Below are 57,671 nucleotides of genomic sequence, written 5' to 3' on the forward strand. Positions count from 1 at the left end.
CCGTGATCACTGTAACCGTGCCACATCTTGTCAGCCCAACCTGGATCACACGTTTGATAGCCGAGTTCGTTGCGGCAATAATCTCTGTTTCTCCCCCAAGTGGTATAGTAAAACGATGAATCATAGTTGAAGGGTACTTCTTGTCGGTATGAGTGCCCTTCTGATCCCGCACGCGAATCTCCGAACGTGGTTACAATGGTTGAAGAGCAGTCTTCCCCAAAACAACCTTTACTAGAACTTGTTTGTATGGACTTATCAACGGCTGATCCATAAAACTCTGTAACATCAACGTTATTAGCGAAACCAGCTTCATAACCATTAGTCGGGCTTATCTCAACAACTTGATATAAAGCCGCGTGGCCTGAAGTCGCAGCAAGTACACTTGCTGCAATCAATGAAATTTTAAAATTATTACGACTCATCAAAACTAACTTTCCTGTTGCATTGCTTCTAGCTCTTCCCATCGCTCAAAAGCAACGTCTAGCTCCTGCTCTTTTGCAGACAAACTATCTAAAATGGGTTGTGTCTCATCCACAGGTTTAGCGAAAAACGCTGGGTCATTAACCGTTTCCTGTAGTTGTTCAATCTCTTGTTCCAGCTGTTCCAACAACGCTGGTAACGCCTCTAATTCCCTTTGTAGCTTATAGGACAGCTTCTTAGGCTTAGAGTTCACAGTAGTTGCTTTCTTATCTTGTTCAACTGGCTGTTTTTTATTCTCTTTTACTGGTTCATAGGCTTTACGTGCATCGAGCACCTGTTGCCTTTGCTGTTGAGCATCATGATACCCACCAACGAACTCTTCGATAACCCCATTTCCTTCAAAAATCCAGCTAGCCGTCACAGTATTATCAACAAACTGACGGTCGTGACTTACTAGAAGCAGCGTTCCTTGGTAGTTGCCTAAAAGTTCTTCTAGTAATTCTAGCGTCTCAATATCAAGATCGTTAGTTGGTTCATCGAGAACCAACAAGTTGTTTGGCTTAAGGAAGATTCTCGCTAGCAGTAAACGGTTCTTTTCACCACCAGATAGAGCTTTCACTGGTGTACGAGCGCGTTTAGGAGCAAATAAGAAATCTTGTAGATAGCTAAGTGCGTGACGCTCTCGACCACCTACCATGACTTCTTGCTTACCGTCTGCCAAGTTATCGATGACACTTTTCTCTGGGTCCAAAGCTTCACGGTATTGGTCAAAATACGCTACCTCTAGCTTGGTACCACACTTTAGCTTACCTGAGCTTGGTGTTAGTTGGTCTAGCAACAGCTTGATGAGCGTACTCTTACCGCAACCATTAGGACCGATAAGCGCAATGCGATCTCCACGCTGAATGTTGAACGAGAAGTTACTGATGATGGTCTTACCTTCAATCTGATAACTAAGATCGGTAGCTTCAAACACGATCTTTCCAGAGCGGCTTGTATCATCAAGTTTAAGGTTGACTTTACCTTGCACTTCACGGCGCCCTTTACGTTCTTCTCTCAATTTCTTGAGTGCGCGAACGCGACCTTCGTTACGAGTACGGCGAGCTTTGATGCCCTGTCTAATCCAGACTTCTTCTTGGGCAAGCTTTTTGTCGAATTCCGCATTTTGCATCTCTTCAACACGTAACGCTTCTTCTTTCTCAACTAAATACTTCTCATAGTCACCTGGGAATGACACTAACTGGCCACGATCAAGATCTACGATACGTGTTGCCATTGAACGAATAAAAGCACGGTCGTGTGAAATAAAGATGATAGAACCGCGGAAATCCTTTAAGAATGTTTCCAACCATTCGATAGTCGTCACATCTAAATGGTTAGTTGGCTCATCAAGCAACAAGACATCAGGGTCACACACTAGTGCACGAGCTAACGCCGCTTTGCGTTGCCAGCCGCCAGAGAGGTCGGTTAACAATGTGTTTCCATCAAGCTTGAGTGCACCGAGAATGTTTTTTATACGATCCTCAAAACGCCATGCACCCGACACCTCTAGGCTTTCTTGTACTTTTGCTAGACGATTGATATGGGACTCACTTGGGTCTTGTGCCACCAGCTCAAGTAGCGTGTGATACTGCTTAAGTTGTTCACCGACTTCAGCAAGGCCTTCAGCAACATAATCAGCAACCGTACCTGCTTGATCACGTGGTGGATCTTGCTCCAAACACGAAACAACCACATCTTGAGTAATTTGCAGCTTGCCGTCATCCATGATGATGTCGCCAGCTAGCACCTTCATTAAGGTCGATTTGCCTGCACCGTTGCGTCCGACAAGACACACACGTTCATTTTCTTGCAGAGCAAAGTCGGTTTTATCGAGTAGCGGGTGATCGCCAAACGCTAGTTGCCCATTATGGATGGTAAGTAATGCCATTGACTTTTAACCATTGTTGAAGTTGAGAGAGATCGAAGGGCCAGTTGATTTCTGATTGATCAACTTTAATGACGGGAATAGTGACACCGTAACGAGAAAACAAAGCATCGTCGAAAGCAATATCAACGATACTAACCTTTTCTTCCAGCCCAACCTGTTGCAGGAGTTCAAGAGCCATCTCGCAGAGATGGCATCCTTCTGTGCTATATAAAATCAGTTCCTTTGCCATAGTCCATCTTTAGCTTTTGTGAGAGATAACCCAGCAGTTATGAATATGCTTATTACGCGAGAAGTCCAACGGTAGCGTTTTATCTGAGATGTTCTTAGCCGTTAATCCGATTTCTTCTAGCGCCGCCATATCCATCTTGAAATGGCGTTTGTTATTAGAGAATACGATTGTGCCATCGGCACTCAATAGTCGTTTTAGATCGCGCATTAACGTGACGTGGTCACGTTGAACATCGAAGGACTGCTCCATTCTCTTAGAGTTAGAGAACGTCGGTGGATCAATAAAGATAAGGTCGTAACTACCCGTTGCTTTAGCCAACCACTGAAGACAATCCGCTTGAATATATTGATGCTGACGACCCACTTGGCCGTTAAGCTTCATATTATCTTTTGCCCACTCTAGGTAAGTGTTCGACATGTCTACAGTCGTCGTAGATTTGGCACCACCAAGCGCCGCGTGCACTGTCGCCGAACCTGTATAAGCAAATAGGTTTAAGAAGTCTCTACCCTGTGCCATCTCGCCTAACTTTCGACGAGTAATTTTATGATCTAGGAATAAACCAGTATCTAGGTAGTCATGAAGGTTTACGATTAACTGTGCACCATACTCATTTACCGTCATAGTCGATGACTTTTGAGCAAGCTTATTGTACTGAGATGACCCTTTCTTCCTCTCGCGCACTTTAAGGACGACATTATTCGTATCGACGCCTGTTACTTTAATCGACGCACGAATAATATCCGTTAGACGTCGTTTGGCTGTTTCTTCCGGGATGCTCTTCGGTGCAGCGTACTCTTGAATAACTAATGAGTCTTGATAAACGTCTACTGCAACATTGTACTCCGGAAGGTCGGCATCATAGATACGGTAACAATCAAGCCCTTCTTTCTTGGCCCATTTACCGATCTTAGCAATGTTCTTTTTCAATCGATTTGAGAAATCTGGCGCGATAACTTGCAGATCATTGTTACCAGAAATCTGTTCCGCACTACGTTGAGAAATCGAATAATTTTTCTGGTGACACTGTAACGCACCATTATTCAATTTGAATTGTTTGTCTGCACGCATGCGTAGACAGCTAAGTAAATCGTCAGAACTTGAGAAAATAGATGCTTGGCAACCGCCAAATTCTGTTTTTAGCTGATTACCAAATTCAGTGTATAGCGCAATAAGCCCAGGCTCGGTACCCAATCTTTCACCGTAAGGTGGGTTACATACGATAACACCTTCCCCAAACTCTACCGGTTTAGTTACTTTACTCGCATCACCTAACTCAAACGTAATTAGGTCATTGACACCCGCTCGTTTAGCATTTTTTCTTGCTGTGCGAAGAACTTTAGGGTCATTATCAAAGCCCCAAAACCTACTGTCAGTCTTTTTGACACCGCGTCGAGCTTGTACGTTCGCTTCTGATTTCACTTCAGCCCAAACTTCAGGTTCAAAGTCTTCAAGCGCTTCAAAGCACCAAGATTTACGCTTAACACCAGGCGCCATATTCGCAGCAAGCATAGCCGCTTCAATCAGTAATGTGCCCGAGCCACACATAGGGTCGAGCATATTCTTACCTTGCTCCCACCCACTACGAGAAACGATAGCTGCAGCCAATGTTTCGCGCAAAGGCGCACGTCCCGATTCCGTACGATAACCACGTTGATGAAGGCCTGAGCCAACCATATCAAGGCCTATTAACGCTTTATCTCTGTGTAGCCTAACGTGAACTCGCACATCAGCACGGTCTTTACTGATATTTGGTCGAGGCAAGCTCTTCTTAGTAAAGACGTCTACAACAGCGTCCTTCACTTTCATTGCGCCATATTGGCTATTGCGGATTTCTCGGTTAGTACCATTGAAATCGACAATGAACTTCTTCGAGCTGTGGAAGTGGTTCACCCAATTGATAGATGAAGCAGCCAGATAGAGATCCATATCATCTTGGCAAGTGAACTCCGACAGTACTTTCACAAAGCGAGAAGCGTAACGGCTCCATAAACAAGCGCGATAAATCTGCTCGTTGCTCGCTTTAAATTTAACTCCTGCTTGAACTGGCTTTACAGAAGTTAAACCCATTTGCTCAAGCTCTTGAGCAAGAAGGTTTTCAAGACCGTTGGAAGTGACGGCAAGATATTGGTTCATAGTGTTCATCTAGCTGTGAAAAATGGTGTTGATTATACCTGACAATCCCTGTTGTCACTAAATAAACCTGCACAATCTTCGTCTCCACTTGTTTGTTCGAACAAGGTTTAACCGTCATAAACCTTCTACATCTTTCCAATCAATACATAAGCAGTAGCTAATTTAAATAACGTAAAATTAGGTACTATAGCGATAGTGAATACTTATTCGCTACAATTTTGGTATATACCAATGCGCATTTTTAGCTGTAATTTACTTACAAAATGCAGTGAAAGGAGGAATTTTGGAGTGAATGCCCCCTAAATTTGGGGAACAAATACGTCACTTTCTGGTGATAAAAAAAGCAAATTATTTGCACTGCAACAGAGATGTAGTAGCAAACATGTCAGTTAATGGGGTGACTATTGAGGATTGGGGTTGGCTATTGGGGATAGTTGAGACAAAAAAAATCGGCCACTAGGACCGATAAATTCTACGAGAAATGGAAGTTAGAACTTCTTATTGTAATTGCTAAGCTGCCACTGCTTTTTCTTATAAGGCGCGTTATCGCGCTCTATGCCACGCTCTTAACCAACTAGAGCAATAGGCTGGTTTAATGCCATAAATTGATGTGCGCAGGCCATCCTGTCGTGCATAACCTTAATACTTTGACCAAACACCACTTCTTTGTTTGAAGACAAACTGAATGACTCTAGGTCTACCAACGCACACAAACTCGCACTTTCCCCTACTTCCAACACGATAAAGAAACCCTCAGAGTGTTGGTTGATTAAGCGAACTAAGTCACCCTCTTGAGGCTGGTACGTGCCATCTTGATGATCGAAGAACCAGCTCTTAGGCTGAACAGGCTTATGGAAACGTTTTGCGGCCACACAATAGAGCGTAAGCTCTGCTTGTCTTGGTTCAGAAAGTCCCAATAGGCTTATTTGGTCTTTAAAGGTTTGAAACGCGGATGCGTCATCGACTGTGAAGTTGTTCTGACCCATCGCGCATTCAACAAGGAGCTTTCGGGAAAGATTGGTTTTGAAAACCATATCATCTCCCAAATCCAGCATAAGAGAGTTCTCACTCTCGTCCATATACCAGATCCATGTATCGCTGGGTTTAAGCATCGTTCCGTCTCTATATTTGAAGAATAATCAGACTGTTAGGTAAAACGCTTAATTACCTTTTTGGTCAGTTGTTACTAATTCTACAAACGAATAAACAAAAAAAAAGGGGAAAACTATTTCCCCCTTTCATGATTCAAACCTAGTCACTCTGACAGAATTTGCTTAAAGATTTTTGACGATGTCTTTTACAAGTTTAGGACCGTGATAAATGAAGCCAGAGTAAACTTGAACCAGAGAAGCGCCAGCCATGAGTTTCTCTTTTGCAGAAACAAAAGAGTCGATCCCACCTACGCCAATGATTGGAAGCTTACCATCAAGGTTTTTGGCAAGTAAACGAACAACTTCAGTACTACGAGACTGTACAGGTCGGCCACTTAGGCCACCAGCTTCGTTTGCATGCTTCATACCTTCAACAACAGAGCGATCCAGCGTCGTATTCGTCGCGATCACACCGTCAATCTTATTTTTGATCAATGAGTCACAAATCTGGCCGATCTCATCATCACTCAGATCCGGAGCGATCTTCAGAGCTAATGGCACATATTTACCATGTTTTTCAGCAAGTTCTGCTTGTTTCGCCTTCAGTTCAGCAAGGAGTTCATCCAATGCTTCTCCGTACTGGAGTGAACGTAACCCTGGAGTGTTTGGCGAAGAGATATTTACAGCGATATATCCCGCATGCTCATACACCTTCTCCATACAGATAATGTAATCTTCAGCACCCTTTTCAATCGGCGTATCTTTATTCTTGCCTATGTTGATACCGATAATGCCGTCAAAGTTCGCTTTCTTTACGTTTTCAACGAGATTATCTACACCGAGGTTGTTAAAGCCCATTCGGTTGATGATGCCCTCTGCTTCCACTAGACGGAATAGACGTGGTTTGTCGTTCCCTGGTTGAGGACGAGGTGTTACCGTACCAACTTCTACAAAACCGAAGCCCATCGCACCGAATGCTTCAATACACTCACCATTTTTATCAAGGCCAGCAGCCAAGCCAACAGGGTTCTTGAAGGTTAAACCCATACATTCTACTGGTCGATTAGGTAGTTGTTGGCGATAAGCGAGATCAAGTGGAGTGCCGGTGAAGCGTTTAAAGTTTTGAATAGCGAGATCGTGAGCCTTTTCGGCATCAAGTTGGAAAAAGCCAGTTCTGGCAAGACGGTAAAGCATTGTGCCTCCGATAGAAAACCCGTGTAAACGGGGTGGTATTATTTACTGATTCCCCCAAACATGCAACGAAGATTTTCGTTTATCTAACAAAACGCAAACGTTTTGCAGAATAATGCGCCGATTTAGTGTGACGCCGTCACTAAAGCAGTCTTTTGAGACTAAAAAAGGCGCTCCGAAGAGCGCCTAATTGTTAACATTGTGGTGTCATTGTCTAAAGATTATTTGCACAGTTCAGATTAAGTAGACTTAGCTCGCGAAGTGCAACAGAGAACTTAGCAAACTCATGGACATTCCCCACCTTAAATTCGTTGAGAATATTTTCCCAACGCTGGAGGCTGTTTTCATTTGTCGCCATCCAGTTATCAAGTGACAGGATCACGTCTTCACTGTCTCCCCCACAACCACATTTCAGTACTTGTGCCGTCAACAAGCGTTGCTGCCAATCAAGATCTTCACGGAACGCTGCTCTCGCAAGTGCTTGCCAGTTGTTGTCTACCGCTTGACCGTTAATTTGGTTCAAGAACCAGTGAAGTGATAATCGATCACCTAAGTGGAAGTAAAGTTTCGATGCTCTCTCAACATCAAAGCTTGCTTCAGTTGCAATCTCAGAGATGTCGACAGCAGAAAGCAAACTTGATAGACGAGCAACATAATTCGCCAAATCACTTTCAACACCTTGCCCTACCCAAATATCAGCTTGAGCGTTGTGTTCAGATACCTCTTCAGCAACCAAACACTTCTCTAGCGTTTGCTCTACCTTGATTACGTCATCACGGTAGCGAGCAACTAACTGCTCTACTGACTGCTTGCCAGGACGATTACGAAGAATCCAACGAGCTAGTCTACGAAGTGTTCGGCGAACAATGAACAACAACTCATACTGAGCTTCTGAGCTCGCCACATTATCAAGCTTTCTGATTTGCTCAAATGTGTAGGCAAAACCGTAAATCTCACGAGATGCCGCATAAGCATTAGCAATATCAACCACAGTTGCGCCGGTTTCTTCTTGCAAACGAGTCACAAAGTTACAACCCATCTCGTTAACCATCTGATTTGCAAGCATAGTAGAGATAATTTCTGCTCGCAGTGGATGGTTTGGCATACTTTCCATATAGTTACGGCGTAACTCAGATGGGAAGTATTGGGTGAGTTGTTGCTGATGATAAGGGTCATTCGCGATCTCATCCGAGACTAACTCTTCTTTCAGCACCATCTTACCGTATGCAACTAATACCGAAAGCTCCGGACGAGTCATGCCAATACCCTGCTTTTCACGCTCAAGTAGATCTTCATCCGAAGGAATGTACTCTAGAGCGCGATCTAGGTGACCTGCTTTCTCTAAGGTGTGAATAAAGCGAATCTGTTCTTTGACCAAAGAGACACCCTGGAATTCGGTCACTGAAATTGACTCAGACTGACAGTAAGCGTCGTCCAATACAATCTCACCCACTTCGTCTTCCATGGACTCTAGAATCTGGTTGCGCTGTTTTACCGTCAGATCGCCATTAGATACTAGACCATTAAGGAAGATCTTAATGTTTACTTCGTTATCAGAGCAATCTACACCACCTACGTTATCAACAAAGTCGGTATTTACCCGTCCACCAGCGAGCGCGTATTCAATACGACCAAGCTGAGTCATACCCAGGTTACCGCCTTCACCAACAACTTTGGCTTTTAACTCGCTACCATTGATTCGCAGCACATCATTGGCTCGGTCTCCAACATCTGTGTGTGTTTCAGAGCTCGATTTCACATACGTACCGATACCACCATTCCAAAGGAGATCGACTTCCATCGACAAAATCATTTTAATAAGATCATTTGGCGCCATTGATGCTTTTTTAGTGCCAAGCATCTTTTGGATCTCTGGAGTCAATGTGATCGATTTTGCTCGACGAGCAAATACACCACCGCCTTTAGAGATCAACTTAGGATCGTAATCCTCCCAGCTTGAACGCGGAAGATCGAATAGGCGTTTACGTTCCTCCCAGCTTTTCGCTGATGACTCTGGATTTGGATCAATAAAGATGTGCATATGGTTAAACGCAGCTTGGAGCCTAATATGCTTAGAAAGTAGCATACCGTTACCAAATACATCCCCTGCCATGTCACCTACACCGATAGCGGTGAAGTCTTCGTTTTGACAATCTATTCCCATCTCACGGAAGTGACGTTTAACTGACTCCCAGCCACCTTTGGCTGTAATACCCATAGCCTTATGATCATAACCATTGGAGCCACCCGATGCGAATGCATCACCAAGCCAGAAGTTGTATTCGTCAGACACTGAGTTTGCTAAGTCAGAAAACGTTGCCGTCCCCTTATCTGCAGCAACCACCAAGTATGGATCATCTTCGTCATGTCTCACGACACTTTTCGGCGGAATAACTTCCCCTTCGATGATGTTGTCAGAGACATCTAATAGCGCACGGATAAATTGCTTATAGCAACGTTGGCCCTCTGCAAAGATCTCATCACGACTCGATAGCTGAGGTTGACGCTTACAGACAAATCCACCCTTTGCTCCCACAGGAACGATAACGGTGTTTTTAACCTGCTGCGCTTTTACCAAACCTAAGATCTCGGTTCGGAAATCCTCTTGTCGATCCGACCAACGCAAACCACCACGCGCGACTTTACCGCCTCGTAGGTGAACACCCTCAATGTCTGGGGCATAGACAAAAATCTCAAACGCTGGAACAGGAGCTGGAATCTCTGGAATATTCTTAGGTTCAAGCTTTAATGATAGCCATGGCTTATTGTCCCCGGCTTTATCTTTCTGATAGTAGTTAGTGCGAAGCGTCGCAGAGATCATTTCCACGTAACGGCGAATGATACGGTCATCATCCAGGCTATCCACTTTATCCAGCTGCTTGTGAATCTTTTCAATGACGCGTTGCTGTCCCTTCTTACTGCCTTTAAGAGACGGCATAAATCGCTGAGTAAACAACTCAACCAAATCTTTAGCAAGGTCTGGGTAGTGATTAAGCGTGTCTTCAATATAGTGTTGGCTGAACGGGAAGCCGACTTGGCGCATATAGCGTGCATAAGCACGAAGGATGGAGACCTCACGCCCTGTCAAACCTGAACCCAGTACCAGTCTGTTAAAGCCGTCGCTTTCTAGATCACCTGACCAAATCGCAGCGAACGCTTGTTGGAATCGATCGCGTGCCTCACGAAGATCCACAACCGTTTCACTCTTATGCAGCATGGCAAAATCTAGGATCCAGTAGGTGCCACCATCACTTTTAACGATCTCATATGGTGACTCACCGATAACTCTAAGGCCTAAGTTTTCCAGCATAGGCATTACGTCAGATAAGTGAATAGGCTCATCACGATGATAGAGCTTTAATTTCACCTCTTTGGAATCTGCAGCCGCTTCTTGAGGACGATAGAACAGCATTCCAAGCTTGTTGTCTTCATCCAATGCTTCAAGACGCTCAATGTCAGCAACCGAAGAAGTCGGCATCATGTCTTCTTTATAAGAACGTGGGAATGCTCTCGAGTAGACTTTAGACAGTGGAAGACCTTTACTTTCACCGAAGTTAGCCACAATAGCTTCAGACAGGCGGTCATCCCACGATGCTGATACTTCCATTAGATTACGTTCAATCGCCTTCACATCTACATCCATGTTGTTATTGTCTACCCTCACAATGTAGTGAGTTCGCGCTAATGGGCTTTCTGAGAAATAGGTCGTAAATTCAACCTCTTGGTCAATGCCAAAATAATTCTGAAGGATCCGTTGAGTATCTTTTCTAAGCTGAGTGTTATAACGATCTTTACTTACGTACACCATACAACTGAAGAAGCGACCGAACGGATCTTTACGAATGAATAAACGGATCAAATCACGATCTTGCATTTGAACCACACCCATACCTACTTCAAGCAGTTCTTCTTCTTTCGCTTGAAGCAGTTCATCACGTGGGTAGTTTTCAAGAATGTTTCTTAACGCTTTGTAAGAATATGAACCATCACGATAACCGCTCGATGCCAATATACGTTCAACTTTCTCACGAATCAGAGGAATCGTTGATACGCTTTGGTTGTACACTGCCGATGTGTACAGACCGGTAAAGCGGTGCTCGCCGATCACCTTACCCTTAGAGTCAAATTTCTTAATTCCAACATAGTCGGTATAAGCTGGGCGGTGAATTCGGCTCGCCTTGTTACCTTTAGTCAGAATCAGTAGGAAAGGTTTCTTTGCTTCGAGACGAGCAGAGTCTGAGAATTCAGAGATTTTTACTGAGCGAACTCTTTCTTCTTTTGAAAACAGACCGAGTCCAGGCTCTTTGGTTGGTTTGAGAACCGAATCCCCTTCTTCACTGATTAGGTCAAACTCTTTATATCCCATGAAGGTAAAGTTGTGATCACCCAACCACTCAAGGTAAGCAATAGTCTCATCAAAGCGGTCGTCTTCCATTGGAAGCTTAGCTTTGTTTTTTACTAAGTCTTTCGTGATCTTTTTGAGCTTGTCGGACATTGCCTCCCACTCATTGACCACTAAACCCGTGTCTTCGAAGATGGTAACAAGCTCATTTTTAAGCTCGTTCATCTCTTCTTTCGCGCTCAGTCTGTCTACCTCAATATGGAAAACCGATTGAAGATGGCCTTTGCCTTCGTTAACAGAAGTAATCTGTCCTTGCTCGTTTCTTTCGAACTGAGTTGGGCCATGAAGCATAATATGGCAGGTAAGATCGATTCGATTCAACGCCATTTTGACTGAATCAACTAAGAACGGGGAATCAGGAACAGCAATCTCGACGATAGTATGTGTCGACTGCCAACCATGACGGCTCACCGTCGGGTTGAACACTCGGACCGAAATTTCATCGTATCTCTTTTCGTTTAAATGATGCCATAAGCTAACAACAGCACCATACAGGTCGGATTCATTTCTTTGCAGCAAATCGTCAGGGGAAACGTTGCTTAAAATATGTTTGGCAAGTTTAGTCACTAGAGGCTGATTGGCTCCTTCTACTTTGGATTCAATCAACTTATAAACTTTCTCCAGTAGAACCGGAACAACAGGTTCGCGCGTGGTCATAGTAACGCTCCACTTTTTTGTTTTTATGAGGGATGTAGGCTTGTCTTTATTGTAAAAGTTTTATTGAAAAAGGGTTAATGAAAAATGGAGGAAGTTTCAGGGAAATGTTTGATTGTGTGACTAATGCACTTATTCATATCACTAGATATGGGCCAAGTTACAGTGATTCTAACCGTAAAAACTTGTTGTTTTGGTCAGTTGTTAATCGAAAGCGCCCTTTTAAGCCTAATTGTGTTAAAAATGGACGAAATCGTGTCGCAGGTAGCTGGATTCTTAGTCCCTGCTCGGTATACACCAAAACACTGGATGCATGACCAGCATAGTGCGTAAGGTAATCGTTATAACTGATATTCAGGGAGAAATAGTACTGTTTCATTAAGTGATTGGTGCATTTATGTTCAGTGATTAGACAAGTAACTAGCAATAAGAAGAAACCCACTACTGTATATTTATTCAGTAGTGGGTTTTTACATTAAGACTCTAGCGCTTTAGTCACCTTTTCAAACAAGTCTTTGGCTAAGTTATCTAATGCTTTTAGCTTTTCAAGCTCTTGTTTGATAAGCGATTGGCGCTCGCTATCGTATTGTTTAAGTTTCAACAACGGATCGATTAAACGAGACGCAACCTGAGGGTTTGACTCATTAAGCTGAGTAAGAATTTCACCCGCAAACTCATAGCCTTTGCCTGATTTATCATGGAATCGGCGCGGGTTCATGTTGAGGAATGAACCAATCAAGCTTCTTGTTCGGTTTGGGTTACTCAAGCTAAATGCTTTATGCGACATACACGCTTTCACATTCTCTAGTGCGTTCACTGACGGGTTACTACCTTGTAGCGCGAACCATTTGTCCATGACCAAACCATCATGGCTCCATTTTTCACTGTAATCAGCCATAATCTCTTCACGAACAGCAAGAGATGCGCTGTTTGCTGCACTCATTGCTGCCATTGTATCGGTCATGTTGTTCGCTGATTCATACTGCTCTTTTACAAGATGCGCATGAGCTTCAACATTGGCTAGGTATTGCAGACACAAGTTTCTTAATGAACGTTTACCAATAGCATCATGCTCAATCGTATATTCTACTTGTGCTAATGTATGGTAAAGCGCCGACAGTTCATCTTGCAAAGCATCAGCAAGTCCAAGTTTGATCCCTTTCAGCACATCACATACGGCGTCTACATCTACGGTTTCATACCAACCAGCTACTTCATTAAAGCTTGGCAATGACAGTGCTTCGGCAATGAATGCAGGCTCAAGCTCTTTGTTTAACAGCACACCGCGGAAGGCATCAACAACCAAATCAGGTAGCTCAACCTTCAAACCCTTTTGTACCGCTTCAACATTCAACTTGATGTACTTCGCAAGAAGCATTTGTCCTGCATCCCACTTGGCAAAATCATTGCGTGCGTGGACCATCAAAAATGCCAGCTGCTCATCACTGTATTCGAAGTTCAAACGAACAGGTGCAGAGAACTCGCGAAGCATGGATGGAATTGGCTTGCTTTCAATATTTTCAAACACAAAGCTCTGCTCAGATTCCGTTACATTCAATACATTTGAAGACGGCATGCCGTTACGGCGTAACTCGATAACTTTTCCTTGCTCGTCATACAGTTCCACGTCAAATGGAATGTGTAACGCCTGCTTTTCAGTTTGATCTTGAGTCGATGGCGTGTGTTGTTTGACCGTCAGCGTGTATGTCTTATTGGCTTCGTCATAAGTGTCGGTAACGGTCAGACTTGGTGTGCCGGACTGGCTGTACCAAAGTCGGAACTGTTTAAGATCAATACCAGAAGCATCTTCCATTGCTGCCACAAAATCTTCACACGTCGCAGCGGTACCATCGTGACGCTCAAAGTACAACTTCATGCCCGCTTGGAACTTATCTTCGCCAAGTAGCGTGTGCATCATGCGGATGACTTCGCTGCCCTTTTCGTACACTGTGAGCGTGTAGAAGTTATTCATTTCGATAACTTTCTCTGGGCGAATCGGGTGAGACATCGGGCTCGCATCTTCAGCAAACTGAGGACCACGGATAATTCGCACGTTGTTAATACGATTAACTGAACGTGAGCCTAAATCAGATGAGAACTCTTGATCACGGAAAACCGTCAAGCCTTCTTTCAAACTTAACTGGAACCAGTCGCGACAAGTCACGCGGTTACCAGTCCAGTTATGAAAATATTCGTGGCCAATTACCGCTTCAATACCAAGATAATCAGTGTCGGTTGCAGTTTGATCATTCGCGAGAACAAACTTAGAGTTAAAGACGTTCAGCCCTTTATTTTCCATCGCACCCATGTTGAAGAAATCAACGGCCACGATCATGTAGATATCGAGGTCATACTCCAGACCAAAGCGCTCTTCATCCCACTTCATTGAGTTAATCAAAGAAACCATTGCATGGTTCGCACGATCTAGATTGCCTTTATCGACAAAAATTTCCAATGCGACATTGCGTCCAGAGCGCGTAGTGTAACTATCGCGAAGCACATCAAAATCACCAGCAACGAGAGCAAACAGATAGGATGGTTTTGGGTGTGGATCTTCCCAAGACACAAAATGCTTACCGTCCTCTAACTCTCCTTCGTCAACTTTATTGCCGTTGCTTAGTAAGAATGGAAAGCTCGCTTTGTCGGCAATAACTTTAGTTGTGTACTTTGCCAGAACATCAGGTCGGTCAAGGAAGTATGTGATACGACGAAAGCCTTCTGCTTCACATTGTGTGCAGTACGCGCCATCTGAAATATACAGACCTTCCAATGCCGTGTTCGTTGAAGGAGAAATAGTATTTTCGATTTTCAGTTCGCATTCTGATGGAAGGTTGTGAATCTCAAGACCGGTTTCGGTCTGTGTATAATCCGTCCAACCTTCTCCATTAATTGATATCTGAACGAGCTCAATGCCTTCACCATCCAAAGAGATAGTGGTTTCACTACCTTGTTGCTTAACCTTAGAAATGGCCGTAACACGAGTCTTCGTCTCATGAAGATCGAAAGTGAGGTTTACATCTGTGATAGTATGCGAAGGTGATTGATAATCACTTCGGTATTTGGCTTTAGGTGCTGACTCCGTCATCCTTTAGTCCTTGTCTTTATTATTGTTAGCAGAATATACCTGCAACTATAGTCGCGTATACGCTGAATCGGAAATGATTATAACCTTATGGGACAAAGGATTGCAGAGAATGACATAAAAAAAGCGCCAACTTGGGTTGGCGCTCAAAGCTTTGATGCAAATTTTGCTTAGCGGATTCGGTTTAGTACCGCGAACATATCGCCATCTTCGACCTCTAAAGTCAGTTCATCTTTATCAAGCGTATAGGTCGCATCATGTTCACCATCTTGATAGAGTAATACGATATGATCGTCTTCGGTGTAGTAAACACCGCTATGGATCGCTTCTTCACCTTCACTGGAACTCACACGAAAAGTAAACACGAAGTCTGGTTGGAGAATTAAATCCATGCGCGCTATTTCTTGAGCGTGTTTGTCGTCACCAGACACACTCACTGACGACCAAATGCCTGCGAGCGCGTTGGGCAACGCTTTTGTAAATACGACACCATTGAGATTGAGCATATTGTGATTTCCACTGTATGCGTAAACCTGGGGTTCGTCAGAGTTCAAACCTAGGATGATAGTATCGTCATTAGCGGTGAACAAACCCTCCCAATGCTCGATACTGTAGTCTTGTTTCTGTATGTCGATACTAAAAGAGTAGTTAGATTGCAGAGTCAGTTTTATCGCGAGAAAAGCGTCCGGAGCTTCACCTGGACTTGGGTTGACTAAGTACCAATCACCAAGCAGAAACGGCTGATCAAACTGGGTTAAATCATTATTGTCTTTGCGCGTTTCCGACATCACTCCAAACGAAAAAACACATAGAATTAGCGTTATCCATCTCATATGTATCCCCCTCACAATTACTTAAAGCTTAGGTGGGTTAATACGAGATTGCGAAATATTTTGATCTAAATCACGGTTTTTAATTTTAAGTATCAGAATTGAGGCAGGTTTCATCAGAATGAAAAAAACGAGCGTTACCGCTCGTTTTTTCTTAGTTGCATCGAAAAATATTAACCTTTCGAGTTGACCATATCCACTGTGATGGCAACCGCTTCATCTAAGTAAGCGTCCGGCACTTCATAGTCTTTCGGGATATCATCCAAAGCCTCAAATGGTTCTTCGCCCGCCGCCTTTTGACGCTGATTCACGCGCTCAAGTCGACGAGTATCATTATCATCACTTTCCTGCTTACGAGCAGCTTCGCTCAGTGATAATGTCTTATCGTCTTTTTCAGCTTTGTACTTGGCGATGTCTTCAGCAATGAAGCCGAATTCCATATCCGTCGCAATGCGTTTTTCATGTGCTTCTGTCAACTTGGCAATGAGCTCATCGTTACGTTGTAACACAGAGTACTTCGCTTTATCGATGCTATCCCATGGCAACGCGTTGTCTTCAACACTCTCCCCTGTTTCAGCAGGATCGACCGCGGTTGGGAATGCGATATCAGGTACTACACCCTTGTTCTGAGTACTGCCACCGTCAATACGATAGAACTTCTGAATCGTATATTGAACGTAGCCCAACTCTTTATCGAACAAGTCATAGATATGATTCAAAGAACGGTGCTGCTGAACGGTACCTTTACCAAATGAGTTTTCACCCAGAACAATGGCGCGACCATAATCTTGCATCGCTGCGGCAAAAATCTCAGAGGCAGACGCACTGTATCGGTTAACCAACACAGTCAATGGACCTTGATAGCTGATCTTGCCATCAGTATCACTGTTGACATTAACTCGGCCGTAGCTATCACGAACCTGTACTACCGGGCCGCTTTCAATAAAGAGGCCAGACATTGCGGTTGCTTCAGTTAATGCACCACCACCGTTGTTGCGAAGATCGACGATAATACCATCAACGCCTTTCTCTTTTAGCTCAGTAATGAGTTTATCCGTATCCTTAGAAAGACCGACATAGAAACTTGGTACCTCAAGTACACCAATCTTCTTACCGTCTTTTTCAAAGACTTCAGATTTCACAGCACGATCTTCGAGTCTGATCTTATCACGAACAATCTCAACCACTGTGGCTTTCGCATCTTTACCGTCCGGCAAGATTTGAAGCTTAACTTTGGTACCTTTTGGCCCTTTTATAAGCTGGACAACATCATCAAGGCGCCAACCAATAACGTCGACAATATCTTCGCCATCTTGACCAACACCGATGATCTTATCGCCTTCGCCAAGCTGTTTGCTCTTAGATGCCGGTCCGCCAGCAACTAATGAACGAATAACGGTATAGTCGTCAGTCAATTGCAGCACAGCACCGATTCCCTCTAACGAGAGGTTCATTTCTGATTGGAATTGTTCTGCTGATCGAGGTGATAAATAGCTGGTATGTGGATCCACTTCTCGAGCGAAAGCGTTCATGTAAATTTGAAACGCGTCTTCGTTGTGAGACTGGGTGAGCCGTTTGATAGCGTTGTTGTAACGCTTGCCAAGTGTCTCTTTAATTTCATCCCAGTCTTTGCCCGTAAGCTTTAGGTTCAAAGCATCGTATTTAACGCGTTTGCGCCAAAGCTCATCGAGCTCCGCCTCGTCTTTCGGCCATGCAGCTTCAGAACGATCAAGCGTGATAGCCTCATCCACATCGAATTTCATCTCTTTGTCTAGCAACGACAGCGCATAAGCAAAACGGTCGTAACGCTTTTGCATAGAGAGGTTGTAAACATCAAATGCGATTTGGTTGTTGCCCGCTTTTAGTTGGTCATCGAGTTTTGTTGACCAAGCATCGAACTTATCAATGTCTGCTTGCGTGAAAATATTGCGATTGTAGTCGAGCATCTCCAAGTAGCGCGTGAATATCGCTTTTGAAAACTCATCGTCTAAGGTGAAATGTTTATAGTGAGAACGAGTGAATCGAGAGGTCACACGCTTGCTGGCAGTCTCATGCTGGACTTCAGGAGCCAAAGTAGGAATTTCTGACTTTTCATACTTTGCTTCGAGGGCGTGAGCCGAAGAAGCTGCTAGCCAGAGGCTAGCAGCAATTACAGATACTTTTGAACGGCACTTCATGCGTAGGAATTTCTCCTTTATGCGCGCAGGTGCTCCGCTTTAACAACCATTTGTAGGCCATTTACTAGCTGAACGCGCACATCTTCCTTATTGATTTCAACAATGGTCGCAGCCATGTTCCCTTTGCCCATGTTTACGTTTACTTGCTTACCGATGATCATTTCATCTGCATTCAAAGCGCGCGTCTCAACTGGCTTATTTACTTTCGTTGTTTTCTTTGTAGTCTGTGGCTTACGTGCACCTTGAGGCTTCTTAGCCTTAGGTTTCGCTTTGCCCTCTTCACGAGCTTTTTGAGCTTGTTCTTTACGGCGCTCAGCAACTTTTGCTTTGCTTTCTGCCAGTGTCGCTTTTGCGTGTTCTACGTGTTCTTCTTCTAGTACACCACAATCGTTGCCATCTAGGTCAACACGTACTGCACCAGGTTTAACGCCGTGTAGGTAACGCCAAGAAGAAGTGTATTGTCTTAACGCTGCACGTAGCTGAGTCTTGCTCACTTTCTCGTCATCTTTTAGACGTTCAGCAAGATCTTGAAAGATACCAATTTTAAGTGGTTTCGCTTCACCTTCTACAGTAAAGCATTTAGGGAAACATTCAGCAATATACGCGATAATTTCTTTGCTGTTCTTCAACTTCTCAGTGTTTTCCATGTGGGTTCCTGGTTAATGCGGTTATCCGCGAAGCATTAAGAAAAATATTCTTGGTATTATAGTGACCTGCAATAGAAAAACCACAGGCAAATGTGATTTTAGACCACGTTTGTATGGGAATTGAGCAGCTTTTCCACGGATTCCATGAACTTTGTTAGGCCAGTTTCATCAATTTCGCTGAAACGACCGACACTTGGACTATCGATGTCTAAAACACCAGCAATCTCACCATTAATGGAAAAAGGAATCACAATCTCAGAATTGCTCGCCGCATCGCACGCAATATGACCTTCAAAGGCATGAACATCGTATACACGTTGTACCGTATTCGTCGCGGCAGCAGTGCCACAAACACCACGACCTACTGGGATACGCACACAAGCAGGTTTACCTTGAAATGGACCAAGAACCAACTCGCCTTGTTTCATCAAGTAAAAACCAGCCCAATTGAGGTCTTCTAACTCCATGAAAAGAAGTGCACTAATATTAGATAGGTTAGCGATCAAATCAGTTTCGGATTCAATGAGTGCGACAGCTTGCTTGGTTAAGCGCTCATAGTTCTCTAAATTCATGATATTTCCATTAATAACTTTAAAATTCTAACAATACACGTACAATGCCAGCCAATCGTAATAGGAATTATTCTCACAAACATGACGTATAGTAAAGACACTATTAGCCGTTCCTGGTTGATAACACAAGTAAAAAATCACAAGTCTCGGTTGATCGTTGCCAATATCATCGCAATCATCGCAACACTCATTAGCGTCCCTATCCCACTATTAATGCCGGTGATGGTAGATGAAGTGTTGCTAAACCAACCCGCTGGTGGTCTCGAAGCAATGAACACCATCATGTTTGACAGTTGGCAAACACCGATTGGTTATATCGCGATGACTCTGCTTCTGGTTGTCCTGATGAGAACCTTTAGCCAAGGGCTTAATATCCTGCAAGGGCGACAGTTTACCCTCGTCTCTAAAACAATTACCTATCAAATTCGATGCAAAATGATCGACAAGCTTGGTCGTATCAGTATTCAGCAGTATGAAACACGCGGTAGTGGAGGAATCAACGCTCACCTAATTACCGACATCGAAACCATTGATCAGTTTGTGGGCTCTACGCTTAGCAAGTTCATTATCAGCTTTCTTACCGTTTTGGGGACTGCCGTCGTTTTACTATGGATCGACTGGCGTTTGGGGTTATTCATTTTATTGGTCAACCCCATCGTCGTCTACTTTTCCAAAAAGCTTGGTGGCATGGTCAAACACCTAAAGAAAAGAGAGAACCAAGCTTTTGAAAAGTTCCAAAACCGATTGGTCGAGACTCTAGATGGCATTTATCAGCTTCGCGCAGCTAACCGTGAGAGAGATTTTCTGGCACAACTTAAAGAGCAAGCCAATGAAGTGCGAACCAATGCTGACAAGTACGCTTGGCAGTCCGAAGCTGCAGGACGTCTCTCCTTCTTACTTTTTCTAATCGGGTTTGAACTCTTTCGCGCCATCGCAATGGTGATGGTTTTATTCAGTGATCTCACCATTGGACAGATATTCGCAGTGTTTGGTTACCTTTGGTTCATGCTCGGTCCGGTTCAAGAACTGCTGAGCATTCAGTTTTCTTGGTACAGTGCCAAAGCCGCCCTAGGTCGCATCAACACCCTACTCGATTTAGAGGAAGAGCCTCAGGTCGTGAGCAAAACCAACCCGTTTAGCATCAACAAGCAAGTTGATGTCGCTATTGAAGATGTCGTTTTCTCCTATGACTCTGACAAAGATGTATTGAACAAACTGAACCTAGAAATACCTGCTGGTAAGAAAGTTGCGCTCGTGGGCGCTAGCGGTGGCGGCAAGTCTACACTGATTCAATTGCTTATCGGCGTGTATAAACAACGTGATGGCATTATCAAATTCAATGGAGTTGACACTAATGACATAGGTTTTGACATTATTAGAGATAAAATTGCCGTTGTTTTACAGCAACCTATACTCTTTAATGACAGCTTAAGGCATAATTTGACGCTTGGAAAAGAGTATGATGACTTCTCTATCTGGAATGCACTGAAAGTCGCTCAGCTACAAGATGTGACTGACAAGCTCGTTGATGGTCTAGAAACGCAAATCGGTAAGAACGGCATTCGGTTGTCTGGCGGCCAAAGGCAGCGCCTCGCAATCGCTCGTATGATTCTAAGCGATCCACAGTTCGTGATCTTAGATGAAGCGACCTCGGCATTAGATACAGCAACTGAGGCTGCGCTTCACACCGCACTGGGTGAGTTTCTTAAAGGCAGAACCACGCTCATCGTCGCGCATCGCCTTTCTGCGGTGAAACAAGCGGACCTTATCTACGTGCTCGAAGATGGACAAGTAACACAATCAGGAACCCATATTGAACTGGTCGAGAAAGAAGGACTGTACCAAACGCTTTACGGTACGGTGCAATCTGCAAGTTAGTTTTGTGACAATATCACTGAGTACCGAGAGGTCTCAGTGATGAAGGCTTGCGCTCATTCTTCGCCATCATCGCTAGTTCGTCTTTGTGAAAACTGCGAACTGCCCGTCGATCGTGTTAAGTTACTACCTGGTCAGACAGCAAATTGCCCTCGCTGCGGCACGACTCTTTACCGCAGCGATAATGCATCCCTTAATGGCAACCTCGCTCTCGCGATTACCTGCTTGCTGCTCTTTATTCCTTCCCACTATTTTGACTTCATTACCATTCGCCTAGTTGGAGTCATGATCGAAGGTACTCTCATTGAAGGCGTACAAGCCCTAATAAAAGAGGGGTATCCCGGACTCGCATTGCTAACACTGTTTTGTCACACCATAGTGCCGCTCGCAATGTGTATCGCCATTCTCACCGCTCACCTCTCGGTGAAGCGCAGATGGTTCTATCCTCTCAAAGGATCGCTTTGGATACTGGAACATAGCAAGCACTGGGTGATGTTGGACGTGTTCCTTATCAGTGTTGCAATATCTTGCTTCAAGCTACAAGACTACTCGGATATTTTTGTTGGTAACGCACTATACAGCCTTGTGATTCTGCAAGTTATCACTATTTTGCTTATCAGCCGCGTGAGCACTCGACGCTATTGGGAGCTTTGGCGTCCAGAAAACAGCCTGTCTATTACTGACAAACACATACACTGCCACAGTTGTCATCTATCACAACAAGAAGCCGCTCAGTGCATTCGCTGCGAAAGTCCTCTGCATCATAGGAAGCCCAACTCGATGCAAAAAACCTGGGCGCTACTCATTGCAGCAACCATCGCTATCTTCCCAGCGAACTTAATTCCAATTTCGATATTGATAACCAATGGTCAGTTGCTAGAAGACACCATATTTTCCGGGGTTGCGTCGCTGATTAACAACGACATGCTCGGTATCGCTATTATTATATTTGTTGCCAGTATCGTTGTCCCTGTGGCAAAGATACTGGGATTAGCCTATCTACTAATCTGTATTCAATTCAACATGGTAAGAAACCATCGTCATGCGTTGATGATATATCGAGCCATTAAGTGGATAGGAAAGTGGTCAATGACCGACTTGTTTGTTATTTCAATCATGTTGACTTTAGTTGACCGTGGCCAAATCTTGAACTTTACGCCAGGATTTGGCGCCGTAGCATTTGGCATTGTCGTGGTATTAACCATGTTAGCTGCCGAATCAATCGATCCGAGGTTGTTGTGGGATAAGCACGCATCACTACAACAAGCAGAATCAGCAAAACCAGTGAGTAGTAGCATTAATGAGTAATGACAATCAGCCACAACCCTCTTATGCACCAGAGGTAAAAAAATCCAGGCGTATCTCTCCGCTCTGGATCCTGCCTATATTAACCATCGCACTTGCTGGTTGGTTGCTCGCAAAGGCTGTTCATGATGCCGGACAGCGCGTTCAAATTTACTTCTCGGATGCTCAGGGCCTTATCGCTGGCAGAACGACAATCAGATATCAAGGACTCGAAGTTGGTATGGTTCGAGATATCAACTTGTCTGACGATCTGTCTAATATCTACGTCGACGCAGATATCTACCCAGAAGCGGCAAAACTGCTCGGCGAAGACACCAAGTTCTGGTTAGTTAAACCCTCTGCCTCTCTGTCTGGAATTTCGGGTCTTGATGCACTGGTCTCGGGTAACTATATCGCCATTCATCCAGCCTCCAAGTCCAGCAGTTCTAGCACTAAGTTCAATGCGCTAGCCTCAGTTCCCACTGAACTTGCTATCAATGAAGGCCTAACCGTCACCTTACGCGCAAAAGACCTTGGCGGTATTTCCGTTGGCTCTAAGATTGTTTACAAGAAAATCCCTATCGGTGAAGTCTATAACTTCAAATTAGATGAAGATGCAGAGACCGTCGTGATTCAAGCTTCGATTCAAGAAGAGTTTCGACACATCATTACCAATAAAAGCCGCTTTTGGAATGTGAGTGGCATTGGTGCTAGCGTTGGCTTCCAAGGCGTAGATATACGGCTTGAAAGTCTGGCTGCTATTTTGGCAGGTGCGATTGCTGTAGATTCCCCGGATGGTGGCGCACCCGTCGAAGATGGTTCGGATTTTACGCTCTACAAAGATCTCAAAACAGCGGGTCGAGGTATTCCTGTTAAGATTACCTTGCCTGATAACAGTAACCTAAAGGCCAACGGTTCCCCAATTGTTTATCGAGGCCTCGAAATTGGTCGTATCAACAACCTCGCGCTTAACGATGAACGAGACTCTATCGTCGCATCGGCTTCTATTGAACCGGCTTTCAGTGACATGCTCACTCAAGGTACGTTATTCCTATTGGAAGAAGCAAAGGTATCCCTCTCCGGTGTTGAAAACCTATCTAACCTGATTACAGGTAACTTCCTTACTTTAGTACCGGGTAATGGCCCACAGACTCGTGAATTTGTCGCTATCCAACAAGAAGAGCTAGACCGAGTTCAAGCAAAATCGGTCTCATTACGTCTATTAGCAAACAACTCATTTGGCCTAGAGCCCGGCGTCAACGTGCTTTATCGAGGGATCCCAGTGGGTAGCGTGTTAAGTGTCGAACTGGTTGACGACCAAGTCGCAATGGACATCGCTATTGACGTTGAATATAAAAACCTTATTCGTTCCCAAAACCGTTTCTTTGTTACCGGTAGTGCTACGGCAGAACTCACTGAAGCAGGCCTCAACGTCACTGTTCCTCCGGCTAAACAGCTTTTAACTGGCTCGATTAGTTTTGTTAGTGAAGGCAAGGCGACGGAACGTGCAGAGTTTCCTCTTTTCCAAACAAAAGCGCTAGCCGAGCTTGCGCAGCACAACCAGTCTGGCACAATGACATTACGATTATTCGCCAACGAACTTCCTCCTGTTAAAGAAGGTAGCCCACTGCTGTATCGAAACATGCAAGTCGGCAGTGTTTCTAATTACGAACTCACTGATGGCGGGGTTTACATCAATGTCACTATCGACAACAAATACAAATATCTCGTCACTAATCAGACTGTATTTTGGAACCGCTCAGGTGTAGAAGTGGAAGCGTCTCTTTCTGGCGTCAGTGTGAAGGCCGCACCGCTGAAAACCCTCATTGATGGTGGTATCGCCTTTGACAGTCTGCCTGGGATTGAAAACAAGACCGGTAAAAACTGGAAGCTATACGAAGACTTCGGCTCCGCCCGAAAATTCGGACAATCCATCACCCTTTATACAACGACAGCAGACCAAGAAGTTTCTAAAGGTATGCCAATCAAGTATCAAGGTGTGAAAGTAGGCGAAGTTATGCTGACACTGCCAGACTTCGACAAACAACGAGTTGAAATTGTTGCTCGAATTCTTCCTGAGTATGTCAAACAATTGACGAATGACGGTGCCTACTTCTGGATTGTAAAGCCAAAAATTGGACTCAATGGTGTTAAAAACCTTAATGCTCTGGTCTCTCAATATATTGCCGTGGAGCCTGGTGTAGGTAAAGCTACTAAAGCGTTTGAGCTGCATGATTTTGCCAAGGTAGATAACGGTGTTGAGTTTATTCTACAAAGCGAAAACCGTGGCTCCATTAAGCCAGGCACACCGATTCTGTATCGTGATATTGAAGTCGGCAGTGTCACTATGGTCGAACTGGGTCCTTTTGCAGATCGCGTTATCTCTACTATCGAAATCGATCCTGATTATGCCTATCTTGTCAGAGCAAACAGTGTGTTCTGGAATGTTTCTGGTGTTAACGTACAGTTTGGCCTTTCTGGTGCGAACATCAAAGCAGGCACAGTCGATAGCTTAATTCGAGGTGGAATCACCTTCTCTACACCAGAAGGGTCACAGTTGCAACCTAAGGCAGAAGAGGGACAAACCTTTTACCTTAATAAAGAAGCAGATGCTAGTTGGACGCAGTGGCGAACCGCAATCCCAGCGCCCTAGCCTGTCATTTAGAACGCCTTCTAATAGCCCGCTCTGCGGGCTATTTTTTTATGGCTGCACCTAAGGTGCTTTGTTTCATTACCAATGAGGTACGTATATAATTCAACGCAATTCCCTAACGCATAAATAGGCTTCACTTTGCATTCTAACGTCTACCTTCCCGAAGATTTCCTTAGCCACGTCGAAACTTTTCTTCCTGAGAATCTGTCAATGACAGATTTTGTCGAAGCTTGTCGTAAGCCACTACGCAAAAGCATTCGTGTCAACACACTGAAGACGACCGTTGATGCCTTTAAAATCAATGCGCAAAATAAAGGCTGGATACTTAATCCTATTCCTTGGTGCCAAGAAGGATTCTGGATCGAGGCAGATGAATCCGAGGTTCCGCTAGGTAACACCGCAGAACACATGGCAGGTTTATTTTATATTCAAGAAGCGAGTTCTATGTTGCCACCGAGCGCACTCTACGCAGGTGAAGATAACGATTATGAAGCTGTGTTAGATATGGCCGCAGCACCTGGCTCTAAGACCACTCAATTAGCAGCGCTAATGGAGAACTCAGGTGTTTTGGTGGCAAACGAGTTTGCAGCAAGCCGAGTGAAAGTGTTACACGCTAATATTGAACGTTGCGGCGTTCGAAACGCAGCCCTTAGTAATTACGACGCTCGTGTTTTTGGCGGCTGGCTACCTGAACAGTTTGATGCGATTTTGCTTGATGCACCATGCTCAGGTGAAGGTACTGTTAGGAAAGATCCTGATGCGATGAAAAACTGGAGTCTCAACTCGACCGCTGAAATCGCCTCTACCCAAAAAGACCTCATTGAAAGTGCCTTCCACGCACTAAAAGTTGGTGGCAACCTTGTTTATTCAACCTGCGCGTTGAGCCCAGAGGAGAATCAGCAGGTCGCGGAGTATCTACTAGAGACATTTGGTGATGCCGTACAAGTACAAAGCTTACAGACCCTTTTTGAAGGTGCGGAGAAAGCAACGACGCCAGAAGGCTATTTACACGTTTTCCCCCAAACTTATGATAGCGAAGGCTTTTTCATTGCCAAGTTTACAAAGCTCGCTCCAGTGACCGCACCTACTGTTAAGAAAAAGCTCGGAAAATTTCCTTTTAGTAAACTAACCAACAAGGAATCAAGTGACGTTGTCACTAGCCTTAAGCAATCATTTTCGATCGAACTCCCCTCAGACGGCGTGTTATGGAAGCGTGATAATGATATTTGGCTGTTCCCTAGCGCCTTAGAGCCAATGCTTGGTGAGTTTCGTTTCTCTCGCATGGGCATCAAAATTGCTGAGCAACATAAGAAAGGCTACAAATGGCAACATCAAGTGGCGACAGCGCTCGCCAACAACAATACGGACACAGTAGCGCTTGAAACTGCAGATGCTCGAGAGTGGTTTATGGGACGCGATGTGAGACCAGAGGGTCTATCAGGCAAGGGAGAAGTGCTTGTCAGCTACAACGGGTTTATTATTGGGTTGGGTAAATGGGTAGGAAACCGAGTTAAAAATGGCCTGCCAAGAGAGCTTGTACGCGACAAAAACCTGTTTTAACCCAAATGGATAGCGAATTGGGCTAGTAAAAACCGCACCCAACATCGCTTTTTTACTGTTCTGTACTACACTTTAAAGGTTATCGAGACATAGGCAATTCAGCAATATCCGTTTAAATGGCGAACGAGAACGGCTGTTCGCAAAAGGTGTGAAGCTTGATTTTCTCTAACAAGCTTGTTTAAAACAGTTAGCGTAGGCTCTCCATGAGCCATTCCCCTAGGCCCAAATCAGGATCAGTTTTGGGCCTCTTTTTGTACCTGACATTTATGTCTGAGTTTTCTGTGTCACAACTTTCCTCTAGCTAGGGAACGTCTTTTAACTAAGAGAAAACTTTTAGTCGGATTTTAGGTGAATACCGTCTTTTTCGATGGAGATTTTACCTTGCTTGTAAAGACCACCAATACTTTTCTTGAACGTACCTTTGCTGGTTTTGAAAGCGGCAAAAATAGCTTCAGGCGTAGACTTGTCGCTCAACGGCAAAAAGCCCCCTTTCTTCTCAAGTAGGCTTAAGATTTTTTCACTCAAATCATCCATCTTAGCAACGCCTACTTTTTGCAATGACAAATCAATCTTGCCATCTTCACGAATCTGTTTGATGAAGCCTTTGAGCTTTTTACCTACGAATAGTTTGCCGATGACATCTGATGGGAAAATCATGCCCCAGTGCTGACCATTTACTATGGCCTTGTATCCTAGGTCACTGCGCTCTGCAATAAGCAGGTCTACCTGCTCATTTCTTTGATAGCGAGCTGGCGTTTTATCAAGCAGCTTGTTGAATTTTGTCGTACCAACGATTCGGCCAGAGGCTTTATCTGTATAGACATACACTAGAATTGTCTTGCCTTCAGATAGACGACCACGCTGCTCACTAAACGGAATAAGCAGGTCTTTTTCTTTAATACCCCAATTAGCAAAGGCGCCGACACTGTTAATGCCTTCCACCTTCATCAAGCCCCACTCGCCCACTTGTGCAATAGGAGTATCCGTCGTGGCCACAACCTGGTTATCAGCATCGAAATAAATAAACACATCAACCTTGTCACCAATCGCCACACCTTCAGGCGCATGCTTTTTGGAAAGTAAGATAGAGCCATAGTCCTCTCCGTCCAAGAACCAGCCAAAGTCTGCTTCTTTAATTACTTCCAATTGGTTAGTACGACCTATGTTAATCATGTTTTTTATCTCTAATGTAGTAGTTGGCGCGATTATACCTAACTCCCTTTAAGATGCTAGTTTACCTTGGTTCTGATATGCTTAGAGCAATCTCAGCACACGGAGAGAGTTGGTTGATCACCGTAGACAAACAAGATGCCATTACCTTAAAAATAGCGCATGTAATGGCCAATACTAAAAAACTCGACTTGGACGTATTCTTATTTATTCCTAATGAACTAGGAATGAAGTCTCATCTCATTTCCGAGTCAGATTTCTATCACGAGTCTATTTCGCAAAAGCGCGCTTACTATAGTAACGAAACACTACTTCCCTTGGTCCACTCTCGTCTCGCCAAACGAGGCAGGCTTTCAAATACTCAGTACCGAGTCAGCTTAAGTCTTTTCGCATATCAATATGTAATAGCACTAGACAAAGCAGTAGCGACATTCAAAGAGACAGCGCAAGACGAAATCACCGCTGATGAGGTCGACGAAGTTATTGAACTTGCTCTAGACATACTTCGTAAGATGCGCCGCTCGGTACCTTACGACGACAGCCTTAAGCGCCACTATGCAAATATCGATAACTATCTTTCTTGGTACACCGGACAGAAGCTTCTCGAATTGGTTGTGTATATTCCGAATAGCAAAGCATACACCCCTCTTAAAGAACGTTTGATTACCATTGTGGAAAAGGAGCAAGCACATCGTAATCTAAACAATTACAACTCCGATAAGGTTAAGAGTGACCCGACGCGACTGGCGAACAAGATGCGACTTTTGCGCCGCTTGATTGAACACCCTATTGTACTTCAATCAAAATCTACCAGTATGGGTAACAACACAAAACGGATGATCAAAGGATCCGCAACGGGCTTAGTTATGCTATTCGTTACCTCAGCCGTAATTCTCGCTCGTGACTATCTTGGCGAAATCACAGCGTCGTTTATCCTCGTGTTATCTGTCATTTATGCACTGAGAGAGGTTTTTAAAGACGACCTACGTGACATCATGTGGCGCTGGATACAAAGGGGAAAGCCTAAATGGCGTCGCCGATTTATCGATGCCACGACCAAAAAAGAGGTCGGCAAGAAAATTGAGTGGCTTGACTACAGCTCATTTGACCAACTGCCAGACCGCATTAAGAGCATCCGTAAAAAACGATCTGTCCAGCGCGAAGAAGAAGTATTGCACTATCGTGCACATACGGAGATGGCGACATCTCGATTTACCAGTGGATACGAGCAAACACGCGAAATACTGAACATTAATTTTCGTGCTTTGACTCGATTGATGGATAAATCCAGCAACCGAATCTATAGGCTTCAAGAGGGACAAGTCGTTAAAGAATCACTCGAAAAACGACACCTTTTGAACCTAATTGTTAAAGAAAACAATCAGGGTGAAGAGCCGACCTACTATCGATGGAAGATAGTCCTCAATCGCTCCAAGATAGTCGATATTGAAAGAATACCGGTCTAGCACTACCTAGCTTTTAACGATAACACGAGCGAGAACTCAGCCATGGGTTCATCGCCGTGTAAACTTGGACACGTAGCAATAATGCGGACAGGTTGGTTGACTCGCTCACCTGAACGAAGCGTTTCATCCAGCATGTCATCAATCAATTGGCCATCTTTGCAGATAAAATGGACGTCCGCTTCTGGGCGTTTAAGAAACTTCCCTTCCACCTCTTTGAAAGCAAGAGAAACACGCTTGCCGCGTTGCTGTGCTTTACTCATGGCCATAAATCCACCCGCTACATCAGCACCCACTGCTAAAACGCCAAAGTACATGCTGTTAAGGTGGTTCTTAGTTCTGCGTTTCAATGGAATTCTGAGCTCTACTTCATTTTCATCCAGCTTGAGTAGTTTTGGACGGCAGAGCCAAATCAAAGGCACCTTAAAAAAACCAAACGTTCCTAGATAAAAATTCGCCTTTTGTAATGCGCTAAACATGTCAGATTCCTTTAAAAAACTCCTCTGACCAGTAAGCCAAAAACCATTCCACTTGTCAAAATAATGTTACTAAAACGTATCTTTATTTGATCAAAACCACAAACTATGCGGTGAGGTCTCTATTATTAGAACGCTTTAAATAGAAATGAAAAGGCCTGCTCATTAAAAGTGAGCAGGCCTTAGTTACAGCGTCACATTAAATTCTATTTTAACTAACAGGAAAAACCGTCACGCCACTTTCATCTTGAAGTAGCTCAGCAAGTAGAGGCAATTCTGCCAAGTTATCCAGCAGCACTGCAGCTGGCTTGTTTACATCTTTACATGCGTTTACGGCTTGCTTTACTAGCGCTAACACAGCTTCATTTTGTGGGTCATACAAATGCGCCAGTTCTTCGTGCATGAGATCTACGCCCAAAGTTAGCTGAGTTAAGCTCTCAAGCTTGATCACAAGTCCATCAAAGTAATGAAGTAAACGCTCTGAGAGCAGCACGGCGGAAGGTGTATCACACGCAAACATCACTTTGAGCCCATTCAAACCACGTGGTAGTCCGCGTTCGGCTAAACGATCAATGATTTTAGCAGCGTCACTCAGTGCTCGAACACATGGGACTACAATCTCAACGCTGTAGCCTTCGCTGCGCAGTGCCTTAATGACTTCACACTCCAAAGCAAAGCTCGCTTGATAAGCTTCGGAAGTAAGACGCGAGACACCTCTTAATCCCAGTTGAGGATTAATTTCATCACTCTCAACCTTGCCACCAAGTAATGCACTCATTTCGTAACTGGTCGCGTCATTTAACTCAACAGAAATAACCTTGTGTTCTGGAGTAACTGCTGCTTTGATTTCATTGACTAAAGTAGAGACAAAGAATTCGTCGCTCGATTGCTCACCTAGCAGTGCTTGAATCGCGTCTTTTTCAACAGCGTCAAGCTCTTGCTCAGACGCTGGAAACCCTGGGTGAAAAAACACCTTTTCCATGATGAGTTCTGAAATACACACATAAAGTGATGACGACGATGCTTGTTCTGAAAAACTAGGCAACACATTTCCGACATTCAGGCCCGATACGGCTTTCGTTTGATCTGATTGTTGTTGATGACTCATTGCTGCTCCGTGCTCTAATAATTGCTTCTTCAGGCAAAATACCGACTCCCTACATGGAATACAAGAGCATCAGAGCATTTTCTGATTATTCCGCTTGCTTCAGTAGTTTACCATCGACAAATGATGCAATTTTAGTCAGTAATCTGGTGTTCAAATAAGTGAAATGGCAAATGATTGCGTTGCGGCTATATTAGTGGTTTATTCTACTGGCTATTTCCGTTATCTTAACCGCTTCGAAATTATTTGCAGGCTGCACCATCATGCCATTAAAGACCGATGAACTAAGAACACAGGCATTAGGTCCAATGCCGACTCCATCAGAACTGAGTGCTAATCACCCTATTACTGATGACGTAGCAGAGCGCATTGCTCATTCTCGCCGACAAATCGAAAGCATTCTTACGGGAGACGATGACCGTCTACTGTGTATCGTAGGACCATGCTCGGTACACGACACCGACGCAGCGCTGGACTACGCTAAACGTCTCGCAGACATTCAAGAGCAGTATAAAGATCAGCTGTTTATCGTAATGCGCACTTACTTTGAAAAGCCACGTACGGTCGTAGGTTGGAAAGGCCTCATTACCGACCCTAACCTAGACGGTTCGTACGCGTTAGAGGCTGGACTAAACAAAGCACGTGGTCTGCTCCTTGATATCAACAAGCTTGGTCTTGCGACAGCAACTGAGTTTCTCGATATGATCACTGGTCAATACATTGCTGACCTGATTACTTGGGGCGCGATTGGTGCGCGTACTACTGAGTCTCAGATTCACCGTGAAATGGCTTCAGCGCTGTCATGCCCTGTCGGCTTTAAAAACGGTACCAACGGTAGCGTGAAAATTGCTATTGATGCAGTTCGCGCGTCGCAAGCTTCTCACTACTTTTACTCACCGGATAAGCACGGCCGTATGACGGTATATCGCACTAGTGGTAACCCTTATGGTCACGTAATCCTTCGAGGTGGTGATACTGGGCCTAACTTCGATGAAGCTTCTATTGATGCAGCATGCGAGCAGCTAGCATCATTCGACCTACCAACAAGATTGGTTGTCGATTTTAGCCACGCTAACTGCCAAAAACAGCATCGTAAGCAGATTGATGTAGCAAAAGAGATCGCTCGTCAAATTATCGCTGGTTCACACAAAGTGTCAGGCATCATGGCAGAAAGTTTTATCGAAGAAGGTAATCAGAGCATGGAGGATATCCATAACCTGACTTACGGTAAATCGATCACGGACCCTTGTTTGAGCTGGAATGATACGGTTCACATGCTCGACATTCTTGCTGACGCTGTTAAACAACGCAACGAAAAGGAAAGCTAACATGCCATCATTTGATATCGTTTCTGAAATCGATACGGTTGAACTTCGCAATGCCGTAGACAACGCTAACCGTGAAATCTCAACACGTTTCGACTTCCGTAATGTTGAGGCTACTTTCACACTAAACGATGAGACTGTGAAGCTATCGTGCGAAGGTGACTTCCAGCTTAAGCAAATGCGTGACATTCTGCGTGGCAATTTGACTAAACGCGGTGTTGATGTGAATGCGATGGAATCTCAAACTCCAGAGCAATCTGGCAAGCTTTGGAACCAAACGGTTTTGTTTAAGCAAGGCATTGAAACACCCATTGCCAAGAAAATCGTTAAGCTCGTCAAAGACTCAAAGATCAAAGTTCAAGTTTCTATCCAGGGTGACAAAGTTCGCGTAACTGGCAAGAAACGCGACGACCTACAAGCGACAATGCAACTGGTTAAGAATGGCGAACTTGGTCAGCCATTCCAGTTCAACAACTTCAGAGATTAATCTCTCAAACTTGGAGCAAAATAAAAGGGCGATTCGCCCTTTTATTTTATCTTAGCTAACTCAATCACTTCGTCGCCTTCTTTCAAAAGCTTGTAGGAAGAAGATTTCGGCCCAACAAATACAACGATTCGTTGTCGATCTGCTTTGCGAGCCATGATATCGGATGAAACATCTGCTACATCATCATACGCGATTCGCTCTGCATCTCTTCGCACAAGATCAACAAACCCAAATGGACAGTTCTTGTCATAAAAAACAATCTCTGCCTCTTGCATGATCCGCATTGCTTTAATCGGCAGTAACTCTGGATCCGTTCCATACTCTATCCATGTACACGAATCTGTAAACTCTGAATCATCATGAATCAATGTTTGATACGCCCTTTCAAGCTCTTGATTATCTTTACAATTAATCACCATAGGCTGTTTAAAAAACAGCTCCCAAAACTTTCTTCTTTCATCAACGGAAGAAAAGTGACGTTTAATATCAGAACGCTTACTTGCCGCAAAATCTGCAAGTTGGGCGGTATTCATCGGAAGCACTGATTCTAACTTTTCACGAATCCCGCGAATAAGAACCGGTGAAGAACCACCACTTGAAATCGCTATCTGAACACGACCTCTATTTATTATCGAAGGCGTAATGAAATCACAATATGGCGTATCATCAACAACATTGACTAAAATGCCTTTATTTTTTGCATCTTTATGCACCTGATGATTCAGGTCAGGGTTGTCTGTTGTCGCCCAAACTTGGACAAAGTCTTTGGTCATGAGCTCTTTTTCATAGAAGCGTGGCACCCAAGTACATTTTCCGCTCTCGCTTAACTCGCTAAGATAAGGCTCTACTTTAGGTGACACCACTGTTACGCGAGCACCTGCTCGTACCAGTGTCTCTACTTTACGACAAGCAACTTCTCCGCCGCCAACAACTAAAACAGGTCTTTCTAGTAGGTCCATAAACAGTGGAAAGTAACGCATAATTTTCCTTATTTAAACGATATAACTATTCATTCATAATCACCATATTGGTGCAAAATTGTCACCAAGACATTGATCACAAAACTATTTATTACCAAATTTTTACATTTCTTAAGAGAAATATACTGCATAAATTTCCATCAACAACGATTTGTTTTGAGTTAACGAATATTTAACACACCACTCTCTAATTCCCTTTTTTAGTGCTTAGTTGCACTATTTACAAAGTCATCACACTTGGCCATTCTAACAATTGTTTAGCGTCGCGTGGCAACTCAAAAAACCATTTAAATTAATAATTTGAGAAATCACGGTTCATTATCTACGCTTTAAACGGCTGTGACAACTTGCACCAAATCGGTTCAAAATCAACAGCTCAGAATGCAACACAACAACAATTAGCACATTGTATTCAGGCAGGACCTGACTTACACGGATCTAACAGGAAGGATACACAATGGCAAATAAACTCACTCTTATCGCTTCTTTAGTGGCGGCATCTGCTGCGATGATGAGCACATCAGCGTCTGCTGCTGACTCTACGCTAGACAAGGTCACTAAAGCAGGTGTTTTATCATGTGGCGTTAGTACTGGTCTACCAGGTTTCTCTAACCCTAACTCAAAAGGTGAGTGGGAAGGTATTGACGTAGAATACTGTCAAGCTCTTGCTGCTGCGGTACTTGGCGATAAATCTAAAGTTAAATACGTTCCATTAACGGCGAAAGAACGTTTTACTGCGCTTCAATCTGGTGAGATTGACGTACTTTCTCGAAACACAACTTGGACTCTACACCGAGATTCAGCTCTAGGTCTTAACTTTGTAGGTGTTAACTACTACGACGGTCAAGGCTTCATGGTCAAGAAAGAGCTTGGTCTAACAAGCGCGAAAGAGCTTGATGGCGCGTCTGTTTGTGTTCAGTCAGGTACAACAACTGAGCTTAACCTTGCAGACTACTTCCGTAACAACGGTATGGAATACAAGCCAGTTGTATTCGATACAGCAGCACAAACCGCAAAAGGTTTCGATTCTGGTCGCTGTGACGTACTAACTACTGACCAATCTGGTCTATACGGACTGAGACTAAACCTCACAGATCCTAAATCAGCTGAAGTACTACCAGAGATCATATCTAAAGAGCCACTAGGCCCTGTAGTTCGTCAAGGTGATGACCAGTGGTTTAATATCGCCAAATGGACACTAGCTGCGATGGTGAATGCTGAAGAATACGGTATCACATCGAAAAATGCAGACGAAATGCTTAAGTCTAACGATCCAAACATCAAGCGTATCCTTGGTGTTGATGGTCCTAAAGGCAAAGGCCTAGGCATTGCCGATGACTGGGGCTACCAAGTAATCAAACAAGTAGGTAACTACGGTGAAAGCTTCGAGCGTACTGTAGGTGAAGGTTCGCCTCTACAAATTTCTCGCGGTGTTAACGCACTTTGGAATGCAGGTGGCTTCATGTACGCGCCACCAATTCGCTAATCGCGATTTCATGCTCCAACAAGGGCGGTTTTACCGCCCTTTTTCAAAGGATTTGAGGTTATAGCTGTATGAAACCTACTACGACTCAAGTCGCATCGCAGGACAAACCTGCGAAAAGCGCAAATCTACTATACAACCCCACCTTCCGCTCCGTTGTATTTCAGGCACTTGCCCTACTCGCTCTCGGACTATTCTTCTATACCATAGTCGACAACGCACTTAATAACCTAGCTGCGCGCGGTATCGCCACAGGTTTTGACTTCCTGAATCAAGAAGCAGGATTCGGCATCGGTCTCACATTGATCGAGTACGATGAAACCTTCTCTTATGGACGCACCTTTTATGTGGGGCTTTTAAACACGGCTCTGGTATCAGTACTAGGCATTGTGTTTGCTACCGTTCTTGGCTTCGCTATGGGTATCGCAAGACTGTCATCAAACTGGCTGGTTAGCCGTTTTGCCGCAGTGTACATTGAGATATTCCGAAACGTTCCCCTCTTGCTACAAATTTTCTTCTGGTACTTTGCCGTCCTTCAAGCGCTCCCATCCGCTCGTCAGAGTATAAGTTTGGGTGAAGCGATTTTCTTGAACGTTCGAGGCCTCTACTTACCTGCTCCTGTATTTGGAGAAGGCAGTAGCGTCGTCGTTGGCGCACTCATTGTTGGTGTTATTGCGACCATTGTTGTTAATATTTGGGCAAACAATCGTCAGAAGCTAACTGGTCAACAGACTCCGATGTTCCGCATCGCCGCAGGTCTTATTGTCGGTTTGCCTCTCGTTGCGTACTTCATCATGGGCATGCCTATCTCTGCAGAATACCCAGTACTGAAAGGGTTTAACTTCCGCGGCGGTATCAGCATTATCCCAGAACTAGCAGCGCTTACACTTGCGCTGAGTATCTACACGGCGTCGTTCATTGCTGAAATCGTTCGCTCGGGTATTAACGCGGTGAACCATGGTCAGACAGAAGCGGCAATGTCATTAGGCCTGCCTAGGTCCAGAACGCTCAAACTTGTCGTCATTCCGCAGGCACTGCGAATCATCATCCCGCCATTGACAAGTCAATACTTAAACTTGACTAAGAACTCCTCTCTCGCAATGGCGATTGGTTACCCAGACTTGGTATCAGTGTTCGCCGGAACCACTCTAAACCAGGTGGGGCAAGCGATCGAGATTATTGCAATGACGATGGGTGTTTACCTGACATTGAGCCTGCTCACGTCAGCGTTAATGAACATTTATAACAAGAAAGTCGCTTTGGTGGAGAGGTAATATGGAACAGCATCAATTTCAACCAGACCTTCCACCTCCAGCAAATACCGTTGGTGTTGTTGGCTGGCTGCGAAAAAACTTGTTTAACGGCCCTGTTAACTCTGTCGTTACTCTTGTACTGGGTTATTTCGCAATTTCACTAATCTGGTACGTGTTTGATTGGGCAATTTTGAAGGCCGACTGGGTGGGTACGACTCGCGAAGCATGTACACGTGAAGGCGCTTGTTGGGTCTTCATCAGTGTTCGTTGGGAACAGTTCATGTACGGGTTCTACCCACAAGCTGAACTATGGCGTCCTCGCCTGTTCTATGCAACGCTAGCGATTTTCGTGGCACTTCTTGCCTACGAGCGCACACCAAAGCGTCTTTGGATCTGGCTATTCTTCGTGAATATCTATCCTTTCATTGCAGCGGCGCTACTTTACGGTGGTGTGTTTGGTCTTGAAGTCGTCGAGACTCACCGTTGGGGTGGACTACTTGTTACCCTGATTATCGCATTAGTGGGCATCATCGTATCACTTCCAATCGGCGTAGCACTGGCTCTAGGTCGACGTTCTGAAATGCCAATTATCAGAAGTATCTGTACGGTTTACATTGAAGTGTGGCGTGGTGTTCCACTAATTACCGTCCTATTTATGGCTTCTGTTATGCTTCCTCTCTTCTTCTCAGAAGGTGTGGAGACTGATAAGCTGATTCGTGCGCTTATTGGTGTTGTCATGTTTAGTGCAGCCTATATGGCAGAGGTAATTCGTGGTGGTTTACAAGCGATCCCTAAAGGTCAATATGAAGCCGCCGACGCTCTTGGACTGAGTTATTGGAAAAAGATGGGATTAATCGTGCTTCCACAGGCACTAAAAATCACTATCCCGTCGATTGTTAACACCTTTATCGGTCTATTTAAAGATACCAGTCTGGTACTCATCATCGGTATGTTCGATGTATTGGGTATTGGTCAAGCTGCGAACACCGACCCCGAGTGGTTAGGTTTTGCTACGGAAAGTTATGTATTTGTCGCGTTAGTGTTCTGGGTGTTCTGTTTTGGCATGTCGAGATACTCGATCTGGCTAGAGAACAAACTGCATACCGGTCACAAACGATAAACGGAAATTCGAGGACGTATTATGACGCAACAAGAAGATTACATGATCCAACTTAAGGACATGAATAAATGGTACGGCGAGTTTCACGTACTTAAGAATATCAACCTAGACGTTAAGAAAGGCGAAAAAATCGTAATCTGTGGCCCATCTGGCTCTGGTAAATCAACGATGATCCGCTGTATCAACCGTCTTGAAGAACACCAAGCAGGACATATCTTTGTCTCTGGTACAGAGCTTACTGAAGATCTGAAGAATATTGAGGCTGTACGACGTGAGGTCGGTATGTGCTTCCAGCACTTTAACCTCTTCCCTCACCTAACGGTTCTGGAGAACTGTACGCTTGCTCCTATCTGGGTAAAGAAAATGCCTAAAGAGGAAGCGGAAGCCATCGCTATGAAGTATCTAGAGCGCGTTAAGATCCCAGATCAAGCCGACAAGTATCCAGGTCAGCTATCTGGTGGTCAGCAACAACGTGTAGCGATTGCTCGTTCACTGTGTATGAACCCACAAGTCATGCTGTTTGATGAACCTACATCCGCGCTCGATCCAGAAATGGTTCGCGAAGTACTGGACGTAATGGTAGAGCTTGCAGAAGAAGGTATGACCATGCTGTGTGTAACGCACGAGATGGGCTTCGCTAAGGAAGTTGCAGATAGAGTTATCTTTATGGATGCTGGTGAAATTATTGAAGAAAACAATCCTGTCGATTTCTTCGAGAATCCGCAGTCAGACCGTACTCAGAACTTCCTGAGTCAGATTTTGCATCACTAATGACATCAAATGTAACAAAGGCGACGATTATGTCGCCTTTTTCTTTGTAGGTATCTGATGTACACTGGAAATATTGTGTTACATCTTGATATACCCTTAACCAGTTATTTTTATTATGATTTTGTTCAATGACTTTTATAACGGGACTTGATCTTTTGAACATTCAACCCCATAAATAGTCATATAAATAAGTAAATCATCTATGAGGAAGATTATGAACGATCCTATGGTATCTCGCAGTTCTGCTCAAGCGAGTGTACTGCAAACAAACAAGGTATTGCGAAATACTTACGCGCTGCTATCTATGACGCTACTTTGGTCTGCGGTCGTTGCAGCATTCTCAATGGCAATGAACCTACCTCGTCCAGGTCTTATCCTGATGTTGGTTGGTTTCTACGGCCTATTGTTCCTTACAGAGAAAAACCGTAACAACAGCATGGGTCTCGTATTCACGTTCTTGTTCACTGGTTTCCTTGGTTATACAACAGGTCCAATCCTAAACGCCTATGTTGGCGCGGGTATGGGCGATGTTATCGTTACTGCTCTTGGTGGTACTGCTCTAGCCTTCTTAGGCGCCTCAGCTTACGCTCTAACAACTAAGCGTGACCTATCATTCCTAGGCGGCGTACTAATGGCTGGTTTCGTTGTCCTACTTATCGGTATGGTAGCGAACATATTCCTGCAGATGCCAATGATTCACCTAGCGATGAGCGGCATGTTTGTTCTGTTCTCTACTGGTGTGATTTTGTTGACGACTCAACAAATCGTTCGCGGTGGTGAAACAAACTACATCTCAGCAACAGTTAGCCTGTATGTGTCTATCTACAACCTGTTCATCAGCCTACTTTCTATCCTAGGTATCATGAACAACGACTAATAGGTCGAGTTGTTAAACGAATAGGTAAAGCCCGAGACATTGTCTCGGGCTTTTTGCATTTAAATCAGCAAGAGAGCCTTGAAAGTTAGGACGGACCTGAGCTAACCTTCTGACGATTATCCGCCATAAGAATGACTATGATGTTTGAATACAACGGAAAAACTATCGAAACCGATGCTGAAGGATACCTTCTCAATCACCAAGATTGGGAACAAGGAATGATCGAAGCACTCGCCGCTGAAGAAGGTATAGAGCTGACGGACGCTCATATTGAAGTCGTGATGTTTGTGAGAGACTTCTACGAAGAATTTAACACTTCCCCTGCCGTACGCATGCTTGTGAAAGCGATGGAAAAGGCGCACGGCCCAGAGAAAGGCAACAGCAAATATTTATTTAAGCTGTTTAAGAAAGGCCCTGCTAAGCAGGCAACTAAGCTCGCGGGTCTTCCAAAACCAGCTAAGTGCTTGTAGGCCTCTAAAGGATCTTGAAACCTGAATAAACGTTTGTTTGTTCGCAAGGCTCCCTGACTACCGACTCTACCGATGCAGTTCTGGGACCTTGCAAAAGCCAATCACACAGCGCTTCGACTCTCGCCTCATCACCACATGCAACGACCTCTACCGACCCATCATACAAGTTTTTTGCATAACCGGTTAGACCCAGCTTTAGTCCTTCATGACATGTGTGGTAACGAAAACCCACGCCTTGTACGTGTCCAGTTACGATCACTTTCTGGCAATATTGACTCATCATTCAACTCCTAACCAACGACGTCTGCTTAGCTGATTCTAGCTTAGTTCGTGGTGATTTCGCTCCAATGCTCATGCTCAATTTGCATTTGTTTGAAACTTCACACAAAATACCCCACCTTTTCTTTCCAAAACTTCGTAAGGCATACCATGGCAGCAGCTATTCACCTTGTTAAAGGCCGCGACAAATCACTTAGACGTAAACACCCTTGGGTTTTTTCAAGAGGTATCTCTCGTGTCGATGGGACACCTGAGCTTGGTGAAACCGTCGATGTATATGCTCACAACGGCGAATGGTTGGCGAAAGCGGCTTACTCACCTAACTCTCAAATTCGCGCTCGCGTGTGGAGCTTTAAAAAGCAAGACATTAATGTTGAGTTTTTCATCCAACAAATCCAGCAAGCACAACTTCTTCGCGAAGACATTATCGAACGAGACGGCTTAACTGGCTATCGTTTAATCGCGGCTGAATCAGATGGACTACCAGGGGTGACCATTGACCGCTACGGCAGTTTCTTGGTGTGTCAGCTCTTAAGTGCTGGTGCAGAATACCAAAAAGAAACGCTGGTACAGGCTCTTATCCACTGCTTCCCTGAATGCTCTATCTACGAGCGCTCAGATGTGTCGGTACGAAAGAAAGAAGGCTTAGAAGAGCGCACAGGCGTACTTCACGGAGAATCTCCTGACAAGCCAGTCGTGATCGAAGAAAACGGCGTCAAAATCAGCGTCGATATTATCAACGGTCATAAAACTGGTTTTTATCTCGACCAACGCGATAGCCGCTTCCAAGCGCAGAAATATGTGAAAGATAAAGAAGTGCTTAACTGCTTTAGCTACACAGGTGGCTTTGGACTTTACGCGCTTAAAGGCGGCGCTAAGCGCGTTATCAACGCGGACGTTTCACAACTCGCACTCGATACCGCGAAACACAATGCCGAGCTCAACGGCTTCACAGAGAAGAAAAAAGCCGTATTCCTGAACGCTGACGTGTTCAAACTGTTACGTGAGTATCGCGATCAAGGGACGAAGTTTGACGTCGTCATTATGGATCCGCCAAAATTTGCTGAATCTAAAGCACAGCTAAATGGCGCTTGCCGTGGCTATAAAGACATCAACATGCTTGCAATGCAGATTCTAAAACCAGGCGGCACACTGCTAACCTACTCTTGTTCAGGATTAATGGACGGCAATCTGTTCCAGAAAATCATCGCAGACGCTGCGGTCGATGCCAATCGCTCGGTTAAGTTTGTTGAGCGTTTTGAACAAGCAGCAGACCACCCAACCGACACAGCTTACCCGGAAGGGTTCTATTTGAAGGGTTTTGCCTGTAAGGTCCTATAACTATTAGGTTTACCTCTCGAAGCTTCATTATCAAGCCAACTTGACGACTGTTAGGTTGGCTTTTTTACATCTGCTGTCTCAAAAATAAGATTCTATTTCACTCCATTCATTGATTTCATAGTTTTCTCTACTATTTTCAATAGTATGTACAAATTCGTTGCTAACCTTTAAATGTAAATGTAGCGAGTCTTAAATCAGATACATAATCAAGACAAATCCAGATTGAAAAGAGACTTATGCTCGCTATATTTAAAGCTACAGTTATTAACTTTTTGACTTGGTTAGTCTTATTGAAACCAAGTCAGTGGAGGCTATTATGCCGTTTCACAAACCTGAGCGAAGGGAGCGCACGTGTCATGCACGCCGCTCGCTCATTACAGGACCAAGGAGAAAGACTTTGAATAAGCTCACCCTGACCACCACAGCTTGTTTTATGGCTCTTAGCCTTCCTGTTAACAGCCAAACCCTTGAGCAAGCCGTTGCTTTCACACTCAAAACTAACCCAGACATTAAAGCTGCTTACAATGAGTACGTGAGTAAACGATACGATGCTGACGCAGCAGTCGGTGCATACCGTCCTAAAATCGATTTGGATGGCGGTATCGGTTACGAAAGAACCGACTACGACCGTGAAAACGTTATTAACAGCAGAAATGAGAGCCTAACAAGAAAGGAAATCGGGATAACGCTGACCCAGCTAATTTGGGACGGTAACGAAACACTGAACGATATCGACAGAACGGCTGCCGATGCCGAATCGGTCCGATATCAACTCCTTGCTGACGCTTCAGATATCGCTCTAGAAGTCGCTCAAATCTATCTTGACGCGACCAAGGCTTATGAAGTTCTCGCCCTATCTGAGGCCAATCTCGAAGTTCACAAGAAGATTTACTCCGATATCAAAAAACGAGTTGACTCCGGTATCGGCTCCACTGCTGACTTGTCACAGGTTGAAGCGCGTATAGCAAAAGCGCATGGTAATCTTCTCGCCGCTCAAAATAACCTTTTTGATACACACACTCAGTTTAAACGCCTCGTCGGACAGGCTCCTCTCGGACTTAAATATCCGCGAGCGGATGAAGTGGCTATCCCGCTGACTGTCGATGATGCTCTTCAAATGGCGGTAGAGACTCATCCGGTGATAAAAATATCGCAAGTAGACGTTGATTCTGCTCGATTCCAATATCAACAGACTAAAGGCGTAAACTACCCAACGTTCTACATTGATGCTGGCCACAATTGGCGAGATGACGCTAGCGGCAACATTGGCACAGACAACGAAACGCGTGCCATGCTTCGTATGCGCTATAACCTCTACAACGGTGGCTCTGACTCAGATCGAACAGAGTCGGCAGCCTATCAGCTCAATAAAGCGAAAGACTTCCGAGACCGTACCTATCGAATGGTTGAAGAAGGGTTGAAATTATCATGGACGGGTCTTGAGTACACAGTACAGCAAAGAGAGTTCTTGGCAGACCATGTTGACTCAGCATCAGACACCGTTGTTGCCTACCAAAAGCAATTCAAGATCGGTAAGCGTACCTTACTCGATGTACTTAACACCGAAAATGAGCTGTTTGAGGCCCGTAAAGGTTACTTGGATGCAAAATATGCGGAGCAGTTTGCGCGCTATAGGGTGATGAACGCGACTGGCGGTCTATTAGATGCGCTTCGTGTTGATACGCCTGAAGAATGGAACGAGAGAGTGGAGTATTAATCATGAAACTACAGAGTAAACTGATAATCTGTGGCCTGATGGTTGCGCCACTAGTCGCGGTTGCAACGACACCGGAAGAAGACAAGTATGACTATCGCCCTACTCCGGTCGCAGATCAAAAAGCTGACCTGCTCGATGACGATGGAGATGGTGTTATTAATGCGCGAGATCTGTGTATTACCACGCCTCAGGGAGCGGAGCTGGATAACGACGGCTGCGAGCAGTATATCGATGTGTCGAACTCATTAGCATTGCGTATCCTGTTCGACAATAACTCAACCTTCATCAAGCCCGTGTTTCAAAATCAGATCTCCGAAATGGCTGCGTTTCTTAACGAGTATCCAGAGACAAGCATCGAGATACAGGGTTTTGCGAGTATTGTCGGCAACGAAGACAAAAACATGGTGCTTTCTCAAAACCGAGCAGAAGTCGTTAGACAGGCCATTATAAGCAATGGCGTAGACCCTAACCGTCTTACCATCATTGGATTCGGCGAAACCAAGCCCGAGGAACTCGGTAATACTGAGTTTGCTCACGCCATGAACCGTAAAGTGGTTGCATCCGTTGTCGGATACAAAGGCGAAGTGGATATGGAGTGGACTATTTTCACTAAAATTGGAAAATAGATTATTTAAGCATCATCCACATCTAAAGCGCTCTAAATGGGCGCTTTTTTGTTGCGATTTCATTTAGATATTAGCTATCTCATGCTAGTCTTGTAAGCAGTTCTTACTGCGAGTATAAAACAATGAGTAAATTAACGTCTGATATCGAACAGAACCTAAAGCTGTTTATTGAAGAAACAAGCAAAACCCAACTTGTTTGGGGTCTTCGCAACGACGAAGGTTGGTTGGCGGTTGACTCGACTGAGTTCGAAAACAGCGAAGTAATGCCTTTTTGGTCATCTGAAGAAGATGCTAAAACGCATAATGTTGAAGAATGGGCTGACTTCGAAGTGCTGCACATTCCACTCGATATCTTTGTTGAAGACTGGTTGCTAACACTGGATGAAGATGGCGTACTGATCGGAACGAACTGGAACGATCAATTAGAAGGTAAAGAAATGGAGCCTTCTGATGTTGCTAAGCTTTATCTAAAAGCAGATTAATAAAGAAAGAGGCGCTTAAAGCGCCTCTTTTTAGTTGGACTTGTCTTCTAAGGACTTCATTACCGTTTCTTTATTGTCTAGGTACTGATTCAGTCCATTGGCTCTTAGCTCACATGATGGGCAGTCGCCACAACCATCACCAATCACACCGTTATAACAAGTCAGCGTCTCGTTTCTAACTAGCTCAAGTGCATCGTATTTGTCTGCTAACGCCCACGTTTCCGCTTTGTCTAGCCACATTAGTGGCGTCACAATATCGAGCTCTCTATCCATGCCTTGCACCAAAGCGCTGTTCATCGCTTTTATGAAGTCATTACGGCAGTCTGGGTAACCAGAAAAATCAGTTTCGCAGACACCAGTAATCACTGCTTGTGCACCAATCTGGTACGCATAGATACCAGCAAGCGTCAGAAATAGGATATTACGCCCAGGTACAAAAGAGTTCGGCAAACCGTTCTCTTGCAGCTCATGAGACACTGGAATATCGTCTCGAGTCAGCGAGCTGATAGCGAGTTCGTTAAGAAGACCCACATCCATCACTTTATGAGCTTTCACGCCTAGCTTTTTCGCTACCGCTTCTGCTACTTCAATTTCCAGCTTGTGTCGTTGTCCATAATCAAACGTGATCGCATGGACTTCATCGTACTGCTCCAGAGCCTGCACCAAACAGGTTGTGGAATCTTGACCACCACTGAAAACAACTACTGCCTTTTTCATTACTCTCTCCATTTGCGGAATTCTGCGCTATCCAATTAAGCAATATTCAAATATTTGTGGGTCTGAACCGACAAGCGCCAGTTACGAGCAATACAAGTCGACATACACAATTCTGTCGCTCGTGGTTTTTGACTGATCGGTTGAAGTGCGATAACCACGTCATCTTTAAGTGCAACGCCATCTAGCAGTTCATCTAGCTGTTCGATGTTTTTATCTGTCGCTACTGGATGTTTAATCTCGTTCGCACGCTCTAACGCCGATTCTAATACTTCACGTTTACCTTTCATTGCGACTTTAGGTGACACTGTCACCCACGTCGCATCGGTAACTTTGACTTCAGACGTACCGCTGGTCTCAATTTGACATCGAGCACCTATTGCCTCAAATGCTTCACAAAGCGGCGTCAGATCGTACTCACACGGCTCCCCACCTGTGATAACAATATGCTTAGCATTAAAACCCTGCGCGTTATACATATCAACGATGTCTTGAGCACTTACATCGCTCCACGTTGGACTATCGCCTTGCTTCGTGATGATTTCTCCAAACGCTCGCTCATCCTCTGCTTTTGCTTCCCAAGTTTGCTTGGTATCACACCATGCACAACCAACGTTGCAAATCTGAAGCCGGACGAACACCGCGGGAACGCCTGTAAATACGCCTTCACCTTGGATGGTTTCGAACATTTCGTTGATCTTGAATTGTTTACCGCTCATTAAATATTGCCAATTATATAAGATGAGCAGACCTTAAAGGATGCGCATTAGAAATTCAATACAAACCCACCGACAAAATTGCTGGTAGTTCACGACACTTTTCCCTATTCTGGAATCGTTTTGTTTTATTTCTTTTTTTAGGTAAGTCACGTGTACAAACTCATAGCTATCGATATGGATGGCACACTACTCACATCCGAAAAAACCATCTCTCAAAGAACCAAAGAAGCGATTGCCGCTGCCAAAGCGAAAGGTGTCACTGTGGTTCTAGCATCCGGCCATCCACTTAACGGCATGAAGGATGCGCTAGCTGAGCTAGAACTAACGCAGCAAGACGATTTCGTCATTCACTTTAACGGTACCTATGTGGAGAAAGTGGCGAGCGGTGAACGTTTGCACGAGCAAACACTAACGGGTAAAGATGCCAAAGAGGTTGCGCGTTTGGCTCAAAAGCTCGGTCTCGACTGCCACGCCTTCAGTACTGAAATTGGGTTGATTACACCAAGAGCCAACGCATATACCGATCACGAAGCTGAAATCAATAAGCTCGATATCAATATTTATGATTTTGAAAAGCTAGAAGATGATCATCAGATTATTAAAGCTATGATCGTAGGCGAACCTTCCAAGTTAACCGAGCAGATCGCCAACATCGATGCTGATTACCATAACCGCTACACCGTTGTGCAAAGCGCACCTTTCTTTTTAGAGTTCCTTAACCCTCTAAGTAACAAAGGTGAAGGGGTCAAGGTCATTGCAGACCATTTAGGTATCCCATACGAGCAAACCATGTGCTTTGGCGACGCAGAAAACGACCATCATATGATCAAGTTTGCAGGTAAAGGTGTCGCCATGGCCAATGCGATGGAAGAGACCAAAGCCATTGCCGATTACATTACCGACAGCAACAACGAAGATGGCGTTGCGAAAGCTATTGAAAAGTTTGTGCTATAGTTTCAGCTAACTCTCTGTTTTAAGGAAGAAACATGACTACTCGCCTACTACTTAATGGAAAGAAAGCGTCACAAGAAGATATTCGTGAGGCGGTCTATCAACTTAGAGAACAGGGGCACGAGCTGGAAGTTCGTGTCACTTGGGAAGGCGGAGACTTTGAGAGACTAGTAAAAGAAGCCGGAGAGCAAGGTGTCACTCGCCTGATTGCTGGTGGTGGAGACGGAACGGTGAACGAAGTCGTTGATGCCTTAATCAGGTATCAACTGCAGCACATTGAGTTAGCCGTTCTACCTTTAGGCACGGCTAACGACTTCGCCACAGCCTCCGCGATCCCCACAGCGTCACCCTACGACGCCCTTCTTCTCGCAATGACAGGCGACGCTACACCTATCGATGCAGCATCAGCGAATGAACGACATTTCATCAATATTGCAACCGCCGGTTTTGGCGCGCAAGTGACGGCTAATACGCCCGTAGCTCTCAAGAATTTTCTGGGCGGCGGCGCCTATACACTTGCAGGTGTTGTTCAGGCAATCAATTTTCAACCATTTAGCGGCACTGTACTGTTTGATGGCGAGGTGGTCGAAAGTAACGTCGTCGTAGGGGCGGTATGCAATGGCAGAATGGCAGGTGGTGGTCAGCCGCTATCTCCTAACGCTCTACTGAATGACGGCTTATTAAATGTCGTGTCTCTAGAAGAGTTCTCGCCTACCGATATTCCTGCGGTTGTAGACGAACTGCTTCAGGATTCTGATTTCAGTGGTAAATATGTCAAACGTAACCAAGTCAAAACGCTTGAATGGGTCTCAGACAGTATCATGCCCGTAAACTTAGATGGTGAGCCGTTGATGGCAAAACACATAAAATTCCGTGTCTTGCCCAACGAAATCAAACTTGTACTGCCTTCACGTTCGCCCGTGCTCGTTAACGGCTCAAACGGTGGTCTGGGTTAAATTCAAGTTTAACCACCGCTAGCTCCTCTAAGTTGAAAGCTGTGTGTTGTAAGTTGAGTAAACAATTAAACTCTCTAGGCACTATTGTCGAAGGGATTTTTAAGCACAAGCTCATCTCGCTTTCAAGCCACTCATCACCAATCTGGGCAGTGGAAGATGGCGCTGGATCTTCTTGCCAATCGTCAGGTAGATAGCTTTGGTCGAGCTCTATGATCAAAGCTTCATCAATATCTATTCGATAAAGGTCGTAGTCGTTAAGTAATTCGGTATCATTCAAATGAACCAGGACTTCGAGAATCGCAAGCGATTCTGAGGTAGCGAGATAAACACAACGGTTACCCGCTGAATTCCAGCGCCCGCCGTATCGCCTCGCTCCTTCACCATCGAATACTTGCTCGATATTAGTAGCAAATTTCTTTTTGACGATACGATATAAGAACATTAGTTGAATACACCGTGTTCAAGGCGACCGATTACGCTCAACACCTCTTCGGTCTCAGCACTAGTTTTCAGCATATCGCTTGGCGCAACGTACCCGAGAGCTTTAACTGGATTGTGCATCCATTGAAACGCTTTCAACTTATCATCTTCAAATAGTCGCAAAGACGCGTTATACACTTCAGCGTAGCGATAAAGTCTATCACTCTCTTCAGAAGAGAACTTACCGTCCTTCGCTCGTCGACTCAGAGTCGCACTTTTAATGTTGGTGATACGTGCTAGCTCTTTTTTCTCAATGCCTGTAACGTTGGCGAGTTTTTGATAGGTCGCATAATCAAAGCCAGCCTCGATCGCCTCATGCAGTTTGCGACCTCTTGGCGGCACACCAATTTGCGACCAAAATCCGGCAGTCGATCGAGAAGGAACAAATTTTGTTGAGGCAGTCATAAAACCTCCATTTGATAGCCTTTTAATATATCAAATGATATACCAGTTTGATCGTTTTCTCAAACCAGACTCCAGAAACAACAAAGGCGACCACTGCGGTCGCCTTTAGCAAATTCAAGCGTCTTACTTGATGTTCAAGAATGCTGCACCACGAACACCACCTGAATCACCGTGCTTCGCTTTTACAATCTTAGGACACTTAGCCACTGACATTAGGTATTTAGGCACGCGCTTTGGCATCTCTTCGTAGATAAGCTCAAAGTTTGACAGACCACCACCTAGCGTAACGACGTGTGGGTCGTTCGCTGTGAAGATATTTGCAAAGCAGATTGCCAATAGTTCCATGAACATATCAACAAACTCAATCGCATCCGCATCGCCTGCTTCGCGAGCTTTAATGATGTCGATCGCTTTTTTGCTCTCGCCGTAGTAGTTAGCGTAAAGCAACTCGAAACCGCGACCTGAAAGGTAGTTATCTAGACAGCCTTTTTTGCCACAGCCACAATCAAGCAGCGGTGCTTTGTCACCAAGGTGGAACCATGCATCGATAGGTAGACGCATGTGGCCCAACTCACCCGCAACGTTGTTGCGACCAGAGAACACTTTACCTTCGTAAATTAGACCGCCACCAAACCCAGTGCCTAGAATTAGACCCATAACTGATGGAGCATCTTGTAGCTCATCATCCCACGCTTCAGAAAGCGCGAAGCAGTTTGCATCGTTCTCTAGCTTAACTTCGCGACCGATCTTTGCTTCTAGATCACGACGAAGCGGCTTGCCCTTTGCACAACCAATGTTAACGGTCAGTACCGTACCATCGTCTGCATCTTCCATACCCGGAAGACCAAGGCCAACCTTACCCTCTGTACCCAACTCTGCATCGTACTTTGCTACAAGACCAGCAAGTGTGTCTAGTAGTACTTGGTAATCATCAACAGGTGTTGGAACGCGCTCAGTTGCCACACGTTCTAGTTTTTCGTTGAAAGCACCAAACTCAATTTTTGTGCCGCCGACGTCAAAGCCGTAATACATGAAACTCTCCTTGAAACCTCAAACCGAGGCAAAAAAATAGATAATTGATGGCATTATCCATATCCCTACCCCCTCAAACTGTGATGGAGCCCCAATTTATACCTTTGCTTGCACTGCTTGGCTAACAAGTCGTCACCTAACTGAACACAATTAGAGTCAGGTCTCGTTTTTTATTAGACCTATGAAATTATTCAGTGCCGGGCGAGACATATCGGAAGAAAAACGTGTCTTGCTCAACATATAACTTTCACGGAAAACCGCAAACCACTCAGACAAAATCATCGCGTTTCTTGAAGCGCCAAATTGCTCAAAAACCAAACTCGCTACTTCGGCAGTCGCTAGGTGGTCTTCTTTCTCTGATTTTCGCATCATGTAGTTAGATACGGCTTCGGGTTTGATCGAGCAGACTGGAAAACCGTCTAGATATGGAGACTTGCGAAACATTCGTCTCGCCTCGCGCCAACTACCATCAAGCAAAATGAATAGCGGCTTTTTACCTTCCAATGAAACTAATTCCGTCTCAGACAACACGCGCTTTTTGTCGTCTACATACTCTTCTGGAAAGATAATGATAGGTTGTAGGGTCTCATCTTTGAGCAGCGCCAACATCTCAGGATTAGGCTCAGTACGATGCCAAGGAAACGCATAGCCCTGTTCCACCGTATCAAGTATCAAGCGTCCTGTGTTACTCGGCTTTAGGATCTCAGCATCAGAGACAAGAAGCATCACCGCAACATCTGGGCTCGGCTCTGGCTGGTGCTCACAGATACAATATTGCTGTGCAATTTGGCATGTTTTACAGCGCACCACTTTTGCTCCACGAGCATTAAATGGTTTGGTTGCAGCGGCAAGGCGCTCGTCGTACATTGTATGGAAGGCGTGGCGTCTCATGTTGGTGTTACTCTGATAAAAGGTGGCGGGATTCTACTTCGCCCGTCACAGATAGTAAAAGGAAACTCATCATTGATGGAACACAGTGACTCAATTCGATTAGCGATTTTTCTCTCCGTACTAATAATCTGTGCAGTATGGGAATGGTGTGCGCCTCGAAAAACCCGCACTCGCAGTCGCTGGCTGCGTTGGACGAATAACCTGGGCTTGGTTGGGTTTAACTCACTGACACTGGCTTTGGTAATGCCTTTACTCGCCATTGAGTCTGCAATGATCGCCGCCGAGAACAATATTGGTTTATTCCATTGGCTTGAGCTTCCTTTATGGTTCACCATACCTTTATCGGTCGTATTCCTCGATGCGGCTATCTACTTTCAGCACCTCGTTTTTCACCGAGTTTCTCTATTGTGGCGTTTACACCGCATGCACCATGCGGATCGCGACATCGACGTAACGACCGGAGCTCGGTTCCACCCTATCGAAATAGTACTCTCAATGTGGATTAAAGTGGCTATCGTTATGCTATTGGGCGCCCCTGCTCTCGGAGTTTTGGTATTTGAGATCGTATTAAATGCCAGTGCTATGTTTAATCACAGCAATGCCAAACTCCCGCTTGGTGTTGATAGATGGCTTAGAAGGATCGTTGTCACCCCTGATTTTCATCGCGTGCACCACTCTGTCATTCCAAGGGAAACCCACTCCAACTTTGGCTTCTTTTTGTCAGTTTGGGATCGTTGGTTTGGTACCTACCGCGCGCAACCTGAACTCGGTCATGATAGAGTGGAGATTGGCATACCTGAGTTCTCAGCGCCAAACGAACAAAGGCTGGATAAACTACTTACCCAGCCTTTTAGAAACGATTCAAACCTTGATTAGATTCGGTTCAGTTCGTACTTGTGCAACATAGCTTGCTGGTGCCCAGCAATCTCTGCGACCTGCTCGGCACTCTCAACCATAGATTCAAGTTGCATGTTTGAATGCTGCCCCTGGTCTGTTACGTGAACAATAGCGCGCCCTACTTCAGCGGTTGCCCTTTCTTGCTCTTCTGTTGCCACAGAGACCTGCTCAGCGCGTTCGCGGATGTGGTTTACCGATAATGCAATATCGGCAAACGACGCTTTTACTCGTTCACTTGACTCTAACGCGTGATTCATTTCACCTCGTGATTCAGTCACAGATTGTCGAGAATCTTGAGCAGCATGCATTAAATCTGACATCATTTGACGGATGTTCGTGGTTTGCTCCGAGGTATCACTTGCAAGCTTGCGAACTTCATCGGCAACAACCGCAAAACCACGCCCCATCTCGCCAGCTCTTGCTGCCTCTATGGCAGCATTAAGCGCAAGCAAGTTGGTGTTATCGGCGATGCCACTGATCATATCAACCATCTCTTGGATCTGTTTTACTTTGCCGTCCAACTCGTTCATTGACGCTTCGTTATTGCCAAGTGTTGTCTCAAGAGAATGTAAGCGCTCCTGGTTGTCTTCCACAGCTTTAAGACCGAGCGTAGCGAACTCTTCAGCTTGTTGAGAGTCGGCAAATGACGCCGTTGTCACCGTGGCGATCTCTTTAATCGAAGCTTCTAATTGAGTCACGGTTGCCACCATGCTGTCTAGCGACTCATTTTGAGCAAGTAGGCTATTGCGAGTCTCTTCAGCAGCACCATGGCTAATTTCTGCTGTTTGATACAGGGTCTCGCAGTTCCTTGTCACCACTTCAATAGAATCATGAGTCGAAGCGATAACTTGGTTGAGCTTGCGTGCAATATCGCGCATCTCTGATGGACCGGACATGACTACATCGCCCGTCAAGTCATGCTCTACTAGTCGCTTCAACTGGCGTGTAATGTTCTTGAGAGCGCGATTTACCCATCTTCGTAACCCAAAGAATACCGAAAGTACAACAACAACCAAGACCGTTGTTGTGATGACAAGAGTAACAATGTTGGTTTGAATCGTGTCATTAACCACTGACTGACTCTCATCAATCAACTTTGCTGCCGTATCAGATATGTCGGAGAGAAGTTGAGTCGTTTCATTCGCCAACACTGCTGCATTCGCTAACTCCTCTCTCTGAGTCGTCACAAGCTCTAAACGTTCAATGATCTGGCGTACCACACCTGTCGGCTTAAAGCCTTCTTTTACCATCTCGTAAGGTGCTGTGAAGCTTGGGAACTCACTGATTTCTGGATGCCATTCTTCAAATTGATCGTAAGCTAAGTTGATACCTGCGTAGCGGTTGCGCATTTGACGATATTCTGCATTTGCAGTCGTAATGTCTGTTTGCATCATCAGCATAAGAAAGGCACTTTCCATCGAACTAGCCGCAGTGACCACACGCGTTGCTGCATCTGCCGATGATGGATTGTTTTGAGTAAATAGCAGGCTAATGCGACTCATCTCTTGACCTAGTGTGCTTATAGCATAGCGAAATCCCGGTACTTCTTTATCAATGTTCGCATCCATTGCCAAAATATCTGACTGATAAGCAAGAATCGCCTGAGTTGCCCCTTGAAGCTCGAGAATTTTTTGAGCCAATAGGTCGCGCTGCTCTGGCGTTACCGCGTTACCCATTTCAGCAGCTATTAAAAATAGGTTTTGGACTTTACTGTCACTTTGCTCGACAAGCTCATTAATGCGCAATCTGGTCTCGGCCAACTCTTGTGTAGACTCAAGCTGTGTACCGTAATTGAGTAACTTGACCTGCTCTAATACATCTTGCGTCAACGCGGCATTATTTAACGAAAGCGGTAATGCGTTCTCTGACAAATTATCAAATTGCTGCTTTACTTTATTTATACCGTTAGCACTTAACAAACTAACGCCAATAAATATGAGGATAATAGTTAAGAAAATGGCACTTAAAGCGTGCACGAGTGAGATGGAGCGTGTTCCCTTGTTTGGGGATGTCATAATCAGTCCGTTGTCTTGATCAATTAAACTGTAACCAAATCGGTCACTCATTCGTACAAGTTAATGATTTGGTATAGAATTATCGGAAATACTAGAGAGCGTTAATGACGTTTTTATTACATTTAAATGTAAGCAGTGTGACAAATGAAAGTTGTTAAATTATTGATTTCATACAGTATGGTAGCTTTATTGGCAGCGTGTTCTAGCCAACCCCAGCGCGCGCAACACACTCAGCAAAGCTACAACACTCAAGAAAATGCCGCCTTTTTAGCAGAATATAAAAAGTGGCAAGGCGTGCCCTACCGACTCGGTGGAACTAATTATTCTGGCGTAGATTGCTCGGCTTTTGTGCAGGCGGTATATAAAGATGCCTATGCGTTGTCATTGCCAAGAACCACAGCACAGCAAGTAAGAGTAGGCGAGAAAGTCTCTTACAATAATGCACAAAGCGGTGATTTAGTCTTTTTCAAAACGGGAAGAAAGACTCGCCATGTCGGTATTTATTTAGGGGGAAATACCTTCATGCATGCATCAACATCGAAAGGTGTGGTGCTATCGAGATTAGATAACCCATACTGGGCGTCTACGTTTTGGCACTTTAGAAGTGTGCAATAACCTTTCTCTTATCACCTTTGTCGACAAGAGAAAGGTAAATATCATCTAATCGTACTTTGCGACTGCAGTATCAAATAAATTTTTAACCAACGCGATGTACTCATCTAGAAAAGCGATTTGTTCATTCGTCGCTTTTTTATTCCAGACTCCCGCCAATACCTCTTCAAGATCTTGAATGACCAAGTCGACTTCTTTTAGTAACTTGAAGCGAACACTTGAGTGAAGCTCTGGGTTCTGCTCAAAGACCGCCATGATATTAGATGCCACCATATCGGTTGATACATCCTCAATCGTTTCTTCGCCGGTATCCCCGACTTCTGAGGTGAACACACTTAGGTTGAGTGCAAGGTGTTCGATGAGTGCTTGATAGCCGTCAGTATCTACAACCACGACTGCTCTCCTAGCAATTACTTAAATATGACAAGGTGTTAACCATAGCAAACCTAGGTCACGTTTGTAAGAACACAAGTGGAAATTCGGGTGGCATGTCAATGAATCTGTGCGCTGACAGTATGTTATGTAAGCAATATTGTTCTACACTAGCGATAGTGTTGGCAGGCGGGGGTAATCTATGTGGCAAGCAATTTCAGATCAGCTTTCGGAAACGCTCATGTTCGAGTTCAATATTACCGAGCGAATAAAAATGAGCGGCGGAGACATTAATCAGTGCTACATGATTAGTGATGGCGACCAACGCTACTTTGTTAAACTCAACGACAAAGACTTCATAGCGAAATTCGAAATCGAAGCCGACAACCTCACAGCGTTGCGCGAGACCAATACTGTGCACGTCCCTGAGTTGGTATTGATCGGCAAAACCAAAGAATCTGCATTCATCATCCTTAACTATATCCCCGTTAAACCTCTTGATACCGGTCCGGCATGCTACCAGTTTGGAGAAGAACTTGCCAAGCTCCACAAATGGGGCGAGCAGAAAGAATTTGGATTCGATCAAGACAATTACATTGGTGCAACGCTCCAACCTAATCAATGGCATAAGAAATGGTCACGCTTTTTCTCAGAGCAGCGCATTGGTTGGCAACTACAACTACTCAAAGAAAAACAAATCACCTTTACCGACATTGATGACTTCGTTGAGTTGGTCAACGAGCAGCTCTCGGGACACAACCCAAAGCCTTCTCTGTTACACGGTGATTTATGGTACGGAAATGCCGCCAATACGGCATTTGGTCCAATTTGCTACGATCCTGCCAGCTACTGGGGAGACAGAGAGTGCGACCTAGCGATGACTGAATTGTTTGGTGGGTTTAGACAAGAGTTCTATGACGGGTATGAGAGTATTCTCGCGATTGAGCCAATGTACGAATACAGAAAGCACATTTACAACCTTTATCATGTTCTCAACCACTGTAACCTGTTTGGTGGTGAATACTTAGACCAAGCAGAAAAGCTTATCACCACCATCCAATCATCTTAACGGCTTGTTACAACAATCAATCGGCTTTGCTCAGCTTGAAGAATCTCCTCTAGTCTAGCAAAGCCGTTTTCATTGCTGCCCTCATCAGACAAACCTCTAGGATTAAACCAGTTGGCTCTTAATCCAGCCTGCAATGCGGGTTCAATGTCCCTTTGGGTTTGATCACCCGTCATCACCAATCGCTCTGGTGAGACGTTTAGCCTGTTCGCGATAGTTGGGAAGAATTCGGCGTCATCTTTCGTCACACCCAGATTGCTATAACAAAAATATCCAGATAAATCCTGAGCTAACCCAACGCGCTCAAACGCTTTATGAATATCTCTTTCGGCCGAATCCTTGGCATTAGTAGCAACGTAAACCGGACAAAGAGCGGATAGACCTTTTAGTAAAGCAGCCGCACCCTCAACAGCGCGAACTTCAGTCCAATCGCACATTTTTCCTTGTTGCGAAGGGTCGTCAAACATCAAGGTATCTCCCCAGTCGAAGAGATAAATATGATTTTGCAGACGCCATTGCACTTCTAGTACCTTCCATTCCTCGCGCAGAACACCATACTTAACTGAATCGTAGTACTCTCCTTGGTAGTATCTAACTTTACGAAGACGCGCCTCTTGTTGCATCCCCAGTTTTTCAGCGCAGCGCATCATACGAGGGTTTCCAGACCAGGTTGTTAACCCTACACGCTCGATGTCTAGCAAACTGAATAGATGGCTAATCCAAGACACTAGCGCTTTCTTACCGATACTTCTGCCCCACAATGTAGAGTCATAGACCAATACACCAACTTCTAGCCACCGAGTTGCCTTATCTTCCCAATAATAACTGACGGTACCAATCGCTCGTCCCAAATACTCGATGACCAATGCATCTTGGCCTTGTTTCAGTCGCGAAAAGTAGTTGTCCGCAAACTGCGCTTGAGTCGGCCTTTCATAACCAAAGTAAGGTCCGTTAAGTTGAGTCCAGTTTTCATCACCCGTCATAAGATCGTAGATTGCCGATAGGTCTGCGTAGGTAGCTTGTCGAAGAATGACATCTTGAAAGCTTAACTTAATCATATCTTTCGTACCTCGCACTCATCGAGTGTCTGCCAAGAATCTGCACCATCAAAGTATCGAACCTGCAAATTGGCCAAGTTATCTGCAAGTCTGAAATTAATCGCTGTTCGCGAACTATCGGCTTTGCCACTAGAGGTATAATGAGTAACGCATCCACAAATAGAGCAATGTTGGAAGTCGATGTAACCGTCTCCCCATCGATACGCTTTGGTCTTAATTGTTTTGGTTGTCACTTCTACGTCGTCTGGCGAAAAGTAACCCCAAGGCGCTGCATAACGTCGACAGATAGAGCAATTACAACTAGTCACGGACTCAGGTATAGACTCAAAAGAGAGTTGAACATTTCCGCAGTGACAACTAAGCGTGTGCTTTTCATGATGAGTCGCTTTGTGCATGATGATTCCCCTATTTTCCGCCTGACACATCAATAAAGGTACCGGTGACAAAAGACGCATCATCGGAAAGAAGCCATGCGATAGCTTGAGCGACTTCCTCTGCCTCGCCACCTCGTCCAAGTGGGATCTGAGCAGCAAGTCGATTAACTCGCTCGGGTTCTCCACCATCGGCATGCATCTCTGTGTGAATCAGTCCCGGTCTTACTCCGTTTACACGGATATTGCGCGAAGCGAGTTCCAACGATAGCCCCTTGGTTATCGTATCCAAAGCACCTTTACTAGCCGCATAATCGACATACTCAAATGGCGAGCCGGTAACTGCCGCACGTGAAGATACGTTAACGATGCTTCCACTATCTGAGCTCATGTATTTCACTGCCTCGCGACAGCAGATTAGCGCACCTGTCACGTTGGTCATCAAAATCTTGTTGATCCTCTCACTTGTCAGAGCCTCTAACGTGCACTGCTTGCTCAATATGCCGGCATTATTGACGAGTCCATCTATCTCGCCATGCTTTTCATACACCTGACTAAACATGGCGACAACTTCCTCTTCATTGGCGATATCAGCTTGATAACACCAAGCTTGACCACCTTCTTTTCTAATAGACTCAACTGTCTCTTCTGCTCGTGTCTTATTCGCTAGGTAGTTCACGATTACGCGGTGTCCCTGCTCTGCCAATAGCTTTGCCGTCTCACTGCCAATCCCTCGGCTGCCGCCTGTAACAACAATTAAACGCCCCATAAGTACTCCTAAATTCCAACCAGTGAAATGGCAATTGCTAACATAATGCAGCCGACAAGGGCTTCAAGGATCTTCCATGAAATCGGTTTATGAAAAATGGGTGTAAGTAGCCGAGCGCCGTAGCCTAAAGAGAAGAAAAACACGAATGATGCTGTCACAGCACCCAAACCAAAAGAAAGTTGCTCTGGCGCATATTGAGTCGATATCG

The 57,671-nt window shown here is 44.8% G+C and carries 52 protein-coding genes and 1 pseudogene (2 of these 53 only partly in view); 22 read left to right on the forward strand and 31 right to left on the reverse strand.

What is annotated here, in order from left to right; genetic code table 11:
• From AC6I8U_RS08475 to AC6I8U_RS08535, 13 genes are all read right to left on the reverse strand, one after another.
• Positions 1-422 carry the 5' portion of a DUF3466 family protein gene (locus AC6I8U_RS08475; protein ID WP_498016543.1) on the reverse strand. It extends 1,558 nt beyond the left edge of the window, so only the first 422 of its 1,980 coding nucleotides appear in the window; it begins with the start codon at positions 420-422; the stop codon falls past the left edge of the window.
• Positions 423-427: 5 nt separating this feature from the next.
• Positions 428-2,350, reverse strand: a complete 1,923-nt coding sequence (locus tag AC6I8U_RS08480) for an ABC transporter ATP-binding protein (protein ID WP_498016544.1) — start codon at positions 2,348-2,350, stop codon at positions 428-430.
• A complete protein-coding gene (locus tag AC6I8U_RS08485) occupies positions 2,328-2,579 on the reverse strand; it encodes a glutaredoxin family protein (protein ID WP_498016545.1) in 252 nt (83 codons plus the stop codon). The genes AC6I8U_RS08480 and AC6I8U_RS08485 overlap by 23 nt, the downstream gene beginning before the upstream one ends.
• 9 nt (positions 2,580-2,588) lie before the next feature.
• Complete coding sequence (gene rlmKL / locus AC6I8U_RS08490) at positions 2,589-4,712, reverse strand: bifunctional 23S rRNA (guanine(2069)-N(7))-methyltransferase RlmK/23S rRNA (guanine(2445)-N(2))-methyltransferase RlmL (protein WP_498016546.1); 2,124 nt, start codon at positions 4,710-4,712, stop codon at positions 2,589-2,591.
• 566 nt (positions 4,713-5,278) lie between these two features.
• On the reverse strand, positions 5,279-5,824 hold the full coding sequence (locus tag AC6I8U_RS08495) for a cell division protein ZapC (protein ID WP_042475706.1): 546 nt from the start codon (positions 5,822-5,824) through the stop codon (positions 5,279-5,281).
• Between the two features lie 162 nt (positions 5,825-5,986).
• Positions 5,987-6,997, reverse strand: coding sequence for a quinone-dependent dihydroorotate dehydrogenase (pyrD, locus tag AC6I8U_RS08500; RefSeq protein ID WP_042475702.1), 1,011 nt, complete (start codon positions 6,995-6,997; stop codon positions 5,987-5,989).
• Positions 6,998-7,208: 211 nt separating this feature from the next.
• Positions 7,209-12,053 carry an NAD-glutamate dehydrogenase gene (locus AC6I8U_RS08505; RefSeq protein WP_498016547.1) on the reverse strand — a complete coding sequence of 1,615 codons (4,845 nt, stop codon included), beginning with the start codon at positions 12,051-12,053 and terminating at the stop codon, positions 7,209-7,211.
• A 157-nt stretch (positions 12,054-12,210) separates the two neighbouring features.
• On the reverse strand, positions 12,211-12,429 hold the full coding sequence (locus tag AC6I8U_RS08510; RefSeq protein WP_498016548.1) for a DUF2835 domain-containing protein: 219 nt from the start codon (positions 12,427-12,429) through the stop codon (positions 12,211-12,213).
• A 96-nt stretch (positions 12,430-12,525) separates the two neighbouring features.
• Positions 12,526-15,135, reverse strand: a complete 2,610-nt coding sequence (gene pepN / locus AC6I8U_RS08515) for an aminopeptidase N (RefSeq protein WP_498016549.1) — start codon at positions 15,133-15,135, stop codon at positions 12,526-12,528.
• Between the two features lie 167 nt (positions 15,136-15,302).
• Entirely contained in the window at positions 15,303-15,965 is a 663-nt protein-coding gene (locus tag AC6I8U_RS08520) for a hypothetical protein (protein WP_042475699.1), read from the reverse strand.
• A 170-nt stretch (positions 15,966-16,135) separates the two neighbouring features.
• Positions 16,136-18,139 (reverse strand): carboxy terminal-processing peptidase, encoded by a 2,004-nt coding sequence (prc, locus tag AC6I8U_RS08525; RefSeq protein WP_498016550.1) that lies wholly within the window; start codon positions 18,137-18,139, stop codon positions 16,136-16,138.
• Between the two features lie 17 nt (positions 18,140-18,156).
• The gene (gene proQ / locus AC6I8U_RS08530) at positions 18,157-18,786 is read right to left on the reverse strand and encodes an RNA chaperone ProQ (protein ID WP_042475696.1); all 630 of its coding nucleotides are present in this window, start codon (positions 18,784-18,786) and stop codon (positions 18,157-18,159) included.
• A 98-nt stretch (positions 18,787-18,884) separates the two neighbouring features.
• Complete coding sequence (locus tag AC6I8U_RS08535; RefSeq protein WP_042475693.1) at positions 18,885-19,358, reverse strand: GAF domain-containing protein; 474 nt, start codon at positions 19,356-19,358, stop codon at positions 18,885-18,887.
• Between the two features lie 81 nt (positions 19,359-19,439).
• Here AC6I8U_RS08535 and AC6I8U_RS08540 point away from each other — a divergent pair, with 81 nt between their 5' ends.
• From AC6I8U_RS08540 to rsmF, 4 genes are all read left to right on the forward strand, one after another.
• Entirely contained in the window at positions 19,440-21,236 is a 1,797-nt protein-coding gene (locus AC6I8U_RS08540) for an ABC transporter ATP-binding protein (RefSeq protein WP_498016551.1), read from the forward strand.
• 39 nt (positions 21,237-21,275) lie between these two features.
• The gene (locus AC6I8U_RS08545) at positions 21,276-22,541 is read left to right on the forward strand and encodes a PqiA/YebS family transporter subunit (RefSeq protein ID WP_498016552.1); all 1,266 of its coding nucleotides are present in this window, start codon (positions 21,276-21,278) and stop codon (positions 22,539-22,541) included.
• Positions 22,534-25,170, forward strand: coding sequence for a PqiB family protein (locus AC6I8U_RS08550; RefSeq protein ID WP_498016553.1), 2,637 nt, complete (start codon positions 22,534-22,536; stop codon positions 25,168-25,170). The genes AC6I8U_RS08545 and AC6I8U_RS08550 overlap by 8 nt, the downstream gene beginning before the upstream one ends.
• 138 nt (positions 25,171-25,308) lie before the next feature.
• Positions 25,309-26,730, forward strand: a complete 1,422-nt coding sequence (gene rsmF, locus AC6I8U_RS08555; RefSeq protein WP_498016554.1) for a 16S rRNA (cytosine(1407)-C(5))-methyltransferase RsmF — start codon at positions 25,309-25,311, stop codon at positions 26,728-26,730.
• Positions 26,731-27,063: 333 nt separating this feature from the next.
• On the opposite strand, the gene AC6I8U_RS08560 is transcribed toward rsmF, so the two are convergent.
• Positions 27,064-27,903, reverse strand: a complete 840-nt coding sequence (locus AC6I8U_RS08560; RefSeq protein ID WP_498016555.1) for a CvfB family protein — start codon at positions 27,901-27,903, stop codon at positions 27,064-27,066.
• A gap of 113 nt (positions 27,904-28,016) precedes the next feature.
• Here AC6I8U_RS08560 and AC6I8U_RS08565 point away from each other — a divergent pair, with 113 nt between their 5' ends.
• On the forward strand, positions 28,017-29,366 hold the full coding sequence (locus tag AC6I8U_RS08565) for a hypothetical protein (RefSeq protein WP_498018336.1): 1,350 nt from the start codon (positions 28,017-28,019) through the stop codon (positions 29,364-29,366).
• Positions 29,367-29,368: 2 nt separating this feature from the next.
• Here AC6I8U_RS08565 and AC6I8U_RS08570 read toward each other — a convergent pair whose 3' ends face one another.
• Together AC6I8U_RS08570 and AC6I8U_RS08575 are read right to left on the reverse strand one after the other, a co-directional pair.
• Positions 29,369-29,842, reverse strand: a complete 474-nt coding sequence (locus tag AC6I8U_RS08570; RefSeq protein ID WP_042475684.1) for a PaaI family thioesterase — start codon at positions 29,840-29,842, stop codon at positions 29,369-29,371.
• A gap of 208 nt (positions 29,843-30,050) precedes the next feature.
• Positions 30,051-30,947, reverse strand: a complete 897-nt coding sequence (locus AC6I8U_RS08575; protein ID WP_498016556.1) for a putative PEP-binding protein — start codon at positions 30,945-30,947, stop codon at positions 30,051-30,053.
• A gap of 260 nt (positions 30,948-31,207) precedes the next feature.
• Between AC6I8U_RS08575 and AC6I8U_RS08580 the strand changes: the two genes are divergently transcribed.
• Together AC6I8U_RS08580 and AC6I8U_RS08585 are read left to right on the forward strand one after the other, a co-directional pair.
• Positions 31,208-32,272: a 3-deoxy-7-phosphoheptulonate synthase gene (locus tag AC6I8U_RS08580; RefSeq protein ID WP_234493756.1), complete on the forward strand. Its 1,065-nt coding sequence runs from the start codon at positions 31,208-31,210 to the stop codon at positions 32,270-32,272.
• A gap of 1 nt (position 32,273) precedes the next feature.
• Entirely contained in the window at positions 32,274-32,756 is a 483-nt protein-coding gene (locus AC6I8U_RS08585; RefSeq protein ID WP_042475681.1) for a YajQ family cyclic di-GMP-binding protein, read from the forward strand.
• 41 nt (positions 32,757-32,797) lie between these two features.
• Here AC6I8U_RS08585 and AC6I8U_RS08590 read toward each other — a convergent pair whose 3' ends face one another.
• A complete protein-coding gene (locus tag AC6I8U_RS08590; RefSeq protein ID WP_498016557.1) occupies positions 32,798-33,736 on the reverse strand; it encodes a precorrin-2 dehydrogenase/sirohydrochlorin ferrochelatase family protein in 939 nt (312 codons plus the stop codon).
• Positions 33,737-34,193: 457 nt separating this feature from the next.
• On the opposite strand from AC6I8U_RS08590, the gene AC6I8U_RS08595 reads away from it, so the two are divergent.
• The 6 genes from AC6I8U_RS08595 to AC6I8U_RS08620 all read left to right on the forward strand — a co-directional run bounded on the left by AC6I8U_RS08595 (position 34,194) and on the right by AC6I8U_RS08620 (position 39,710).
• Positions 34,194-35,222, forward strand: coding sequence for an amino acid ABC transporter substrate-binding protein (locus AC6I8U_RS08595; protein ID WP_498016558.1), 1,029 nt, complete (start codon positions 34,194-34,196; stop codon positions 35,220-35,222).
• Positions 35,223-35,290: 68 nt separating this feature from the next.
• A complete protein-coding gene (locus tag AC6I8U_RS08600) occupies positions 35,291-36,493 on the forward strand; it encodes an amino acid ABC transporter permease (RefSeq protein WP_498016559.1) in 1,203 nt (400 codons plus the stop codon).
• Position 36,494: 1 nt separating this feature from the next.
• On the forward strand, positions 36,495-37,592 hold the full coding sequence (locus AC6I8U_RS08605; RefSeq protein WP_128648632.1) for an amino acid ABC transporter permease: 1,098 nt from the start codon (positions 36,495-36,497) through the stop codon (positions 37,590-37,592).
• Between the two features lie 21 nt (positions 37,593-37,613).
• A complete protein-coding gene (locus AC6I8U_RS08610; protein WP_042475673.1) occupies positions 37,614-38,363 on the forward strand; it encodes an amino acid ABC transporter ATP-binding protein in 750 nt (249 codons plus the stop codon).
• Positions 38,364-38,577: 214 nt separating this feature from the next.
• Entirely contained in the window at positions 38,578-39,240 is a 663-nt protein-coding gene (locus AC6I8U_RS08615; protein ID WP_112461762.1) for a Bax inhibitor-1/YccA family protein, read from the forward strand.
• A 140-nt stretch (positions 39,241-39,380) separates the two neighbouring features.
• On the forward strand, positions 39,381-39,710 hold the full coding sequence (locus tag AC6I8U_RS08620) for a TusE/DsrC/DsvC family sulfur relay protein (RefSeq protein ID WP_446568863.1): 330 nt from the start codon (positions 39,381-39,383) through the stop codon (positions 39,708-39,710).
• A 4-nt stretch (positions 39,711-39,714) separates the two neighbouring features.
• Here AC6I8U_RS08620 and yccX read toward each other — a convergent pair whose 3' ends face one another.
• The gene (yccX, locus tag AC6I8U_RS08625; RefSeq protein ID WP_042475671.1) at positions 39,715-39,990 is read right to left on the reverse strand and encodes an acylphosphatase; all 276 of its coding nucleotides are present in this window, start codon (positions 39,988-39,990) and stop codon (positions 39,715-39,717) included.
• A gap of 149 nt (positions 39,991-40,139) precedes the next feature.
• On the opposite strand from yccX, the gene AC6I8U_RS08630 reads away from it, so the two are divergent.
• The 4 genes from AC6I8U_RS08630 to AC6I8U_RS08645 all read left to right on the forward strand — a co-directional run bounded on the left by AC6I8U_RS08630 (position 40,140) and on the right by AC6I8U_RS08645 (position 44,155).
• Positions 40,140-41,330 (forward strand): class I SAM-dependent methyltransferase, encoded by a 1,191-nt coding sequence (locus AC6I8U_RS08630; RefSeq protein WP_498016560.1) that lies wholly within the window; start codon positions 40,140-40,142, stop codon positions 41,328-41,330.
• Positions 41,331-41,763: 433 nt separating this feature from the next.
• A complete protein-coding gene (locus tag AC6I8U_RS08635; protein WP_498018337.1) occupies positions 41,764-43,047 on the forward strand; it encodes a TolC family outer membrane protein in 1,284 nt (427 codons plus the stop codon).
• Positions 43,048-43,049: 2 nt separating this feature from the next.
• The gene (locus AC6I8U_RS08640) at positions 43,050-43,673 is read left to right on the forward strand and encodes an OmpA family protein (RefSeq protein WP_252014422.1); all 624 of its coding nucleotides are present in this window, start codon (positions 43,050-43,052) and stop codon (positions 43,671-43,673) included.
• A 122-nt stretch (positions 43,674-43,795) separates the two neighbouring features.
• A complete protein-coding gene (locus AC6I8U_RS08645) occupies positions 43,796-44,155 on the forward strand; it encodes a DUF2750 domain-containing protein (RefSeq protein ID WP_498016561.1) in 360 nt (119 codons plus the stop codon).
• 30 nt (positions 44,156-44,185) lie between these two features.
• Here the strand turns inward: AC6I8U_RS08645 and queC are convergent, their stop codons facing one another.
• A complete protein-coding gene (queC, locus tag AC6I8U_RS08650) occupies positions 44,186-44,872 on the reverse strand; it encodes a 7-cyano-7-deazaguanine synthase QueC (RefSeq protein WP_042475666.1) in 687 nt (228 codons plus the stop codon).
• A 35-nt stretch (positions 44,873-44,907) separates the two neighbouring features.
• Positions 44,908-45,588: a 7-carboxy-7-deazaguanine synthase QueE gene (queE, locus tag AC6I8U_RS08655; protein WP_498016562.1), complete on the reverse strand. Its 681-nt coding sequence runs from the start codon at positions 45,586-45,588 to the stop codon at positions 44,908-44,910.
• 150 nt (positions 45,589-45,738) lie between these two features.
• Between queE and AC6I8U_RS08660 the strand changes: the two genes are divergently transcribed.
• Complete coding sequence (locus tag AC6I8U_RS08660) at positions 45,739-46,542, forward strand: Cof-type HAD-IIB family hydrolase (RefSeq protein WP_498016563.1); 804 nt, start codon at positions 45,739-45,741, stop codon at positions 46,540-46,542.
• A gap of 32 nt (positions 46,543-46,574) precedes the next feature.
• Positions 46,575-47,495, forward strand: coding sequence for a lipid kinase YegS (gene yegS / locus AC6I8U_RS08665; protein ID WP_498016564.1), 921 nt, complete (start codon positions 46,575-46,577; stop codon positions 47,493-47,495).
• Here yegS and AC6I8U_RS08670 read toward each other — a convergent pair.
• The 4 genes from AC6I8U_RS08670 to AC6I8U_RS08685 form a co-directional block, all read right to left on the reverse strand.
• On the reverse strand, positions 47,467-47,937 hold the full coding sequence (locus AC6I8U_RS08670; protein ID WP_498016565.1) for an RES family NAD+ phosphorylase: 471 nt from the start codon (positions 47,935-47,937) through the stop codon (positions 47,467-47,469). The genes yegS and AC6I8U_RS08670 overlap by 29 nt on opposite strands.
• Positions 47,937-48,380 (reverse strand): Xre family toxin-antitoxin system antitoxin, encoded by a 444-nt coding sequence (locus AC6I8U_RS08675; RefSeq protein ID WP_394152312.1) that lies wholly within the window; start codon positions 48,378-48,380, stop codon positions 47,937-47,939. Before AC6I8U_RS08675 ends, AC6I8U_RS08670 begins: the two co-directional genes overlap by 1 nt.
• A 123-nt stretch (positions 48,381-48,503) precedes the next feature.
• Positions 48,504-49,412, reverse strand: a complete 909-nt coding sequence (nagK, locus tag AC6I8U_RS08680; RefSeq protein ID WP_234493766.1) for an N-acetylglucosamine kinase — start codon at positions 49,410-49,412, stop codon at positions 48,504-48,506.
• Between the two features lie 156 nt (positions 49,413-49,568).
• The gene (locus AC6I8U_RS08685; protein WP_498016566.1) at positions 49,569-50,303 is read right to left on the reverse strand and encodes a tRNA-uridine aminocarboxypropyltransferase; all 735 of its coding nucleotides are present in this window, start codon (positions 50,301-50,303) and stop codon (positions 49,569-49,571) included.
• Positions 50,304-50,378: 75 nt separating this feature from the next.
• Between AC6I8U_RS08685 and AC6I8U_RS08690 the strand changes: the two genes are divergently transcribed.
• Complete coding sequence (locus tag AC6I8U_RS08690; RefSeq protein WP_498018338.1) at positions 50,379-51,179, forward strand: sterol desaturase family protein; 801 nt, start codon at positions 50,379-50,381, stop codon at positions 51,177-51,179.
• On the opposite strand, the gene AC6I8U_RS08695 is transcribed toward AC6I8U_RS08690, so the two are convergent.
• A complete protein-coding gene (locus AC6I8U_RS08695) occupies positions 51,176-53,215 on the reverse strand; it encodes a methyl-accepting chemotaxis protein (RefSeq protein WP_498016567.1) in 2,040 nt (679 codons plus the stop codon). The genes AC6I8U_RS08690 and AC6I8U_RS08695 overlap by 4 nt on opposite strands.
• Before the next feature lie 144 nt (positions 53,216-53,359).
• Here AC6I8U_RS08695 and AC6I8U_RS08700 point away from each other — a divergent pair, with 144 nt between their 5' ends.
• Complete coding sequence (locus AC6I8U_RS08700; RefSeq protein ID WP_498016568.1) at positions 53,360-53,830, forward strand: C40 family peptidase; 471 nt, start codon at positions 53,360-53,362, stop codon at positions 53,828-53,830.
• Positions 53,831-53,875: 45 nt separating this feature from the next.
• Here the strand turns inward: AC6I8U_RS08700 and AC6I8U_RS08705 are convergent, their stop codons facing one another.
• Positions 53,876-54,220: a DUF3802 family protein gene (locus tag AC6I8U_RS08705; RefSeq protein ID WP_042475645.1), complete on the reverse strand. Its 345-nt coding sequence runs from the start codon at positions 54,218-54,220 to the stop codon at positions 53,876-53,878.
• Between the two features lie 181 nt (positions 54,221-54,401).
• On the opposite strand from AC6I8U_RS08705, the gene AC6I8U_RS08710 reads away from it, so the two are divergent.
• Entirely contained in the window at positions 54,402-55,268 is an 867-nt protein-coding gene (locus AC6I8U_RS08710; RefSeq protein ID WP_498016569.1) for a fructosamine kinase family protein, read from the forward strand.
• Here AC6I8U_RS08710 and AC6I8U_RS08715 read toward each other — a convergent pair.
• The 5 genes and pseudogenes from AC6I8U_RS08715 to AC6I8U_RS08735 all read right to left on the reverse strand — a co-directional run.
• The gene (locus AC6I8U_RS08715; protein WP_498018339.1) at positions 55,265-55,732 is read right to left on the reverse strand and encodes an HAD family hydrolase; all 468 of its coding nucleotides are present in this window, start codon (positions 55,730-55,732) and stop codon (positions 55,265-55,267) included. The two genes, AC6I8U_RS08710 and AC6I8U_RS08715, sit on opposite strands and share 4 nt — an antisense overlap.
• Before the next feature lie 54 nt (positions 55,733-55,786).
• A pseudogene (locus AC6I8U_RS08720) lies at positions 55,787-56,323 on the reverse strand (GNAT family N-acetyltransferase); the annotation flags it as partial.
• Entirely contained in the window at positions 56,320-56,718 is a 399-nt protein-coding gene (locus AC6I8U_RS08725; RefSeq protein WP_498016570.1) for a GFA family protein, read from the reverse strand. The gene AC6I8U_RS08725 and the pseudogene AC6I8U_RS08720, both read right to left, overlap by 4 nt.
• A gap of 10 nt (positions 56,719-56,728) precedes the next feature.
• Positions 56,729-57,463 carry a glucose 1-dehydrogenase gene (locus tag AC6I8U_RS08730; protein WP_498016571.1) on the reverse strand — a complete coding sequence of 245 codons (735 nt, stop codon included), beginning with the start codon at positions 57,461-57,463 and terminating at the stop codon, positions 56,729-56,731.
• An 8-nt stretch (positions 57,464-57,471) separates the two neighbouring features.
• Positions 57,472-57,671 carry the final stretch of a LysE/ArgO family amino acid transporter gene (locus AC6I8U_RS08735; RefSeq protein WP_498018340.1) on the reverse strand. It continues 400 nt past the right edge of the window, so the window shows 200 of its 600 coding nt (coding positions 401-600); the start codon falls outside the window, past its right edge — the gene reads right to left on this strand; the stop codon is at positions 57,472-57,474.

This window comes from Vibrio sp. KUL80 (genome assembly GCF_059725495.1).

Bases quoted from the DNA above. Each gene is read 5' to 3' on its own strand.
- pyrD (WP_042475702.1), bottom strand. From the start codon at position 6,997: ATGCTTTACCGTCTTGCCAGAACTGGCTTTTTCCAACTTGATGCCGAA.
- AC6I8U_RS08510 (WP_498016548.1), bottom strand. From the start codon at position 12,429: ATGAAACAGTACTATTTCTCCCTGAATATCAGTTATAACGATTACCTT.
- AC6I8U_RS08495 (WP_042475706.1), bottom strand. From the start codon at position 5,824: ATGCTTAAACCCAGCGATACATGGATCTGGTATATGGACGAGAGTGAG.
- AC6I8U_RS08700 (WP_498016568.1), top strand. From the start codon at position 53,360: ATGAAAGTTGTTAAATTATTGATTTCATACAGTATGGTAGCTTTATTG.
- AC6I8U_RS08520 (WP_042475699.1), bottom strand. From the start codon at position 15,965: ATGAGATGGATAACGCTAATTCTATGTGTTTTTTCGTTTGGAGTGATG.
- AC6I8U_RS08560 (WP_498016555.1), bottom strand. From the start codon at position 27,903: ATGATTAACATAGGTCGTACTAACCAATTGGAAGTAATTAAAGAAGCA.
- AC6I8U_RS08585 (WP_042475681.1), top strand. From the start codon at position 32,274: ATGCCATCATTTGATATCGTTTCTGAAATCGATACGGTTGAACTTCGC.
- AC6I8U_RS08715 (WP_498018339.1), bottom strand. From the start codon at position 55,732: ATGTTTGACGACCCTTCGCAACAAGGAAAAATGTGCGATTGGACTGAA.
- AC6I8U_RS08575 (WP_498016556.1), bottom strand. From the start codon at position 30,947: ATGAGTCATCAACAACAATCAGATCAAACGAAAGCCGTATCGGGCCTG.
- AC6I8U_RS08540 (WP_498016551.1), top strand. From the start codon at position 19,440: ATGACGTATAGTAAAGACACTATTAGCCGTTCCTGGTTGATAACACAA.
- AC6I8U_RS08635 (WP_498018337.1), top strand. From the start codon at position 41,764: ATGGCTCTTAGCCTTCCTGTTAACAGCCAAACCCTTGAGCAAGCCGTT.
- AC6I8U_RS08610 (WP_042475673.1), top strand. From the start codon at position 37,614: ATGACGCAACAAGAAGATTACATGATCCAACTTAAGGACATGAATAAA.
- AC6I8U_RS08670 (WP_498016565.1), bottom strand. From the start codon at position 47,937: ATGTTCTTATATCGTATCGTCAAAAAGAAATTTGCTACTAATATCGAG.
- AC6I8U_RS08600 (WP_498016559.1), top strand. From the start codon at position 35,291: ATGAAACCTACTACGACTCAAGTCGCATCGCAGGACAAACCTGCGAAA.
- AC6I8U_RS08675 (WP_394152312.1), bottom strand. From the start codon at position 48,380: ATGACTGCCTCAACAAAATTTGTTCCTTCTCGATCGACTGCCGGATTT.
- AC6I8U_RS08630 (WP_498016560.1), top strand. From the start codon at position 40,140: ATGGCAGCAGCTATTCACCTTGTTAAAGGCCGCGACAAATCACTTAGA.
- AC6I8U_RS08595 (WP_498016558.1), top strand. From the start codon at position 34,194: ATGGCAAATAAACTCACTCTTATCGCTTCTTTAGTGGCGGCATCTGCT.
- AC6I8U_RS08640 (WP_252014422.1), top strand. From the start codon at position 43,050: ATGAAACTACAGAGTAAACTGATAATCTGTGGCCTGATGGTTGCGCCA.
- nagK (WP_234493766.1), bottom strand. From the start codon at position 49,412: ATGTATTACGGCTTTGACGTCGGCGGCACAAAAATTGAGTTTGGTGCT.
- AC6I8U_RS08535 (WP_042475693.1), bottom strand. From the start codon at position 19,358: ATGAATTTAGAGAACTATGAGCGCTTAACCAAGCAAGCTGTCGCACTC.
- AC6I8U_RS08570 (WP_042475684.1), bottom strand. From the start codon at position 29,842: ATGTTTAGCGCATTACAAAAGGCGAATTTTTATCTAGGAACGTTTGGT.
- AC6I8U_RS08730 (WP_498016571.1), bottom strand. From the start codon at position 57,463: ATGGGGCGTTTAATTGTTGTTACAGGCGGCAGCCGAGGGATTGGCAGT.
- queC (WP_042475666.1), bottom strand. From the start codon at position 44,872: ATGAAAAAGGCAGTAGTTGTTTTCAGTGGTGGTCAAGATTCCACAACC.
- AC6I8U_RS08725 (WP_498016570.1), bottom strand. From the start codon at position 56,718: ATGCACAAAGCGACTCATCATGAAAAGCACACGCTTAGTTGTCACTGC.
- AC6I8U_RS08710 (WP_498016569.1), top strand. From the start codon at position 54,402: ATGTGGCAAGCAATTTCAGATCAGCTTTCGGAAACGCTCATGTTCGAG.
- rlmKL (WP_498016546.1), bottom strand. From the start codon at position 4,712: ATGAACCAATATCTTGCCGTCACTTCCAACGGTCTTGAAAACCTTCTT.
- AC6I8U_RS08695 (WP_498016567.1), bottom strand. From the start codon at position 53,215: ATGACATCCCCAAACAAGGGAACACGCTCCATCTCACTCGTGCACGCT.
- AC6I8U_RS08605 (WP_128648632.1), top strand. From the start codon at position 36,495: ATGGAACAGCATCAATTTCAACCAGACCTTCCACCTCCAGCAAATACC.
- AC6I8U_RS08690 (WP_498018338.1), top strand. From the start codon at position 50,379: ATGGAACACAGTGACTCAATTCGATTAGCGATTTTTCTCTCCGTACTA.
- AC6I8U_RS08550 (WP_498016553.1), top strand. From the start codon at position 22,534: ATGAGTAATGACAATCAGCCACAACCCTCTTATGCACCAGAGGTAAAA.
- AC6I8U_RS08685 (WP_498016566.1), bottom strand. From the start codon at position 50,303: ATGAGACGCCACGCCTTCCATACAATGTACGACGAGCGCCTTGCCGCT.
- yccX (WP_042475671.1), bottom strand. From the start codon at position 39,990: ATGAGTCAATATTGCCAGAAAGTGATCGTAACTGGACACGTACAAGGC.
- AC6I8U_RS08615 (WP_112461762.1), top strand. From the start codon at position 38,578: ATGAACGATCCTATGGTATCTCGCAGTTCTGCTCAAGCGAGTGTACTG.
- AC6I8U_RS08645 (WP_498016561.1), top strand. From the start codon at position 43,796: ATGAGTAAATTAACGTCTGATATCGAACAGAACCTAAAGCTGTTTATT.
- AC6I8U_RS08545 (WP_498016552.1), top strand. From the start codon at position 21,276: ATGAAGGCTTGCGCTCATTCTTCGCCATCATCGCTAGTTCGTCTTTGT.
- queE (WP_498016562.1), bottom strand. From the start codon at position 45,588: ATGAGCGGTAAACAATTCAAGATCAACGAAATGTTCGAAACCATCCAA.
- AC6I8U_RS08485 (WP_498016545.1), bottom strand. From the start codon at position 2,579: ATGGCAAAGGAACTGATTTTATATAGCACAGAAGGATGCCATCTCTGC.
- AC6I8U_RS08580 (WP_234493756.1), top strand. From the start codon at position 31,208: ATGCCATTAAAGACCGATGAACTAAGAACACAGGCATTAGGTCCAATG.
- AC6I8U_RS08590 (WP_498016557.1), bottom strand. From the start codon at position 33,736: ATGCGTTACTTTCCACTGTTTATGGACCTACTAGAAAGACCTGTTTTA.
- AC6I8U_RS08505 (WP_498016547.1), bottom strand. From the start codon at position 12,053: ATGACCACGCGCGAACCTGTTGTTCCGGTTCTACTGGAGAAAGTTTAT.
- AC6I8U_RS08620 (WP_446568863.1), top strand. From the start codon at position 39,381: ATGTTTGAATACAACGGAAAAACTATCGAAACCGATGCTGAAGGATAC.
- pepN (WP_498016549.1), bottom strand. From the start codon at position 15,135: ATGACGGAGTCAGCACCTAAAGCCAAATACCGAAGTGATTATCAATCA.
- prc (WP_498016550.1), bottom strand. From the start codon at position 18,139: ATGAAGTGCCGTTCAAAAGTATCTGTAATTGCTGCTAGCCTCTGGCTA.
- yegS (WP_498016564.1), top strand. From the start codon at position 46,575: ATGACTACTCGCCTACTACTTAATGGAAAGAAAGCGTCACAAGAAGAT.
- proQ (WP_042475696.1), bottom strand. From the start codon at position 18,786: ATGGAAAACACTGAGAAGTTGAAGAACAGCAAAGAAATTATCGCGTAT.
- AC6I8U_RS08480 (WP_498016544.1), bottom strand. From the start codon at position 2,350: ATGGCATTACTTACCATCCATAATGGGCAACTAGCGTTTGGCGATCAC.